We start from the raw sequence: 55,087 nt of genomic DNA, 5'->3' as shown, positions 1-55,087 counted from the left end.
TTGTACAGGGTGTTGCGTTTCTTGAACGGTTCCAGGACGGCTGAGACCTTCACGTCAAAGCCGGTAAAGAGGACCACCGTTGCCCCAGTGGCGGCAAGCCGGGCGACCAGCAGTTCATAGTCGTTGAGGAGCGCATCCATGTCCGTCCCAAAGTCCAGGATGTCATTGCCGCCGGCATAAAGCGTGATGAGTGTTGGTTCCATGGCCAGGGCGGGTTCGAGCTGTTCATCGATGATGTGCCGGAGCCTTTTACTCCGCACGGCGAGGTTCGCGTACTCCCATCCAGGCTGCGCTTTGGCCAATTTCTCGGCGACCCTGTCTGCCCATCCGCGAACCCCATTGGGCAGGACCTTGCTCGGGTCCCCCACGCCCTCGGTGAACGAATCCCCAAGGGCGACGTACCGCCGTCGTCCGCTGTGCCCAACCGCGTAACCATCCCGCATCCAGACAACGCTACCCACCCCCGGTTACACCCCAACCAACCCAAAGTGAACAGGACGAACAGGAAGTGAGAGAACGTCCCCCAAAAACCCGCGGGAAGTGAGAGAACGTCGGAAGGGCGACGTGCCCGCAAGGCCGCAGCGGCAGTTTTGTGTAGGAGCGCATCGGCCGGACCCGGCCACAGCGCTAAAACACGCTTAGCCCTCTGCCTTACCTCGTCGCCAGTACCCCATGAACGCCACTTGCTTCCGATCAATTCCTACGTCCCGCACCAAGTACCGTCGCATTTCCTTGATCACGAATGCTTCCCCGGCGATCCAGGCGTAGAACGGCAGCGCACCGGCAGGCAAAGTGGGGTTCTTGGTGGCTTCGATGGCTGCGGTGTCCATGCGTTGCGGGGTTTCCCAGAGGATGTCCTGGTCCACGTTGACGTCTTCGGGCTCGGGACCGGCAGCGGAGTCTGTGCCCTTGAGGCCTACCCACCCGGGGACGGGGACAGCCTTGCTGACGGCTTCTTTGAGGAGTTCGCCGTGGGGGCGGGAGCGTCCAATCGCTGCGCCACGGGCAAGCCAGGTGATTTCGATGTCGGCAGGTGTGCTGATGTCCTGGAAGTCGCCGGCTTCGGGAACTTCGAGGAAAGCGTGGCCGGTCATGTCCGCGGGCAGGCTCTCGAGGATGGCGCTGATTGCCGGCACTGCTGTCTCGTCTCCGGCGAGCAGGACTCTCTGTGCCAGGCCGGGACGCCATTCGATGCCGCCGTAGGCACCGGCGGTGGTGCATTGGGCAGCACGATTGTTGGGCCCAATGATGGTGAGGGCGTCTCCGGGCTTGGCTTCTTTCGCCCAGTTGGCTGCGGGTCCGCCGTGGCCTGCGTCGTCGAAGTGCATGACAAAGTCGATGTCGATTTCGGGGTACACGGCGTCGAGTCGCTCAGCCCTGACCGTGTACGTGCGCATGTCACCGCGGATGGACGGGTCCATGGCCAACCATTCCTGGTACCACCCGGCTTCTTCCATCTTGAATTCGGGCAGGGGGATCTGCTGTCCGTCCGCGTCGAATGAAGGAATCATCAATTTCACGCGCAGGTCCAGGGTGTCCCCTGCAACGCCGAAGCCGCGCAGTGAGTAACCACCGAACGTGATCCGGCGGAAATTCGGGCTCAGGTCCTGCACGGCCGAGACTGTGACGTCGAAGGCGAGGGTCATGGGTTCCACGGCGGCGCTCGCTTGGGTCCGGGTGGGTTGTGCACTCATGAGGCGATCTCCAGTTCGTTGGTTGAAACGGGCTGTGAGTGGTGGCGTCCGATGGGGACAATGAGCGGTGTTCCCGAGATGGGGTCTGGAACCACCCGGGATTCGAGGCCAAAGACGTTGTAGACCAGTTGCTCGGTGACTACGACGAGTGCGGGTCCTTCGGCCACAATGCATCCGCCCTTCATGGCGATGACGTGGTCGGCGTAGCGCGCGGCGAGGTTGAGGTCGTGGAGCACGATCCCCACGGTGGTGCCCCGGCTGCGGTTGAGGTCCGTAACGAGGTCCAACACTTCAACCTGGTGCGCAAGGTCCAGGTACGTGGTTGGCTCGTCAAGCAGCAGCACGTCGGTTTCCTGAGCAAGGGCCATGGCAATCCAGACGCGCTGGCGCTGTCCGCCGGACAGTTCGTCGACGCTTCGCTCTGCGAGTTCCAGCGTTGCGGTAGCTTGGAGCGCCCGCTGCACCGCGGCGTCGTCGGAATCGCTCCAACTTCGGAAGAACCCCTGATGCGGATACCGGCCCCGTCCCACGAGGTCGCGCACGCTGATTCCGTCCGGAGCGGTGGGGTGTTGCGGGAGCAGTCCCAAGGTCCGGGCGAGCTCCCGGGCTGGTCGGGAGTGGATGTCCTTGCCGTCGAGGGTCACGGCACCACCGGCGGGCTTGAGCAGCCGCGACAGTCCTCGAAGCAGGGTGGACTTACCGCAGGCATTGGCGCCCACGATCATGGTGACTTTACCTTCGGGGATTTCGGTGGTGAGGCCCTCAACCACCTTGCGCTGCTCGTATTGAAGTGTCAGGTCCTTGGCATTAAGGATGGCCATGTCAGGCTTCCTTTCGATTCGAGGTGACCAGAAGCCACAGCAGGAAGGGTGCACCGAGGGCGCCCGTAATGACGCCGACCGGGAGGACGGTTCCGTCGAGGATGACGGGGGCGATGTTGGAGGCGAAGAAGTCAGCGACCAGCACGATCAGGGCACCGGTAAAGGCCGACGCCGGGAGGCTGGGTTTGCGGACGATGCGGCGTGCAATTGGTCCGGCCAGGAAAGCGACGAACGCAACGGGACCGGCAGCGGCCGTTGCGACGGCGGCAAGCCCGACGGCGGTCAACACCAGTCCCAGCCGGGTGGCGTTGACCCTGATGCCAAGGCCGGCGGCTGTATCGTCCCCAAGTTCGAGGATGCGCAGCGGGCCGGCCAGGATGATGACAGCCGGAACCAGGACCAGCAAGGAGGCCGTGAGGATCCCGGCGCGCTCCCAAGTGGCAGAATTCAGCGAACCGTTAAGCCAGACGAGGACGTCAGCCGCGGTACGGATGTCTGCACGGGTCATGAGAAAGTTGACCACCGCGTGCAGTGCCGCGGCGATGCCCACACCGGCAAGGATGAGTCGGTTGCCGGCAGCATTGCCGCGGCTGCCTCCGCCTGCCCCGGATCCGGTGCCACGCGAAATGGCGTAGATAATGGCCGCAACACCCAGCGCGCCGCCAAGGGCTGCCCAAGAGACGACCGCTCCGGAAGCACCAAAGATCACAATCGCCGTCACGGCCGCCGCACTGGCGCCGTAGCTGATGCCGATAATGTCCGGGCTCGCCAGGGGGTTCCGCAGCATGGTCTGGAAAAGCGCGCCGGCCAAGCCAAAAGCCACGCCGATCAGTGTTCCGACGGTAGCGCGCGGCAGTTTGTGCTCCATGACGATGAAGCTGGCGCCGGGGATCTTCTCACCGCCCGTGAGGTGGTTGAAGACGATTGTGAAGAAATCGGGAATGGTGACGGTATAGCTGCCCAGCAGTACGTACACCGCGAACATGACCACGAGGGCCAAGCCCAGGAAGACGGTAGGGCTCAGGAGAAGCGTGGGGCCCAGGCGGCGCCGAAGTGTCAGATCATGCCCATGCTCGCGGGGATCATCGATGCTGGGTGTCAGCTCGGCGCGGGATTTCAGGGAAGTCGATTTGGGGGTGGTCACAGCCCGGCCCCCTTTCCGCGGCGGATGAGCCAGACGAAGACCGGCGCACCCACGAGCGCTGTCATGATGCCGGCGGGAACTTCGCCCGGAAGCAGAACCACGCGGCCGATCACATCGGCGATGATCAGCAGGATGGGCGCCAAGATCATGGAGAACGGCAGGACCCAACGGTAGTCCGGACCAGTGAGCGAGCGAACAGCGTGCGGAATCACCAGGCCGAGGAAGCCAATGGGTCCGGCCAGCGCCGTAGCGGATCCGCACAGCAAGACGATCCCCAGGCCGATGACTCCGCGGGACAGGGCAACATTCTGGCCAAGTCCACGGGCGATGTCGTCACCCAACGCGAGGCTGTTCAAGATACGGCCACTGGCCAGGACGATCACGGCGCCAATAGCAAGGAAGGGAAGTGCGGGCAGCAGAACGGACCAGTCCCGTCCGCCAATGCTTCCCACCTGCCAGAACCGGAATCGGTCCAAGGTGTCCTGGCTTGAAACCAGGATGACATTCATCAGCGAAAACAGGCCGGCACTCAGCGCCGCGCCCGCGAGGGCGAGCTTGACCGGCGTCGCACCGTCACGGCCCCTGGATGCGATGGCGTAAACGACGACGGCGGCCGCTGCGGCGCCGATGAAAGCGAACCAAATGTAGCCGGTCAGCGAACCGACACCGAAAACATAGATGCCCACGACAACTGCAAGGGCCGCACCCGCGTTGAGTCCCAGAATGCCGGGATCAGCCAAGGGGTTGCGGGCCACTCCCTGCATTGCCGCTCCGGCCAAGCCCAGGGCGGCGCCTGCCAGGAGACCCAATACTGTTCGGGGAATCCGTGCGATGACCACTGCGTGGTCGCCGCTTTCTGGATTGAAGTTGGTGATAGCTTCCCAAATGGTGGACAGGGGAAGTCCGCGCGCGCCGATTGCCAGGGATGCTGCGCACGCAGCGACGAGTACGACGACAGCGACCACCAGCCAGGCACTCCGCCCGCCTGTGACGCTGGAACCGGTTCCCCCATCGGCCGCGTTGCTCCGAGGGGCGCTATCTCGCTGGTTACCCGGCACAGATGTGCCGCCAACCTGCCCCACGGAAGCCGCCGTCGTCGTACTCAATTTCATTGCAGTTACTTGCCTGCCGCGTCGGCTGCCTTGTCCGCTGCGCTGCCCAGCTGCGGCAGGAACGTGTCCAGGGCCCACGGAAGGCTCAGCGGCGAGGAGGCGGAGATGGACAGCGTAAGGGTCTGATCGGCGTCGGCAACGAGTGCGCCGGACTTGACGGCGGGTATCTGGCCCAGCAGGGGATCGGCCTTGATGGCGTCGGCCGTGGCGGCTTCGGGCACCCATGTCACGAAGACATCGGACTTGAGCTCGTTAGCCTTTTCAGCGGACCACGGGATGAAGAAGTCCTTTTTGGTCTTCGTGTTCTGCTCCACTACCGGAGCGAGCTTCATGCCGATTTCGGAGAGGAAGCGCGGGCGGTTGTCGATGGCCGTGTAGACGTTCACACCGTCACCCTTGGCCGGCTCAAGGTTGCCGTAGATAAAGGTCTTGTCCTTGATCTGCGGATACTTGGAAACCTTGTCCTTGACGGTGGCTTCAGTGTCCTCGATCAGCTTCTTGGCTTCGGCTTCCTTGCCGAGGGCCTTGCCGATGATGGTGGTGCTTTCCTGCCAGGGCGTACCGTAGGCGAGCTCCGGGTAGGCAACCACGGGAGCGATTTCAGAAAGCTTCTTGTAATCGGCTTCTTCCAGGCCGGAGTAGGCGCCCAAGATGACGTCCGGGTTCAGCTTGGCGATCTCAGTGAAGTTGATGCCATCCGCCTCGGAGAACTGCACGGGAGCCTTGTCCGAACCGAAGCCCGCGCCAAGCTTCTCCAGCGCGGCATCCTTCCACGGCGTGGAGCCCTTGTCGTTGTTGCCCCACTCGTTCTTGGGAACGCCAACCGGGACAACGCCCAGGGCTATTGCGACGTCGTCATTGACCCAGGAGATGGTGACTACGCGCTTGGGCTGTTCCTTGATGGTGGTCTCACCGAAAGCGTGCTTGATGGTCACGGGGAAAGCAGCGGTTTCTGCCTGCTCCGTTGCCGGAGTGGAGGTGGCGGGCCCGGTGGAGCAGCCAGTGAGGGAAAGGGCGACGGCGGTTAAAGCGGCTGTCGCGGTGCCTGCGGTCTTCAGCAGGGCGCGGCGTGGAAGAAGGGAAGCCACGGGACTCCTTAGGTAAGGGATGCGAACCTAAGTAAGGCTAGCCTAGCCTTTGGATAATTACGAAACGTTTGCATTACGTAATCCCCAAGCTGCGGCATTGCTAAGATATCGGCAGCGGACTACCGCTTCCAAGGAGAACGACGAGGAGATGAGCGTGCGCACGGTTTCAGTTGCTGCAGCCATGGTTGGCGAGGTGGCCATTTTGGCCTGCTTGGCACTCCCCCGCCCGTCGGCATCACTCTAGGTACACGCACTCCAGATACAACAAGGATCCCTTTTTGGGTCTCTTTGCTGTGCCTCGCTTTCACCGATGACCGACGCCCGTTTCCAGCTATCGCGCTCCTTTTCAGCGCGACGTCGATCAACTCCGAAAGAAGCTGTGCCGTGCAGAAAATCACTGCCCAACAAATCCGTTCATCATTCATCAATGCCAGCCGCTCCGAAGCCGCCAAGCTGAACCTTCCCCGCGACTTTGAAACCATCGACTGGGACACCCTTGAGTTCCTCGGCTGGCGCGACGAAAAAATGCCCCAGCGCGGTTACCTGGTGGTACCGCACCGGGGCAAGCTCACCGGAATCATGCTTCGCGCTCCTGAAGGTGGCTCCGGAAAGAAGCGCGTGGTCCTCTGTGAATTGTGCCGCGACGTCTTCTCCAAAGACGACGTCTATCTGTGGGTCGCCAAGAAGGCCGGACAGTCAGGCAAGGACGGCAACACCGTGGGGACCCTGATCTGTGCCGAGTTCGGCTGCAGCGCCAATGTGCGCAAGGAACCGCCCGCCAATGAAATCAACCCGGACCCGGCCGTCGTCGTGGTTCGGCAAATCGCCGGGCTCCAGGAACGGACGGACCAGTTCCTGGATCGGGTCCGCGGGACTTCCACCCGCTAAAGGCAACGCGGGGTCACTTTGGCCCATTAAGGTCTCCACCATCGGCCATATGTGACCCCGCGTTGCTTCATCGCAGGACGATGTCTACGGGGTTGGCTTCGGACCGCCATGCGCCAGGCTCGCCAGCGCCTGCAATGACGGGAGCCGTGAGCACGCCGGACCGGTTGGTCCGCTTATCGCGGAGGATTTCCGTGACCGAGCCAAGGTGCCGGGACAGATCGATCACGTTTTCCGGCGCGGCCAGCAACAACTGGAAGCCGAATTCGTGAAGCGCCTTGATTCCGGCCCCGGCGAATTCCTCGGAGGCCAGCACAAACGCTTCGTCCATCATCACGGTGCCGTAAGTGGTGAAGCCCTGCTCGGCAATGCCCAGCTGATAGCTCAGGGCCGCGGCCATGATGAACGCCGTGAAGCGCTGGCGTTCACCGCCGGACATGGAACCGGTATCGGCATGCATGAAGACCTCGGTCTTCTTCTTGCCGGCCTTGCCGGTTTTCGCCGACTTGGCGGCCACCTCCCTGTGCTCCTTGCACTGGATAAACAGGTGGCCGCGGACGTCCAGGACCTCGGCGCGCCAGCGGCGGTCCTCAGGGGTTTGGGAACCGAGACGCTTCACCAGGGTCTCCAGGGACTTGTAGCGGGCGGTGAGCTCGGCGTCGTCGTCGGCCTCTGTTCCGGCAGCGGCAGATGCGCTGCGGGAGGGCCGCGTGTGCTTGGCCTTCAGCGCGTTCTGGATAGCATCCTTGAACTGCTTGGCCGTAGCCGGAAGCGTCTGCTTGATGTCCAGTTCCAGATAGCTGCCCTCGTGGAAATTGACCTCGGACAGGATTCCGTTGAGGGGCAGGATCCGGCTGGTGATACTCCTGCGCTCCTCATCCAGCAGGTGAAGGAGCGTACTGAACGATTCGTGCGTGCGCTGGTTGAAGAACAGTCGGAACTCCGCCTCCTGGGCGGGTAAGCCATCGCTTACGATCGCGTGATATCGCGATTCGAAGTCCCCGGCAGCTCCGATGGACGTGCCATAGTCAGCACTGATGGCGCTGCCCCAATCGCGCACGAAAGCCTCGAATATTCGCGTCAGACGCTCTGCCGTAGCCTGGCTGCGTGATTCGGCGGCGTGCAGCTCGTCGAGCAACTTGTTGCGGACGCTGTTGGCCAGGTTGTCCAGTTCGTAAAGCTCGGATACCTCGCCGACGCCGGCAAAGTACGGTTCCAGCGCGGCCACGGTAGAGCCCGACGGCGGTGCTTGCTCAAGCTTCAACCTCGCGGCATCAAGCAGGCCGTCAGCCGTGATCATCTTTTGGTCGAGCGCTTTGTATTCGCTCTGCAGCACGGCCGCCGCACCTGTGGAGGACTGGTGCTTTTCCCGTACGGCCTCGATGTTGGCGCGCAACGGTTCCAGGTCCGCCTGGGCACCCAACGCATCAGAAAGCCGCTGCTCAATCCGGGCAAGCTCGTCCGCCGCAACCGCTGCGGAGACCTGTTCCCATGGACGCTCATCCTCGGCCACCCTGCGAAGGGCTTCCAATTGCCGGGCCATGCCTTGGTGGGAATCCTCACGGCTTTGCGCCAATTCGGCAGCTTTGGCCAGCTCGTTTTCCAGCTCGCCCACCCGGGCGGCCACCAGTTCAAGTTTGGACGCATTGTCGAAGCCGAGGACGTAATCCTGCCGGCTCGTGAAACGGTCGTCCTTTTCCACGGTGTGCCGGTTGCGTTTCACCACGCCACCGAGGCTGATGCCCTTGTCCATCGAGGCAAGCTCGTCCGGGTCCTCCACGCACGGGTACGCGAAGTCCAAGGCGATCCGTTCGCGGATCCATGCCCCGGCGTCGGCGTTGGCGCCCGAGGTGAGGATGCTCAGCTTAGTCAAGAGGTCGCCGTCGGACACGTCCTCAACAGCCAGCGCCCCACCGGTCAGCGGCTTGGACACGTCTACTGCCCGCAGTGCGCCCCGCACCGTGTTGTCGTTCAAGTACCGCGTCACCGCAGCGAAATGCTCTCCCGGAACCAACAGCGTGGTGGCGAGGTTGCGGAGCGCGCGCTCTGCAGCCGGACGCCACTGATCCTGGCCCTCGGCGAGGTCGATCAGCTCGCCGCCGAACGGCATCCGCTCCTCGGGGATGCCGGTTGCGGCTGCGATCGCGGCTCGGTTCTCAATACTCGACGGCGGCAGCAAGGACTTGCGCGACCGCAACGACAGCAGCTCCTGCTCAGCCGCAGCCAGCTCGCGTTTCTTGGTCGCGTGGCCGTCGAAGGCCTCGAAACGGAGCTCCTTCAAAGCCTCCGTATCGTCCTTCAACTCCGCCGAACGCGTGGCAGCCTGCTCATGGGCTTGGTCCCAGCCCTCGGCCGACCACTCAAGGTTCAGTCCCGCATCGGCCAGCGCCTTCCGGGCAGATTCCTCCACCTGTTGGCGCAACTTCAGACTTACACGGGCGTTCTCCAACGACTGCTCGATAGCCGAAATCGCGTTACCGCCGCGGTTGTTGTAGTCCAGCTCCAGCTCACGGAGCTCCTTGGCCAAAGCATCCCGGACCGTGCGCTCAGCCGCGAGTTCCTGCGCCTTGGACTGTGCCAATTCCTTGAAACGCGCCAAGGTCTTGGCGTGGACAGTGACCGCAAGCTGCTGCTTGTACGCCTCAAATTCCTCGCCAGCCAACTCACGAAGCCTGTTCGCATCCAACAACGCCTGCGCATAGTCCTTGTTCAGCCCCGGAACCGGCGCCAATTGGTCGCGCTGCTGCCGGACATCCTCCAACCGCTGCCGGATGGACATCAGGTTGCTGAATTCCTCCACCACATCATCAGCCGCAGCCAACGTAGCCGGAGCATCAAGTACCTGGTCACGGAAGAACGTATTAACGCTGCCGCCAAGGCCCTTCCCGGCCTGGATCACACGCAGCAGGGGAAGTGCCTGGTCAGAGTTGATGCCGAGGAGCCTGCGGAACCGCTCCGCAAACGCCTTATGCACGTCGAAGACCTGGCCGTCAGGGAAGATCCCCTCCAACGCACCCTTGGTAAACCTCTTCTGGGCAATCCCCTCGATCGCTTCCAAGTCCAACGGCTTGTTGTCAATCACATAAAAACGCCCGACGCTGGACTCCGTGCCATTCTTCGGCAAATCAAACAGCGCAGAGACCGTCACCTTCGTGCCAGCCGCATTATCAAACGTCAGCGCGACGGCGGACCACGTGGCACCAGGGCGCTGGAAGGCACTGGCCGAACCATCGCCAACAGCCTTATCACCCACCTTGCCGCGCATATAAGTAAACGTGGTCCTCTTGTCCTCCACAGCGCCCCCCGAACGCTGCGCAGCGGCCTCATTGGAGCGCGGGCGGGCATCAAACACCCGGAGCATGGCATCAAACAGCGTCGACTTGCCGACGCCCGAATTGCCCGTCAGAAGGGTCCCGTTGCGGTCCACGTGCATCGTATGGGCCCCATGGAACGTGCCCCAGTTGACCACCTGCACCAAGGCAAGACGCATTTGTCCAGGGTTCGTGAGCTCGCCGAGTGGGAGCATGCTTGCGATAGTCACTTGGCTGGCTCCTGGTCGCTTTTTGGGTCACCTAACGCGGCGGTACCGGTCGCTTCGGTGAGGTTCGCGCCCGAGGTAGACGACGCCGATGCCGCCCCGGGAGTGGCATCGGGCCTTCCGGAGCCGGGCGGCTCGCTGCTTGCAGCAGAGTCGTCCGGCGAAGGGGCGGGGGCGGCATCGGCGTCGTCGTCCCCAGCCCCGGGCGCGGCGTCGTCGTCGTCAGAAGAGTCGGGGCTCTCAGAATCCAGATCCAGCAGCGGCTCTGTTCCTGATTCGTCGGCGGCCACGGCAATGAGGGCCTCTATTTGGGCTGGGATGTCGCCGATGTTTTCGAAGGGGAGGGCCAGTGGGAGGGCGTTGCTGATCGTGTACGTGTCGTCCAAGGGGGTGGGGAGGAGGAGTTGGCGGGCCAGGAGTTTGGTGATGGTGCGGCTGACGACGTCGGAGTCGCGGAGTGCGTCCTGTTGCCCTGCGGGGGTGTAGTTGGCGACGAGGTCCGAGATCTCTTCGCGGGTGATGGTGGGGTCCGTCTGGGCTGTGACGTGACGGTCCAGGAGGAGGCGCAGGCGGAGCAGGACGATGGTTTCCACGCGGCTCAGTGCACGCTGTTGCCGCAGGATGCTTGATCGTGAGCTGGCACCAATGATCTCGGGGTCGACGGGGCGGAGGACGGCGATCTTGCGGTCGTGATCGAGCTGGAGGGTGAGGAACAGTTCGGAGAGGCGGCTGCGGAGGATGAGTTGGTTGTCCAGGAGTGTGGTCCAGAGCTTCTCGTCGCGGCCGCCGTCGATGTAGGGGCCTTTCAGCAGTTTGACCAGCGCGTGACGAACCTTCATCGGCAGCACTCCGGTGTCGCCCGGGAAAAGCGCAGCGCCGTCAACGAACGTGTCCCGCGCGGTGACCCGGAATGGGTCACCATGGCTGGCGTGTGACGCCGTTTCAGCCGGGACTTCAGCCTCCTCGGCGGTGGCATGCTCAACGGTGACGTGCCCCTCCTCGGTGACGTCCGTCGTCGTGATTTCCTCAGTCATCAGAATCCTCATTCAGCGTGACGACAGGCAGGTACGCGGTGCGGATACTGCCGTCGATTTGTTCGAAGTCGATGTGTTCCCAAGCGGCCCGGTTGAACCCGGCGCCGCTGTGCAGCGCCATGGAGAGCAGGGATCGGACGGTGTTGATGTGTCGTTCCTCGGCGGGCAGGTTTTCCCACGCCTCGCCCAAGGTGGCTGCGCCGGCCATTGCGGCCCGCACAACAGCAGGTCTGGCCTTGCCGGTGCGAGCTGACCGAACCCTGTCCGAGTCACTGAAGGCGATGGGGTCTGCCAGACGGGGCGGGGTCGCGAATTCGTCGGGGTCGAAGAGTTTGACCATGGCCAACGACTCGAATCCGGCATTGAAGAGCACAGGTCCGCGTACCAGGCCGGGCCGGTCACGTTCGTAGGGCATGGATCGGATGGCTTGCTCTGCCTCAGCCAGAACCTTGCGCAGGCTGACCGACTGACGGACGTCGTCGCTCTGGATGTAGGTGTTCAGGCTCTCGGAGAGCTTGCCGTAGATTCTCTGGATCTGGCTGTGCTGGGTGCGCAGTTCGGCCACGAGGTTCTTCAGCGTTTCGCGGTCCTCGTGCGAAAGGTCGTCCGCGAACTGCCGGCTCAGGACCTCGCCGATCGCGGAGCGGAAACGCAACTGCTGCTGGGGGTCTTCCAGAAAGGCTGTGAAGGAGCGGAACGTTCGGCCCTCGGGACTTTGACGCAGGCGTTTGTCGGCCTCCAGAACCTGCGCCATGGTTGCGCCCTTGCTCAGCGACTCCTCGATGATCTGGTTGCGGAGTTCGCCCACCAACTCCTCGATGCGGTCACGCATTTTCTTGTAGTCAGCGGGCAGGCTGGCTGCGAGGTCAAGGATGTTGCCTGCAGCCTCAACAGCTTCTTCGTCGTCCAGGAGGCCGTCGAACTCGCCGGAGCTGATGTCCTCGACGAGTTGTCGGCGCTCCTGGATTTCTTCCTCCAGTGCCTCCAAACGTGCACTCTGGTCCGGATTGGTCTCGTTGGCGAGCTTCTCCACATCGCCAAGCAGCGTGCCCAAGCGGGAACCGTTGAGCGTGGAACGCTCGCTTGAGAGGCTGTCCAGGAATGCGAGCACACGCGCCGCTGCTTCCGTGACCTCGTAGACGATCTGGCCGGACTGGTTGCGGCGTGTCAGGAACTGCTTGCGCGTCCATTCGTCGCCGAAGGCCTTGCCGTTCTGCTGGCCGCCCAGCCCTGGTTCCTGGCGGCGGAGCTGCTCAAGGAAGGCGTCGACGTCGGCATGGAACTCTTCCAGCGGAAGCTGCGGCCGGGTGCGGGTGAAGGAAGCCTGCAGCACCGCGATCACCCAAGGGGCCGAACGTGTCAGGGCCCAGGCGGGACCTTTGGTCAGTTGCTCGAGGTCGCGAAGCCGGGCACTGATGGCGTCGGCGGAGGACATGGCTGAACGGGACAACTACTCTCCTTCAGCTGCTGCGAAACCTGGCTGGCAGCGGAAACTGCCCCGTACAAGGTTAACGCAGAGCATCACCGCCGCGTCGGGCGGTGCTGAAAGGGCCGCCGTCGAGCCTTCCAAGCACGATCCGACGGGCTGGCCCCGCAACCATTCCGTAACATACCGCCCGGTTCGGTTTCGATCCCATATCGACACGGCCGCGACGCGATTCTGTGCTGGCCGAAAACTACGCCCACCCCTAGTGTCGGATCATCGACGCAGCCACGCCGCGTCTACCCACGCACTGTCGCATAGGGGGAACCATGGATTTCGACTTTACCGCTCTGGAAACAGCCACCTACGTATTCATTGGAACGCTGGCATTCGCCGCCATTTTGGTGGCGTTCATCGCAGCAGCAGCCATAGCAACTATCGTTCTCATCGGCGCCATGGGCATGGCCTGGTACACGGTCAAGGCAGTCCTGGGCGGCTTGGTGCATGGCATCAATTTTGCGTGGGACAGCCTGGTCCACCATGCAGGAAACGTCGAAATCCCGGCCGAATTCCAGCCCCAGGTTTCCCCTAGCACGGGTAGCTACTCGCGGGTAGCATTGAGGGACAGCTGAAGGGTTCCCCACCCGAGGCGGACCCTGGCTCCATCCGGCACAACCGGCTAGAGGAGTTATCCCATGACGTCCGCTACTGACAACAGTCTCACCGCCGCAAGCGTCAACGCCACAGCAGAAGAAGCCCGCGCCGTCGCCGAGGCCGCCCGCGAAACTGAATGGAACCGGCCCAGCTTTGCCAAGGGCCTGTACTTGGGTAGCTTCGACCTCAGCCTGATCCACCCGTGGCCACAAGCCAACACGGAGGACGTGGAGCGCGGCGAAGAGTTCATGGCCAAGCTCGAGGCGTTCTGCAGGTCCATGTCCGGACGGGTGATCGAACGCGACGCGAAGATCCCGGACGAGTACCTTGCAGGCCTCGCGGACCTTGGCGTTTTCGGCATGAAAATCCCGCGCGAGTACGGCGGCCTGGGCTTGTCCCTGGTCTACTATGGCCGCGCACTCGCTTTGGTGGGCTCCGTCCATCCGAGCCTTGGCGCACTGATTTCGGCGCATCAATCCATTGGCGTTCCGGAGCCCGTGAAGGAATTCGGCACGCCGGAGCAGAAGCAGGAATACCTCCCGCGCTGCGCTGCCGGCGCCATCACGGCTTTCCTCCTGACGGAGCCCGACGTCGGCAGCGACCCCGCCCGGATGGGCGCCACAGCCGTTCTTTCGGACGACGGCCGGTCTTACCTTTTGGACGGCGTGAAACTATGGACCACCAACGGTGTGATCGCCGAGCTCGTGGTAGTCATGGCCAGGGTTCCGGCCCACACCGACGCCGACGGCACCACACACAAGGGCGGCATCTCCGCGTTCGTCGTGGAGATGGACTCCCCCGGCATCACCGTGGAAAACCGGAACAGCTTCATGGGCCTGCGCGGCATCGAGAATGGTGTGACCCGTTTCCACCAGGTGCGCGTGCCGGTGGAAAACCGCCTGGGACGTGAGGGCCAGGGCCTCAAAATAGCGCTCACCACGCTCAATACAGGACGTCTCTCCATCCCTGGCCTGTGTGTTGCCGCCGGGAAATGGAGCCTGAAGATTGCCCGCGAATGGTCAAACGCCCGTACGCAATGGGGCCGCCCGGTGGGCAAGCACGAGGCCGTAGGAAAAAAGATTGCTTTCATCGCCGCCACGACCTTCGCGTTGGAAGCCGTGTTTGAGTTGTCAGCCGAGATGGCCGACGCCGGCCAGAAGGACGTGCGCATCGAAGCCGCACTGGCCAAACTCTGGTCCACCGAACTGAGCTGCCGGATTGCCGATGAACTGGTTCAGATACGCGGTGGCCGCGGATTTGAAACCGCCGAGTCCCTTGAAGCCAGGGGCGAACGCGCCGTGGCGGCCGAGCAGCTCCTCCGGGATCTCCGCATCAACCGGATCTTCGAGGGTTCCAGCGAGATCATGAAACTCCTCATCGCCCGCGAAGCCGTGGACGCACACCTTGCCGCGGCGGGCGACCTCGCCTCAGCGGATGCCAGCCTGCAGGACAAGGCGAGGGCCGCCGTCGGGGCTTCAGGTTTCTATGCCCGCTGGCTTCCGAAACTCGTGGCCGGAGCAGGCATGGATCCGCGCTCCTACGGTGAGTTCGGGCGCTTGGGCAAGCACCTGCGGTTTATTGAACGGTCCTCGCGGCGGCTCGCCAGGCAGACCTTCTACGGCATGGGGCGCTGGCAAGCGAAGCTGGAACACAAACAAGCCTTCCTGGGCAGGATCGTGGACATCGGCGCCGAACTGTTCGCCATGGCAGCATGCTGCTCACGGGCAGAAATGCTGCTCCGCACCCACCCGGAGCATGGCGCGGCGGCCTTCGAGCTCGCCGAGGCGTACTGTGAGCAGGCGCGCGTGCGGGTGGACGAATACTTCGACCAGTTGTGGCGGAACACCGACGACGGCGACCATCACCTTTCGCGCAAAGTCCTCGCCGGCGATTACGCCTGGCTTGAGGCCGGCGTCCTGGACCAGTCGGAAGGAACCGGGCCGTGGATCGCCGATGCGTCCCCGGGCGCCTCAAGCAAGGAGAACCTGCACCGCAAGTATCGGTAGCCCGCTACAGGACGTCACCGTCCACGTAGTACCAGCGCTTGTCCTCACGTACGAAACGGCTGCGTTCGCGCTGTACTCCGCGTTCGCCGTCGGTACGGTAGTGCGCGGCGAACTCAACAGTGCCGGTGGTGTCCAAGGGGCCGCCCTTGGACACGCCCAGGATGTCCAACCTGCGCCAATGCATGTCCGCGTCCAACTCCAAGGAAGCCGGGCGGGTTGAGGCGTGCCACGTTCGCCGGAGGTACGCCGGGTCCAGGATGACGAACGCCGAATACCGGGAACGCATAAGCTGCTCGGCCGTGGGCGCATCGGCCTCACCGCGGTGGAAGCGCCCGCAACAATCGTCATACTGCTCCCCGGAGAGGCAGGGGCACGCACCGTTGCGGAGTCGGCTGAAGTCAGGGGTCACTGGGTCCCAATCTGAGGCTGAAAATGAGAGCTGGGCAACATATTTTCCCACGCCGTATAACAGCTTCGAAACAACCCTGCCAGAGGGGTGGTGCGGGGCGTGATTCCGTCGGTGCTGGACCGTAGGCTAGATGTGCAAGCTGGGTGGGCAATGCGCGCATCGCAAAACGACAGCCAGGGGAGGCTACGTGGAGGATCCGACAACACTCGCCATCAACCTGACATATTTGGGCACAGTGGGGATGGCTATCCTCATGTTCCTGGGCCTCGGGTTGGTCATCATCATCACTCTGGTAGTTGCCGGAGTGGGACGGCTTGTGTCAGTGATTCTCTTGGCGATGGTCGGCATCTTCCCCAAGAAAGAGACAGTCACCATCGTCCACTTGCCTCCCGCTCCGGAACACGTACCCGCACCGGCAAGTGACGACGTCGATTACTTCAGTCACGCTGTTGAGTCGCCGCTGGAAGATCTTGCCTACGTTCCTGCCGGTTCCACTGCCGAGGAACCTGCTCTTCCCGAGCCCAATCCTGTCGCGGCGGAGCCGAAGAAGGACCTCCTTGGGGATGTTCGACGCCGGGTCTCGGCTGCCACTTCTGCCGTCAAGGATGGCGCGTGGAAGGTTGGCCCCAAAAAGGTGCCCAAGCCGGCCCAGGTTAAGGAAGTGGTCGAAACGCAGACCGCCCACCACCCGTTGCTTGTGGCCGCAAGCAAGGAACCCCCGGTGCTTGCGAAGGACTGGGCCGACGCCGTCGCGGAAGCTGACCGGAGGGCGGCCGAGCGCGCAAAGGCAGAGGAACCGCCAGCCATCAAGGTGACGGTCCGCGAGGTGGGCGAGCCAACACCGCCGTCCAGCAAAGACGAACCGCCCGCCCCAAAGACCCCGGACGCGCAGCAGTCTCTTGGCAGCGGTCCGAAAAAGTCCGGTTCTGAATCCACTAAATCCGGCCAAGGGAACAGCCCGAAGAAATCGGGCCCGAACACTTCCAAGAATGGAAAGTCTTCGAGCCCGATCCGTAAGGGTTCGCTCAGCGGGGTAAGCCGCAACTCCTAAGCTGCGAGCTGCCGGAACGCTGCTCCGTGGTAGATCAATGGCTTGGATTCGTGGTTGATGGTGGTCGCTTTGACCTCGAGGACAACGATCGCGTGATCCCCCGCCGGCGTCTCGGAGACAACCTCGCATTCGAAACCCAGCACCGCGCCGTCGATCAGCACGGCCCCTGAGTCACTGACACTGGTGGACAATCCGGCGAAGCGGTCCCGGGTCTTGGAGGACAGCTGAAGGCAGGCCGCTTCCTGGCCCTCGGCCAGCACGGACACACCCAACCTGCTGGCCTGCCGAAGCTTGGGCCAAGTTGTGGAGGAGTTCTGCACCGCGAACATCACCAACGGCGGCTCCAAAGACACGCCCACAGTGAAGGACGAAGCCACCAGGGCCTCCGGCGTGAAATCCACCATGGCACTGAAGGCAGCCACTCCGGACGGGAACTGCGCAAATGCAGCCTTGATGGCCGCCGTTTCTTCCACGGTCGTCTGTGTCATTTTTGCTGTCCCCTATCGTGCGTTGCTTGAGTTCCTTTCCCATAATTCACCCGCTTCCCGGAACGGCAATATTTGTTGATTCGAAAGACATTTGTGTTGCCGCATGTCAAGAAATGTCGCGAACTAAGGCCGCTTCCATTACCCCTTAAGACGAAAAACGAAGAAGTTCTACCGTTTGCATTTGGGCGTCCCACGGCCCTGTGTAGCCTCGATTGGACATCCCCTTGATGACGGTTGATCCAACCATTGGCCCGCAACTGTCCAACCACTGACTCACCACAGGAAGCCGACATGAGCCTCAACGAGCTACGAACGCTTGGACGCACTGGCGCCCTGATCAGCCCTCTCACTCTGGGTACCTTGAATTTTGGCACCGGCACCGCCCCCACGGGCCCTGCCGAGAGCATCCGCATCATCCAGGCGGCACTGGACGGCGGCATCACCAGCATCGACACCGCCGATATCTACTCCCAGGGCGAGGCGGAAGTCGTGGTGGGCCAGGCAATCCACGGAAGGCGCGACGACGTTTTCCTCGCCACCAAATTCCATGGCCAGATGGGGTCCAACCCAGCGCATGCCGGAAATTCGCGTCGGTGGATTGTCCGGGCTGTGGAGGACAGCCTGAGGCGGCTCAACACGGACAGGATCGACCTCTACCAAGCGCATCGTCCCGACTACAACACCGATCTCCTGGAGACCATCACCACGCTGAACGACCTCATCCGGCAAGGCAAGATCCTCTACTACGGCACCTCGGTGTTCAGCCCGGCGCAGCTCGTCGAGGCACAGTGGATCGCGAACACCAACCACCTGACGCCGCCGGTGGTGGACCAGGTTCCCTATTCGCTCTTGGTTCGCGCCAACGAACGCGACGTTTTCCCCATCACCCAGCAGTACGGCGTCGGGGTTTTGAGTTATGGACCGCTCGACGGCGGTTGGCTGGCTGGCGGTTACCGCGTGGGGGCGGGCCAGCCCGAAAGCTCACGTTCGGCCGCTGTGCCGGGCCGCTTCGACGTAAGCGCTCCCTTCAACCAGGGCAAGCTGCACGCGGCGGACGCACTCGCACAGCTGGCCGCCAGGTACGGGCTGACCCTCATCCAGCTTGCCGTTGCCTTTGCGCTGAACCATCCCGCCGTCACCAGTGTGATCATTGGACCGCGGACCGAGGACCATCTCACCGACTACCTGAAGGCCGCCGATGTGGTGCTCAGCGAAGCGGTTTTGGATGAAATCGATGACATCGTGGCCCCCGCCGTCAACTTCCTTGAGCGGGACGCCGGCACGGTTGCTCCCCATCTGGAATACCCGGAACTTCGACGCCGATAGCTGGTTCTGCGTTGCCAGGCCCCCTTTGCGCGCTTTTCCTCACCATGGCCCACGTTGCCCGGGTTCCCTGGCCGAGCTTGCGAGGTTAGGGAGGCAACGGGGACGCAGAGCAGGCCTCACAATCGCCTATTGACGGCGTTGGGTCCCGGCGTGATCCTTGTCCTAAGTGCTGCGGCACGCCCGCAGCGTCAGGTCCAGTAGAACGCCGCCTCCCATGTCCAAACACCATGTCAAGCAAGACGCGGCGAAAGCCGTCATCACGGGACAGCCGACCGAAGGTCCCCTGACTCACGAAGAGTTGCAGCTCTCCGGCCGCAATCATTCAATGCCCCTCGAAGCCCTCCACGACGACATCACGCCAGCAGGCCTGCACTACCTGCTCATTCACTTCGATATCCCGCACGTTTCCGCCGAGGCATGGCGCCTGCGGCTCGGTGGGGCGGTTAATCACAGCTTGGAACTGAGCCTCGACGACATCAAGTCGCGTCCAGCTGTCACCATGCCGGTCACCATGGAGTGCGCCGGAAATGGACGCTCGCTCCTGCAGCCTCGTCCCCTCAGCCAGCCTTGGGTGTTGGGAGCTGTAGGCACTGCGGAGTGGACCGGAACTCCTTTGGCACCACTGCTGGAGGAGGCAGGGTTGGCGGATGACGCCGTCGAGCTTGTCTTTACAGGCGCGGACACCGGTATCCAAGGTGGAGTGGAGGAACCGTACGCCCGCAGTCTTTCGATCGCCGAGGCGATGCACCCCGAAGTCATGCTGGTCTACGCCATGAACGGTAACCCGCTGCCGATCCAGCACGGTTTCCCGCTGCGGCTGTTGGTACCGGGCTGGTATGGCATGGCAAGCGTGAAGTGGTTGACGTCCATTGAGGCAGTGACTTCACGCTTTATGGGATTCCAACAGGCCGTGGCATATCACTACCTTCAGGGACCCGATGGGCCAGGTTTGCCCGTGACGCACATTCGCGTCCGCTCCCTGATGGTGCCACCCGGGATCCCCGACTTCTTCACCCGACGCCGCGTAGTGGATGCCGGCCCAGTCATGCTGCACGGCAGGGCGTGGTCCGGGCATGGCGAAGTGGAACGCGTGGAGGTAGGAATCGACGGCGAGTGGATGCCGGCCCACTTGGAACCCGCAGTGGGCGACTTTGCCTGGCGTTCGTGGACCATGGTGTGGGTCGCGAGCCCGGGAGAGCACGAGTTGCGGTGCCGTGCGATGGACTCCTCGGGCGCCCTGCAGCCGACTGACCAGGTGTGGAACTACCAGGGCATCGGGAACAACATGGCCCAGCGGGTTGAGGTGACGGTTCGGTAGGTGTTTCCCGGCTCCGGTGTTTCTCGCCGAGAACGCCGGAAAGCTGCGAGATCGCCCGGAGTTCTTCGGCGATCTCGCAGCTTTCCGGCGATTTCGCCGTTTTCATCACTCGGCTGACCCGTCCACGCGGGACTAGACTCGTTCAAATCATGAGTATCCCGTCTTCATCCCCAGCGACCGTCCGCGTCGATGCCTGGTTGTGGGCGATCCGCGCTTACAAGACCCGGTCCGCGGCCACCGCTGCCTGCCGCGCGGGCCACATCCGGATCAATGGCAATCCGGTGAAGGCCTCCCAAACGGTGATCATTGGCGACACCATCCGGGTCCGCGAATCAGGCTGGGAACGGATCCTCGAAGTCCGGCGGCTGATCGCGAAACGCGTCGGTGCCGAGGCTGCGTCGCACTGCTTCACCGACCACACTCCCCCGCGGCCCGTTGCCCCCAAGCTCGGCCTGCCCCAGCGTGACCGCGGCGCCGGCCGACCCACCAAGAAGGACCGGCGGGACATGGAGAAACTGCGGGGGTAGTTGCTGTTTCTGGACCATGCGTGCGGGCAATAGTTATCCACAACCGGTTCTCTTCGACGTGAAACCCTCCCTTTCCCCGCCTAGACTGGCCGACACATCGCCAAACAGCTGCTGGGGGAGCCTGTCATGTCACGCCTTTTTGCCTATTCTTCACGTGCCCAAGTTCGAGGAGCGGTCTTCGGACTCACAGCCGCATTGCTTCTCTCTGGCTGCCAGGGAGGCAGCACTCTCGGCGGTTCTCCTTCCGAAACAAGCTCGACAACGGCGTCACCCACCTCGGGAGTTTCGTCGCCAGGTCCTACTGCTACTGAATCTTCAGGGAGTGCTGCTCCCGCCGCTGTGTACAAGCCAGCCGACGCGAAGGGCAAGGCAGAGAATGTGCCCGTGCCGGTGATGCCTGAGCTCGCGAAGGAGAACTCGCAGGCGGGGTTGGAGGCGTTTATCCGGTACTGGTTTCAGTTGTTCAGCTACGCATACGAGACAGGCGAAACGACTGGCGTGACACAGCACTCTTCGATGACATGTGTGCTCTGCCAACACCTCGTAAAATCCATAAACGCCAACTACACCGGCAATCGCTGGCTCATGGGGGGAAGCTTTCAGACGCCGGTAGTCGAGGTCCTCTGGGATCCAGCATTGTCTTCGCAGCAGGGCAAGGTGCAGGTAATTCAGCAGGAAATTCGCTACTTCGATCCAGGTGGATCGGAAAGTCGCTCGGCGACCGCAGCAACCAATGACGCCGCTGCCTTCTTTGCTGACTATCGCGACGGTTCTTGGCTGACCACGGACGTGGGCATCATCCGATGATGTTTTTGAAGGCTGCGTACGCTGTCGCGCTTGCGGTCACACTACTCATTCCAACGTTCGAGGATGCGACAGCTATTAGGGTCGCTTTGGAACGGAACACTGAATCCAAAGCAGAGCCTGCCCCAGACGCAGGTTTCCAGGAGGGCTCGGCGTACGTGGGCGCCGTGTGGCAATTCGATCCCGCCACCGGGAAGTCATCCCCGAAGCTGGACGGCCCGTTCGCCGCTGAAGATCCCAACCAGTACATGGCGGATACCCACTGCCGGGCAGACGGTCCCGACACCGTCGATCCCGGCTGCCTGGCCTTAAGCTGCCCCGCCACAACACCGGGCGGCGATGAAGGAACACCGGTGATCTGGAAACAAGCACCCAAGTCCATTTCCAACCCCGGCTGGACCAACTGGATCCCAGTCAGTGGACCCACGTGCCTGTACGACGCCAAACCCGAGAACGTCCTGGCCAACATCGCAACCCGGATCCTGAACGACTTCCGCCAACTGCCCGTCAACCCCGGAACCCTCGAAGCCCAACCCTTCCCCCACACCCTCAAAGGCGGACCCACGAACTTCTACACCACCGCCAAAGAACAAGCCTTCGACGTCACCATCCTCGGCCAAGCAGTCCACCTGACAGCTACCCCGGCAAACTTCACCTACAACTTCGGCGACGCCACCACCCTCGGGCCCACCCCGGTAGCCGGCTACTCCATCCCCGAAGCCGACTGGCTCCTCAATGACACCCGAACCAGCCACAGCTACACAGCAACAGGGAACTACCCCGCCACCATCACCACCAACTTCACCGGCACCTACTCCGTCAACAACGGCCCACCACTGCCCATCAACGGAACCCTGGACCTCACCACAGCACCCAAAACCATCCAGGTCTGGAAAACAGAAAAAGCACTCGTCGCCGACACCTGCCAGGAAAACCCCAAATCCTGGGGCTGCCCCGACGCCGTGACCAGTCACTGACACGAGTCAAGAGGCCAGAACGTGTGGCTTCCTGACCCTCATAGAGACAAAAAGGGATCCACTTCGCTGGAAAAGTGCAGCTTTGGCCCAAAGAAGGTCAGGAGGCCACGGCACGTTAAGGGATCAGGAGAACCAGGTGTCCGGCGGGCCCATGAACAGGAGGAAGCTGAACACGCCAGCCACGCCCACCAGAACAATCGCAACGGCCAGGATCGGGTTTCCGAGAACCCAAGCCTGAAGCTTCTCCAGCCCACCTTGAGGTTTCTCTCCGCCGGCAGCCAGGCGCCAACCGCCTGCAAGGAGACCCCGACGATCGAGCGACTTTTCCATGGGAATCGTGGCATATGGGATCACTGCGGAGACGATGGCAAGCAGTCCCGTGCGGGCCGGCCATTTCTGGTTGATCCATGTGAAGGCGGCTGTCGCTGCATAGCAAAGGAAGACAAAGCCATGAATGCCTCCGGCTATGCTGACGCCTACCTCCGTGGTGTGCGTGACGTACTTAAGGAACAGCCCAATCAGCAGCAGCGTCCACGTCACAGCTTCGGCAAAAGCAACGGTACGAAACAGGGTGCGGGGCTGCATGGAAGTCCTTGGCTGGGAAACGGGAGTCACGTCCAATTTACCGTGGCAGGACAAACACGTTCACCCCGGGAGAGGAAGCGAGTCCCGGTTCCGGATCTGCGAGTCCCCGAATTCAACCGGCACTGGCGCAATCTCCATCTGCGGCTCATGGCGGGTCCGTGCTTTACCGACGGCGATATGCGGCAACCAGCGTGGCGACCTGTAGCCAAGGGCCGGAGAACTCAGGATGAAGTCGTCAATGTTGTCCAGGCCCAGGTCATCCAAAAGCACATGGAGCCCCTGGACCAGAAGGGCCTGATAGTCGTGCACCTCTTGAGGAACGTCCACTTCCAGTCCCATGAGGCGGCCACCGCCCAGGGGGATCAGTTTGTCCGATTTTCCCAGGAAACCCTGCAACACAGGCAACTCGGTCAACCAACCCACAATCTCTGGAAGTACGTTCTCTGACCGGGACATTCCTTTGGTCCAGGCTTCAATATCCTGGACCAAATCATCGAGGATACCCACGTGCAGCAACGTCATGTGCAGCCCTTGCGGCTTCCGGAGGAAGTCGACGTAACGGTTCAGTCCCTCATAATCGGATTGCCCGCCACCTACGCGGAGGACAGGCACCTCGATGGTGATCCGGGATCCATGCGGTTTGCCTCCAGCGGGGTTACTGGCCGTCATGCATGACATTATGCGCCGTTCGCAGCTCCCGTGGCAGGCCCTCAACGCAAGCCGGACGCCGCCGTCGTACTTAACGCCTTACTTCCTGGAGCGGGCCTGAACCAGATTCGCAAACGGTAGGCGGCCATGTGTCGCAATGAAATCAGCATGGTAGTCGGCCTCGGCTGTGTTCACGTCGGAAGGAGGGAGTTCCTTCCACGCGATGATCAGGTCCAAGGCATCCCGGAGCTGCCAGATGAGGCGGGCGTCCCAGACAACGGTGGGTCGCCCGCGGCCGTAATCCATGAACTCCTGGATCTGCTTCCGAAGCCCCCGATTTCCCTGACTTCCGGCGCTGGCTTTGCCCAAGTACAAAAGGGAAGCATCCGGAACCCACTCCGCTTCCAAAGCTTCCCGCTTGAGGGACGGGTCCTTTTTCTTGAAGGTGCCCGCGGTGCTCTTGTTGAGGAAAACTGGCTCGAAGCCAGCAGGGCAAAGCAGGGCAAAGACCCCGGGACCCTGGGGGATGCGCATGACGTCGAGTTCGTCCAAGGCTCGGAAGCCCGTGAAACCTTCGGCGGTGAGGGACTTTTTGGTGAAGAGCATGGTCCATTGTGTCAACCGCACGCTCTGCTTGCTTCCCCTCCAAGTCGCCGTACGGCGACATTTTCGAGGGTTGCCGTACGGCGTCAGGAGTTCCAAAGCCTGAAGCAAGCCTTTCAGCGTTGACACAGCCTTGTGACCCGTGCCATATTCGATAACGTGAACCTGTCAGACAGCCGGACAGCCGGACAGCAAGCCCCTCAGGGCTCCTCCGCTGGGCATACGCCGATCTCGCGCATTTCCGCGGCTGAGGCGGTCTTCGCGGCACTGAGAAGGGCTATCGAGGGCGGCCAGTTCGATATCGGCACCAAGCTGAGCTCTGAAGCAACGCTGGCGGCCCAGTATGGCGTGAGCCGCTCGGTCATCCGCGAAGCCCTGCGGTCCTGCAACACACTGGGTTTGACCGTGACCAAGACCGGCAAGGGCACGTTCATTGTGGCCAACAAGGTCGCCAATGACCTTACCTTGGGCCAGTACAGTGCGCGTGATCTGAACGAAGCACGTCCGCACATTGAGATTCCCGCAGCCGGACTGGCAGCCCAGCGCCGCACGGAAGAAGAACTTGAGCACCTGAAGGACATCGTCCAGGAGATGCTCAACGAGAACGATCCCGAAGCCTGGGTAAACCTGGACGCCAGCTTCCATTCCGCCGTCGCCCGGGCCAGTGGCAACCGGGTGTTCGCCAGCGTCGTCTCCGATATCCGCGATGCCTTGGCCAACCAGTCTGAAACCCTCAACCTCGTCGCCGACCGGCAACACCGCTCGGACGAGGAACATGTTGCCGTGCTGAACGCAATCGAAGCAGGCGACGCCGAAGCAGCGAGCAAAGCGATGGCCGATCACCTTCAGGCCGTCAGCGTCGCACTGGACACGATCCTCAGCAAATGAACCACCCAAAGGACACCATGCCCCAAGTGACCGCGGCAGCAGCGGCCCAAACAGCACAGAGAACGCCCAACCACGTCCCGCTCGTCGAACAGACCCGCGACGGCCTGGTGGAGAGCATCCACTATGGATCGCTGATCGCCCTGAACGCCGATGGCAGCAGTGCCATCGAAGCCGGCGAGCCGGACGCGCCGATGTATCCGCGTTCCTCCCTTAAGCCGCTGCAGGCCGTAGCCCTCCTCCGTGCAGGCTTGGACATCCCCCAGAACCTCCTCGCCCTGACGGCGGCCAGCCACTCGGGCAGCAAAGCGCATCGCGACGGCGCCGCCGAAATCCTGGCGCTTCATGGCCTGACCGAAGCGGCGCTGGGCAACAGCACTGACCTGCCATACGGCGTCGTTGAGCGCGAAGAGTGGCTCCGCGCCGGCAATGGCCCCACCCAACTTGCCCAGAACTGCTCCGGCAAGCACGCATCCATGACCGCAGTTTGCGTCATCAACGGTTGGCCCGTGGAGGGCTACCTGAACCCGGAACACCCGCTTCAGGTCCTGGTTCGTGACACCATCACCGAACTTACTGGCGAGGATGCAGCCGCAGTGAGCACTGATGGCTGCGGCACCCCGCTTTTTGCCCACACGCTTCACGGCATGGCCCGCGCTTACGGCCGCATCGCCGCCGCTGACCAAGGCACCGACGAGGGCAAGGTTGCCCACGCCATGCGCCGCTTCCCGGAGATGGTGGCCGGCGAAGGCCGCGACGTCACTGCGCTGATGCGCGCCGTCCCGGGGCTGCTTGCCAAGGACGGTTTTGAAGGCCTCCAGCTTGTGGGGCTGCCGGACGGCCGCGGCGTGGCTGTGAAGATTTCCGACGGCGGTGACCGCGCCCGCATGCCCGTCACCGTTGAGGTCCTCCGCCAGTTGGGCGTCGACGGCGGCAGCCTGGACACGCTTCAAAGCCCACCGGTGCTGGGCGGCGGCCTTCCGGTCGGCGAGCTCCGTGCAGCGCAATTTTTCAGCAAGAACTAAACCAAGGACAGCTATGACCACCGTCGATCAGGCGATCCCCATCCGTTCCGAACACGACCTCCTGGGGGACCGCGATATTCCCGGGAACGCCTACTGGGGCGTCCACACCCTGCGGGCTATCGAGAACTTCCCCATCACAGGACAGCCGCTGTCCACCAACCGCCACTTGGTCCGCGGCCTCGCTGCGGTAAAACAAGCGGCAGCTCGCACCAACCATGAGCTCGGCCTGCTGGATGCCGAACGCGCCGGAGCCATCGATCAGGCGTGCCAGGACGTCATGGATGGCATGCTCCAGGAACAGTTCATGGTGGACGTGATCCAGGGCGGCGCGGGCACCAGCTCCAACATGAACGCCAACGAGGTCATCGCCAACCGTGCTTTGGAAATCCTTGGCCACCCCAAGGGCGATTACTCAAAGCTGCACCCGAATGACCACGTCAACCTCAGCCAATCCACCAACGATGTCTACCCCACCGCGGTGAACCTCGCCACGATCTTCTCGGTGAAGGAACTCCTCCTCGCCCTGGAAGAGCTCGAGCTGGCGTTTGCCGAGAAGGGCCGTGAATTCCGCACGGTAGTGAAGATGGGCCGCACCCAGCTTCAGGATGCCGTGCCCATGACCTTGGGTCAGGAATTCGGTGGATACGCCGTGACCATTGCCGAGGACCGGGCTCGCCTGGACGAATCCCACATGCTGATCCACGAGATCAACCTTGGCGCCACTGCCATTGGCACGGGCCTGAACGCGCCAGTCGGTTACGCAGATGCTGCCTGCCGTCATCTGGCCGAAATCACTGGCCTTCCGCTCCTCACGTCGGCGGACCTCATTGAGGCCACACAGGATGTTGGCGCCTTCGTGCACCTGTCCGGCGTCCTCAAGCGTGTGGCAGTGAAGCTCTCCAAGATTTGCAACGACCTCCGCCTGCTGTCCTCTGGACCGCGTGCGGGTTTGGGCGAGATCAACCTGCCGGCCGTACAGTCCGGCTCGTCGATCATGCCCGGCAAGATCAATCCGGTGATCCCGGAAGTGGTCAGCCAGGTGGCGTACGAAGTCATCGGCAACGATGTCACAGTCACCATGGCCGCGGAGGCGGGCCAGCTTCAGCTGAACGCCTTCGAACCGATCATTGTGCACAGCCTGCACAAGAGCATCTCCCACCTGGAAGCAGCGTGCCGCACCCTTACGGCACGCTGCGTCCGGGGCATCACCGCAAACACCGAACGGCTACGGCTTACCGTGGAGCAGTCGATCGGTCTCGTCACGGCATTGAACCCCCACATCGGTTATGCCTCCGCCACGGCCATCGCCCAAGAAGCGTTGGCTACCGGCAAGGGTGTTGCAGAACTCGTCCTGGAGCACGGTCTGCTGACCGCTGCCCAGCTTGAGGAACTGCTCAGCCCGGAACGTCTGGCAAACCTGAGCAAGTAAGCCGAAACCGGCCAGTAAGCCCAGCGGCTCAAGAGAGCCGTCGCGCCCGATAAAGGCACACCCCCGAGGCCCTGTCCTGCGCTCCGGCCCCCGACCGGACCCGTCCAGGACACCCCCAACAGGACACCCCTAAGGATTCCAATGACCAACCCACCCATTACGGACCACACGGTCCCGGCCCAAGCGCATGCCAGCGAGAAAGCCCTCCACACGGAGGACAAGGGCTACCACAAGGATCTGAAGCCCCGCCAGATCCAGATGATCGCGATCGGCGGTGCAATCGGCACCGGTCTGTTCCTCGGCGCCGGTGGCCGCCTCAATGCGGCCGGCCCTTCGCTCGTCATCGCGTATGCCGTATGTGGCTTCTTCGCATTCCTGATCCTCCGCGCTCTCGGTGAACTCGTTCTCCACCGCCCCTCGTCTGGATCCTTCGTTTCCTACGCCCGTGAGTTCTTCGGCGAGAAGGCAGCTTTCGTTTCCGGCTGGTTCTACTGGATCAACTGGGCCACCACCACCATCGTGGACATCACAGCAGCGGCGCTGTACATGAACTTCTTCGGCAAATACGTCCCGTGGATCGGTGTGGTTCCACAGTGGGCGTGGGCGCTCATCGCACTTGTTGTGGTCCTGAGCCTGAACCTGGTCTCGGTCAAGGTCTTCGGCGAGCTTGAATTCTGGTTCGCCCTGGTCAAGGTCGCTGCCTTGGTGGCCTTCCTGGTGGTAGGCAGCTACTTCGTCATCTTCGGCACCCCCGTCGAAGGCCAGGAAGTTGGCTTCAGCCTCCTCTCGGACAATGGCGGCATCTTCCCCAATGGCATCCTTCCCATGATCATCCTCATGCAGGGCGTGCTGTTCGCTTACGCATCGATCGAGCTCATCGGCACCGCCGCCGGTGAAACTCCGAACCCGGAGAAGATCATGCCCAAGGCCATCAACTCCGTGGTCTTCCGTATCGCAGTGTTCTACGTTGGCTCGGTAATCCTGCTCGCTCTGCTGCTCCCGTACACCTCCTACGAAAAGGGCGTCAGCCCGTTCGTCACGTTCTTCGGTTCCATCGGCATCCAGGGCGTGGACGTGATCATGAACCTCGTGGTCCTCACCGCGGCGCTGTCCTCGCTGAACGCCGGCCTGTACTCCACCGGGCGTATCCTGCGCTCGATGTCCGTTGCCGGCTCCGCCCCGAAGTTTGCCCAGCGCATGAACAAGGCTGGCGTCCCCTACGGTGGCATTGCGATCACGGCAGGCGTCTCGCTGCTCGGCGTTCCGCTGAACTACCTCGTCCCGTCACAGGCGTTCGAAATCGTCCTGAACGTTGCTTCCGTCGGCATCATCGTCACGTGGGCCACCATTGTCCTGTGCCAGATGCAACTCAAGCGCTGGGCAGACAAGGGCTGGCTCAAGCGCCCGTCCTTCCGGATGTTTGGTGCGCCGTACACGGGTTACCTCTCGCTCCTGTTCCTGGTGGGCGTGTTGGTGATGGTCTTCATCGACTCCCCGCTCACCATGCTGGTCACCGCGATCGCATGCGCACTGATGGTGGTCGGCTGGTACCTGTGCCGCAAGCAGATCCATGAGCTTGCTGCGACCCGCGACGGCTACACCGGCAGCGCCCCGGTGGTTGCGAACCGTCCCATGCGCGGCGGCGACTCTTAACAGGCCCCAAACAGCGCCCGACGGCGGCACCCGGGTTCCGTAACAACGGACCTGAGTGCCGCCGTCGTTGGTTAACGCATCCAAGTGGGTAGCAGATCAGACTGTTCTCAGCGCTGAAAACGACGTGACCTGCTACCTGATTGGGGCGAGTTCGCGCCTAAGCCAAACATCCGATGATTGGCGACTACTATGGACCCATGGCTGTCACAGATGAGGCGATTGGCAAGATCAAGGACATGCTGATCCGCGGGGAACTCAAGGCCGGGGATCGGCTTCCGCCGGAGAAGGAACTGAGCGAGCGGCTCGGCCTGTCACGCAGTTCGCTGCGTGAGGCGGTGAAGGCGCTGGAGCTGATCCGCGTGCTCGATGTCCGCCGCGGCGACGGAACCTACGTCACCAGCCTCGATGCCAAGCTGCTCAACGAAGCCGTGGCCTTTGTTGTTGACCTGCATCAGGACCGCTCCATCCTCGAGCTCTTTGAGGTCCGACGAATCCTGGAACCGGCCACGGCCCACCTCGCTGCCGGCAAGATCGGTCCGGCCGAGCTCATGGCACTCCGGGCCACTATGGATGGCATCGATGAAAACACCGACGTCGAAGAACTGGTAGCCCACGACCTCGAATTCCACAGCATCATTACCGAAGCCGCGGGGAACGACTACCTTGGCAGCCTGTTGGAGGCCCTGTCCAGCAGCACGGTTCGTGCGCGGATCTGGCGTGGCCTGACGCAGGAAAAGGCCGTGGCGCACACCCTTGCCGAGCACCGCGCGATCGCCGATGCCTTGGAACGGGGCGACGCCGAACTGGTCCGGGCACTCGTGACCGTCCACATCAGCGGTGTGGAGAACTGGCTGCGGCAGGCACTCTAACCCGGGGAAGCTAATCCTGTGGAATCGGCGTAACCGGCAGCCCGTACGTACGAATCGCGGTCGCCTCGAGCACGGCATCCTGTTCCGGGACGCTCAGTGAAGACACGAGTTCCAACAACACATCCAGGGTCCTGCCGTAGGGCGCACCGAGCGTGCTGACCGGCCAGTCGCTGCCGATCATCAATCGATCGGGGCCGAAGGCTTCCAACCCTTCGTCGAACAGTGACCGCAACGAATCGTCCGAATACTCCACGCCGGGCAGGTGCAAGCCGGACAATTTAGCCACCGTGTTGGGCAGGCGCCCAAGTTCTCGAAAATCAGAGCGCCAGAGGTCCATCGCAGTCGCGTCTGCAAGGGGCGGCTTGCCGAGATGATCCAGGACCACGGTCAGCTCAGGAAGTTCGCGGGCAAGCCGGACAGTGGCTCCCAAGTGACGTGGGAAGGCATCGGGGACGTCGAAGGCCAGGCCGCGCGCGGCAACCAAGGCCAGGGATTCCCGTACCGAGGGCAGGTCAAGGAAGTCGTCGCGGGGATCGTCGTGCACCAAGTGCCGGACTCCCCTGAACACGGAATGAGCGGCGAACGCGTCCAACTGTTCCGCAGCTTGGGTTATCGAGTCCAGTTGGACCCACCCCACGAGGCCGAGCACCCAAGGATTGCGCGCGGCCACCCCCAGCATGCTCTGGGTGTCGGCAACCGTATCGTCCGCCTGGACCAGCACCGCTCCCCTGATCCCCGCTGCGGCCAGGACCTCTGCGGCCTCATCCTCGCCGAAGCTGCGGAACAGCGCGCCGTGCTGCGGGCCCAGCCATGAGTAGGGTCGGACACCTCCAGTCACAAAGGCATCCAGATCCCATAGGTGCAGATGAGCGTCAATCACGGCCCAGAGCCTCCAACGCGTCCCACAATTCTTCCGGCACGGATTCCTCCATACGGCTGGCGTTCGAGGTGACCTGCTCAGGTCTGCTGGCTCCGACTGTCACATTCACCACGGCCGGATGCCGCAAGGGGAACTGGAGTGCCGCCGTCGGAAGTTCAACGCCGAAATCCCGGCAGACCGCGGCAAGTGCCCGCGCACGCTCGACCAGTTCACGCGGGGCGCGGTCGTAGTTGTAATGCGCGTCGTCGGGGACTTCGGGACGGGCCAGCAGCCCGGAGTTGTAGACACCAACATTCACGACGCCGGTGCGGCGCTCCACGCAGCGGTCAAGCAGCGGGACGCTGGGCTGCTCAAGCAGCGTGTAGCGGCCTGCGAGCATGACGAGGTCCAGGTCCGCGGCCTCGACACACTCCAGGGCTGCCTCCGCGGAGTTGGTGCCGACGCCGATAGCTTTGACCACCCCTTCTTCGCGCAGTTTCTCCAGCGCCGGAAGGGCCTGGGAGATCCCGGCCTGGAGATCGTGAACATCGGGATCGTGGAGGTACGCGATATCCACATGGTCCAGGCCCAGGCGTTCCAAGGAATCCTCGAGGCTTCGGCGGATGCCGGCTTCGGTGAAATCCCATACGCGCCTGCTGGTAGCGGGGACGTCGAAGCCCTCGTCGTCCATTGCCGACCCGTCCTTTGCCAAGCCGGCATCGGGGTTGGTTTCCAGCAGGCGGCCCACTTTGGTGGAGATGACGAAGTCTTCCCGGGGTTTGTCCCGGAGGACAGCGCCCAATCTTTGCTCAGACAAGCCCAGGCCGTAGTGCGGTGCGGTATCGAAATAGCGAAAGCCTGAGTCCCAAGCGGCCAGCACAGTAGCCAAGGCCTCCCCATCAGGAATCGCCTTGTACAGATTCCCGATGCCGGCCGCACCGAATCCGAGCCGGCCGAGGTTAAGTGGTTCCAGGTTCATGGCAGCTCCCATACTTTCTGGATACCCGAATCGTTCCCGGAGTAATCGTCCTGAACCTCAAGAAGTTCGGCCATTCGCGCCTGCCAAGGAACGTTCGCCGGATGATCCGCGAGTGCATGGCGCATGGCTTGGTAGTCTTCGACGTCCACCACGTGGAAAAGGTCCAGCCCGCTGCGCCAGATCCGCCAATTCCGTACGCCGGCTCCTTTAAGTGCTTCAACGAGTTCGGGCGGGATGTTCGCGTGGACATCGGCGTATTCCTCTTCGGTTCCAGGTTTGAGCCGGGTGTGGAGGGCGATGCTTTCAGTCATTGAAATCCCCCGGCTTCAGGAACAGTTCAAGTACGGGCAATGCGACGTCGGGCCGTTGGACCGGGAGCTTGATGGTCAGCGTCCCGGCTGGTTGGCCGCCGGGAGTGATGTTGATGGCTTGCTGTCCGGGGTCCATCTCTTGGAGGAAAACCTCGGACGCATCGTTGAGGAGTTGGGCGTACTCCACCTTGCCAGCCAGGCCCGGGAGATGGACGTATTCAAAGGGCCACGCGAAGAGGTGCACGTACAGCCGGTCCCCGCGCTGGGTGTAGCGGGCATCCGTTGGTGCTGTGAACTGCGATGTTCCTGCACCGTAAATCGACCGGGAGTGCAGTTGCATCCATTCGCCGATCCCTTCGAGGGAGGCGAGCGCCCGGGGGTCGATGCTGCCCCGGCCTGTTGGGCCTACGTTGAGCAGCAGGTTGCCGCCTTTGGAGACGCCATCCACCAGCATTCGGATGAGCAGGTCCACGGATTTGTCGTTGAGGTTGTCGCGGTCGTAACCCCAGCTGCCATTCAAGGTCTGGCAGGCCTCCCAGGTGGCGGGGACGCCGTCGACCATCATGGGACCTGCTGGCTGGTATTGCTCAGGGGTGACAAAGTCTCCGGGGATGCCCAGGCGGTCGTTGACCACTATGCCCGGCTGGAGTTCCCGCACCATGGCAAGCAGGGTTTCGGAGTCCCAGTCCTTGGCGCCCTTGCCGCCCCAGAACTCTGCGTGTCCGTCTCCTGCGTAGGAGAAATCGAAGAACAGGTAGTCGATGGTTCCGTAGTTGCTGAGGAGCTCCCGGACCTGGCCATGAAGGTACTCGCGGTAGCGTGCCATGTCGCGCCCGGCATTGAGGCTTTCGACGTCGGTGGCGTTGCGTTGCGGGTGCACTCCATCGATGGTGAAGTCGGGGTGGTGCCAGTCGATCAGCGAATGGTAGAAACCGACTTTGAGCCCTTCATCCCGCAGCGCTTGAACGTAGGGTGCGATCAGGTCACGACCGGCTGACGTGCTGGTGGCTTTGTAGTCCGTCAGGGCTGAGTCCCACAGGCAGAAACCGTCGTGATGCTTGGTGGTGAGGACCACGTACTTCATGCCGGCCCTGCGCGCGGCCCGTGCCCACTCGTTTGGATCGTAGAGATCGGGGTCAAAGCGCCGGAAGTATTTGGAGTACTCCTCCACAGTGGTTTCCTCCCGGTTCATCACCCACTCATGCCGGGCCGGCAGGGCGTAGAGGCCCCAATGGACAAACATGCCAAAGCGTGACTCTTCGAACCAAGGTGCGTGCTGGATCAACGGGATACCTTCCGTGTGCCGGAGTTGGCGGTGCTTTTTGGAGCGACAGGGCAGGATTGGGAGGGGCACAGAGGGGCACAGCCCCTCCCAATGCGGGTGATTCTATTGGTAGAGGTTGGGCTTGATGGTCTCGGAGTCGATGTTCTTGGCGTCATACCAGTAGAAGCCAGTGTCGATCTTGCCTGGCAACTTCTCACCCTTGATTGCGGCAACGGCGGCCTTGATTGTCTCGTAGCCGATGCCAACCGGGTTCTGGGTGACGGCGCCTGCCATGAGTCCGGACTTGATGGCGTCGATTTGGGCCTTGCCGGAGTCGAAACCGACGATCGTCAGCTTGCCCTTGAGGCCGAGCTCCTCCACGGCCTTGACGACGCCGATTGCCGAACCTTCGTTGGTTCCGTACATGCCTTTGAGGTTGGGGTTGGCGGTGATGATCGCCTTGGCTGCGTCTGCCGAGAGAAGCTGATCGCCACCGGCGTACTGGATGGCGACGATCTTGACGCCCGGGTGGTTCTTCTCGATGTATTCCTTGAAGCCGTCCCGACGGTCCGTGCCTGACTTGGATGTTTGGTCGTGGCCGATGATGGCGATCTCGCCCGATCCACCAATCAGTTCAGCGAGGTGCTTGGCAGCCTCGGCCGCTGCCGCCTTGTTGTCGGTGGATGCCGTGGTGGCCGGGATGGTGGAGTCAACGCCGGAGTCGAACGCAATGACGGGGATGTTCTTGCTCTTGGCTTGCTCCAGGAGGGGCGTGGCGGCCTGTGAGTCCAGTGCTGCGAAGCCGATTGCTGCAGGCGACTTGCCCAGGGCGGTGGTGAGCATCTGGATCTGCTGGTCCACGTCCTTCTCCGTGTTCGGACCCTCAAAGCTGATCTCGACGTTGAATTCCTTGGCAGCCTTGTCCGCTCCTTGCTTTACGGCCTGCCAGAACTGGTGTTGGAAGCCTTTGGACACGACGGCGATGTACGGCTTGGCGCCGTCTGCTGCTGCCCCGCTGGCGGTGGCAGATCCCGCCGGTGCCTCGCAGCCGGCGATAGCGACGGCACCGAGGGCGAGGCCGGTGAGGGTAAGGAAGGAACGGCGGTTGTGGATGGACTTGCTCACGATTGAAGACTCCCTTTTTCTGAGGATGCGTTCTGGAGAGGATGCGGGTGGTTGGAGCGGAAGCGCAAAGGCTATTTGGTGGTCTCCTTCCTGCGCAGCATGTCCAGATAGACTGCTACGAGGATCACGACGCCGATTGCCACGTTCTGCTATTCCTGCGGCACGGAGATGATGCGCAGGCCGTTGGTGAGCACGGACATGATGAGGGCGCCGATCACTGTTCCGACGATGGAGCCTTTGCCTCCGGCCAGGGATGTCCCACCGATCACGACGGCGGCAATCGCCTGCAGCTCGTAGCCCATGCCTTGCCCCGGCTGGGCGGAGTTGAGGCGGGCTGCAATGATGACGCCGGCCAGGCCTGTGAAGGCTCCGGCAGCCGTGTAAATCCACAACTTCCAGTTCCGGACGTTGATGCCCGAAAGTGCTGTGGCTTCCTCGTTGGAGCCGATGGAAAAGGTGTAACGGCCCAAGAGCGTCTTGCTCATGACAAGCCCGGCCAGTACGGCCACTGCGAAGAAGATGAATACCGCGTTGGGAACCACCAGGCCCGGGATGGGCTTGCCGAGGGCGAGGTTGGCGAAGCCTTCAGTGCTGGTGAAATAGATGGGCTTGGTTCCGGAAACCACCAGGGCCATGCCCTGCGCCACGAGCATGGTGGCCAGGGTGGCAATGAACGGTGGAATCTTCAGGAAGGAAATAAGGAATCCATTGACCGCACCGATGACGGCTCCCATCAGGATGCCGCCAATGACGCCGGCCCACAGTGGCAGACCGAGATAAGTCAGGACCACTCCTGTCATGACCGAGCACAGGCTCATCCCGGTGCCCACGGAGAGATCAATGCCGCCGGTAATGATCACGAACGTCGCGCCCAAGGCCAACAACCCGATCACCACTGTGGAGAGCAGGATGTCCGAAAGATTGCTCGGCACCAGGAACCGTGAGTTCATTGCGCCGAAAAAGATCACCAGGACAATGAGTGAACCGAAGGCCAGGAGCTGTTGAAGGGATGAACGGAACCGGGTAGCCAGGTCACGTACGGGCTTCTGTTCGGCGGGTCCGGGCTTTGTACCCTGGTTGCGGGACGCGGGGGTCTCTACAAGGCTCATGCTGTCATTGCTCCTGGTGTGGCGATGGCGCGGCGGGTGGCCAGCTCCATGATTTGTTCCTGGGTGGCTTCAGCGTTGCTGAGGAAGCCTGTGATCCGGCCTTCGGCCATGACGGCGATCCGGTGGGACATGCGCAGGATCTCGGGAAGCTCCGAGGAGATCATGATGATTGATTTCCCGCCGTCTGCCAGTTCGTTAAGGAGCCGGTAAATTTCCTCCTTGGCACCAACGTCGATTCCGCGTGTGGGTTCATCAAAGATGAGAATGTCGCAATCCTTGACGAGCCACTTCGCGATCACGATCTTCTGCTGGTTGCCGCCCGAGAGATTGCGCGCCAGCTGGTGGATGGATGGCGTTTTAATCCGCAGCTTCCTGCTGTATTCCTCAGCAGTCCGGCGCAATGCCGAATCCTTGATGAAACCGCCCGGTGCATTCGCGGCGAGCGAAGAGAGCATGATGTTCTCCTTCACGTCCCGCTCAAGCATGAGGCCAAGATGCTTGCGGTCCTCGGACAGGTAGCCGATGCCCAGCTTCGCGGCAGCGGCAGGGTTGGCGATGGCCGCGTCAGCGCCGCGCACCTGTAGCCGGGTGAACGTGGCACGATCAGCGCCCACCAAGGCACGCGCCACTTCCGTTCGACCTGCGCCCATGAGCCCCGCGAAGCCGAGGATTTCGCCGCGTCGGAGGTCGAAGCCGACATCCCGCAGCAAGGCTCGCGTCGATAGCCCCTCAACCGAAAGCACGACGTCGTTACGCACCTCGGCGGGGACCGCCGTCGGGCGCTGTTCTCCCGAAATCTGACGCCCCACCATCAAGGAAATGACTTCCTTCATGGTGGTCTCCGCTGTGCTGACAGTGTCCACGTACTCGCCATCGCGGATGACGGTGATCCGCTGTGAGATCTGCTTGAGTTCGTCCATGCGGTGTGAGATGTAGATGACGCCTGTGCCGGGAGAGATGAATCCACGGATGATCTGGTGCAGGGCGGCCACCTCGGCGTCGTTCAGGGCTGCCGTTGGCTCGTCCATGATGATCACTTTGGAATCGTGGCTGAGTGCTTTCGCGATCTCCACCATCTGCTGCTTGGCGACCGTCAGATGCCCCACTTTCTGACGGGGATTCAGCTGCAGCCCGATTCGGTCCAGCAGCTCCTGGGTCTGGTGGTTAAGGGCCCGTTCGTTCAGTACTCCGAAGCGCCGGGGTTCGCGGCCGATGAAAATGTTCTGGGCCACGGTGAGGTCCGGCATCAGGTTGAATTCCTGGTGGATGATGCTGATGCCCAGTTCCTGCGCGTGCTTGGGACTGTCCGGCACAAAGGCCGTTCCGTTCAGCTCAAAGGTGCCGCTGTCCGGTGTGTAGATGCCGGAAAGCAGCTTCATCAGCGTGGACTTTCCGGCACCGTTCTCTCCCACGAGCGCAAGGACTTCACCATCGCGAAGCTCCAGCCCCATGTTGTTCAGGGCGCGGACTCCGGGGAAACTCTTGCTGACTCCATGGAGGGAGAGCAGCGGTGGTGCTTGCTGGGTCATGCGATCACTTCCTTGTGAGCGTGCACGTGCTGTCGCGGTACGTTATCGGGCCCAGACGGGGCCGTCGGGGAAGGCGTATTCGGCCAGTGTTTCACGCACCATTTCGTTGCCCGCGCCAGGAGCCGACGGCGGCCAGTACACGCCGCTTCGGACGTCCACCGGGGAGATGAAATGCTGGTGCAGATGGTCCACGAACTCGATCATCCTGCCATCCTTTGTGCCTGAAACGGCAACGAAGTCGAACATGGACAGGTGCTGAACGGCCTCGCACAGCCCCACGCCACCGGCGTGAGGACAAACAGGCACACCGAACTTGGCAGCCAGCAGCAGGATGGCGATGTTCTCGTTGACCCCTGCCACCCGGGCTGCATCAATCTGCAGGACCTGGAGGGAACCGGCTTGGAGCATCTGCTTGAACATCACCCGGTTCTGTACGTGCTCCCCGGTAGCTACAGGGACAGGGTCCACCCCGCGGGCGATGGCTGCATGCCCCAGGACGTCATCGGGGCTGGTGGGTTCCTCGATCCAGGCGATGTCATAAGGCGCCAGGTGGGCCATCCAATCGATGGCTTCCTGGACATCCCAGCGCTGGTTGGCGTCCACCGCAATCCTGATGTCCGGGCCCACCGCCTCACGGGCAATTCCCACGCGCCGGATATCGTCCTCCAAGGAGGCCCCTACCTTGAGCTTGATCTGCGCAAACCCATCGGCCACGGCTTCCTTGGCCAGGCGCGTCAGTTTCTCGTCGCTGTAACCCAGCCAGCCCGGCGTCGTGGTGTACGCGGGGTAGCCTTCAGCACGAAGCGCCACTTTGCGTACCTCCCTGCCGGGCACCGCAGCCCGCAGGATCGCCAGCGCTTCATCCGGCGTGAGGGCATCTGTGAGGTATCGGAAGTCCACCAATGCCACGAGTTCCTCAGGACTCATGCTTGCGAGCAGTTCCCAGAGCGGCAGTCCGGCCCGCTTGGCCTTCAGATCCCAGAGGGCATTCACCACCGCGCCGATCGCCATATGCATGACGCCTTTCTCCGGGCCAAGCCAACGGAGTTGGGAATCGTGCACCATGAGCTTCCACGTGCCGCCCATGTCTGCCAGGAGATCCTCCACGTTGCGGCCCAGAATGTGGTCCCGAAGAGCGTCGAGGGCTGCCGTCTCTACCTCGTTTCCACGCCCGATCGTGAACACAAAGCCGTGGCCTTCATGACCATCACCGGCATCGGTGCGAATGATCAGGTACGCCGCTGAATAGTCGGGGTCCGGGTTCATCGCGTCCGAGCCATCGAGGTCCTGTGAGGTGGGAAAGCGGATATCGAAAGTGTCCACTGCGGTGATGACGCTCATTGTGCTCCTTGCTTGGCAGCCGGTCGGTGATCTAGGTAGAGCTAAACATCCGATGTCTGCCTTGTCAATGGGTCACATTTCCGTATTATGTAGTGAAACAGCACACTAGAGCTCGGATGTTAGTCCCAAACGCACGGAGGAAGCCATGACCTTGAAATTCGCCAGGCTGGGTACGGCCGGAAACGAACAACCGGCCGTCATCGCCAAGGACGCCGACGGCACAGAGAAGTACTTCGATCTCTCGCCGCTGACCAACGACATCGACGGCGTTTTCCTCGCCTCAGACGGCTTCACCCGCACCCGTGCAGCCCTCCAATCCGGGGAACTTCCTGAAATCCAAGCCGAAGGCCTGCGCATCGGAGCGCCTGTGGCCCGTCCAGGCTCGGTCATCTGCATCGGCCTGAACTACACCGCGCACGCCGCCGAATCCGGTGCGACGCCGCCCGAGGTACCGGTGGTTTTCCTGAAGCCGACCAACACCATCAGCGGACCTTTCGACGCTGCCCCCATCCCGCCGTCGTCGGAAAAGTATGACTGGGAGGTGGAATTGGCAATCGTGATCGGCAAGGAAGCGTCCTACCTTTCCTCCGTGGACGAGGCTAAAGTATGCATCGCCGGCTACGCAGTGGCCAACGACCTCTCCGAGCGCGACTACCAGATCCCGGGAGCCGCCGGACAATGGACCAAGGGCAAGTCGCTCCCCGCCTCCACTCCCCTGGGCCCGTGGCTGGTTCCCGCAGCTGACGTGGATGCCGGCAACCTCCGGCTGATGACCCTGGTCAACGGCGAAGCCCGCCAGGACTCGAACACCTCGGACATGATTTTCGATCCTGCCACGATCGTCCACCACCTCAGCCAGTACATGGTTCTGGAGCCGGGCGATGTCATCATCACCGGCACACCCGAGGGCGTGGCCCTGTCCGGTCGATTCCCGTACATCCAGCCCGGTGACGTGGTGGAACTGGAGATTGACGGCCTGGGACGCCAGCGGCAGGAATACTACCGCGCGCAGGCCGGGACTGTTTCCGCCGCCCCTGCCCACATCAACGCCTGATGGCATCCGTAGTGGGCAAGGAATTCGACGGCCTGGCAGCACTCGTGACCGGTGGAGCCTCCGGCATTGGAGCGGCCATCGCTGACCGGCTCGCCGCCGGTGGCGCGCAGGTGGCCGTCTTGGACCTGACACCGGAAACAAGCCCGCACTTCGGCGTGGAATGCAACGTGGCCGATGACGCCTCGGTGCGAACCGCCGTCGAGAATGTTGCCAAGGAGTTTGGCCGGCTGGACATAGTGGTCAACAACGCCGGCATAGGCGCCCAAGGCGACATCGCCGCAAACGACGACGACGAATGGCTCCGGGTCCTGAACATCAACGTCGTGGGAATCGCGCGCGTCAGCCGTGCGGCCCTGCCGTACCTGCGAGAGTCGCCGTCCGCGGCCATCGTGAACACCTGCTCGATTGCCGCGACCGCCGGGCTTCCCCAGCGGGCGCTGTACTCGGCGTCCAAGGGCGCGGTACTGTCCTTGACACTTGCCATGGCTGCCGACCACGTTCGCGAGGGCATCCGAGTGAACTGCGTCAACCCAGGCACTGTGGACACGCCCTGGGTGGGGCGCCTCCTGGATTCCGCCGCTGACCCGGCGGCTGAGCGCGCCGCCCTCAACGCCCGTCAACCGCACGGCCGGATGGTGGACCCGGCCGAGGTCGCAGGCGCGGTGGCCTACCTCGCGAGCCCGCTGTCCGGTTCGACGTCGGGAACCTCCTTGGCCGTCGACGGCGGCATGCAAGGCTTGCGGCTAAGGCCGGTTCAGTAGGGGTGCTCTGCTAGGGGATGCTGGGGTTGGGGCTGGTTTGGTGGCGTTTCAGTAGAGCCCGTTGAAGACGTTCCAGCCCCAACCGACAGTCTCGACGCCCTTCCAACCGCCTTGGCCATCGCCGTAGTACATCACCAGATCGCCAGCGGCATTCACGCCGTGGACATCGTTGAAACCGTCCCGGTTGAAGTCGCCAGCACTGCCGATCATCGTCAAGGCATCCCAACCCTGCCCAATCTGCCGCGCTATGGTCCATCCACCGTGGCCGTCGCCGCCATACAGATACAGGCGTCCGGCTTTGTCCTTCGCCAGAACGTCAACGTTGCCGTCTCCATCCCAGTCACCAGGCCCGATGAGCAGGTCCATGACGTCCCAGCCTTGGCCGACTTTCACGCGCGGATTCCAGCTGCCGAAGGGCTTGGACGGGTAGATGTAAAGGTCGCCGTTCGTCTCTGCGCTGAGGAGATCGTTCATTCCGTCCCCGTCGAAGTCCCCTGGTCCAATCGCAAGAACCGTCGGCTGCCACTCCCAGGTGGCTTGCGGGTACAGCGTATGGAACCCTCCGTCGCCCGTTCCCGGGTAGCGGTAGAGCATCGTAGAACTCTTCTCCGCCATGAGGTCGGCGATGCCGTCGTGGGTCACGTCGCCCGGGGCGATGATCGTGGTGAAAAAGCCCCACCCAGGACCTACATAGCGGGATTCCTTCCACCCTTTGACGTTGTCCTTACCGAGGTAGAGCATGAGTGCGCCGCCATGGGTACGGCCAACCAGCTCAAAAACCCCACGGCCGGTGAAGCCAGCCGCGCGCACCGGTCCCTGCGCTACGGCCGGTGTTGCTTCCGTGACCAGTTCCTGGCCGGGGCACTTGCCGGGCGAAGCCTTGACTGTTGCCGAGATTCGCCCGCCAAGGTCGTCTTTCTCCACAACGTAGAGTTTCGGGTCATAGAGCGGGTTCCCGTCTACGGGTTGGCCGTCCCGGAGCCATTGGACGGAGTAGCCAGGATCCCCGTCCCCTCCGCAGCCCGAAAAGTAGTCCTGGGCACCCTCAACGAACAGCGCCGAGCCGACAATAGGTGCACCGGAGATCTTCACGCCAGACGCATCCGCAGCGTGGGCAGGGGAAACGAAGCCCGAAACAACCAGCGCCGGACCGAACAACAGCGCCGCAATGCTTTTGATGATCGAGTTCTTTGGCGACATGCTCGCCCTCCCCCTAGTAGAGCCCGTTGAAAATGCTCCAGCCCCAACCGACAGTCTCGACGCCCTTCCAACCGCCGCGGCCATCGCCGTAGTACATGACGAGGTCACCCGCACTGTTGACGCCGTGGACGTCGTTGAAACCATCCCGGTTGAAATCGCCGGCGCTGCCAATCATCGTCAGCGTATTCCAGCCCTGGCCGATCTGGCGCGCCACCGTCCAACCACCGCGACCGTCTCCGCCGTAGAAATAGAGCCTCCCGGATTTGTCCTTTGCCAGGACGTCCACGTTGCCGTCCCCATCCCAATCGCCCGGGCCGATCAGAAGATCCATGACATCCCAGCCGTGGCCGACCAGGACGCCGGGCTTGATGACCCGCTCAAAACTTGAAGGAAAGAGATACAGCTCGCCGTTAGGTTCGCTTGCGAGCAGGTCATTCAGGCCATCTCCATCGAAGTCGCCAGGCCCCAGGACTTTATCAAAAGCATTCCAACCCGGACCGAAGCCATAGTCGATTTCGGGATTCTGGTAGGTGTGGAAACCGCCGTCGCCGGTGCCGTTGAACTGGAACATCCTCCCCTCACTGTTCGATGTGATGAGGTCGTTGACACCATCGTTCCCAAAATCGCCGGCGCCGATGATTCTGGTGAAGCCTTCCCAACCCGGCCCAACCTGCCGGACTTCCTTCCAGCCCTTTGAACTGTCGCGGCCGAGGTACAACATCAGGGTGCCGTCATGCCTGCGGGCCATGATCTCAAAGGAGTCCCGCCCGGTGAACCCCTCGGCCCGCATGGGTTCCTTTCTGATGACGTCCGATGGAGGCGTCGTCAGTGTCCTACCAGCACAATTGACGGGCGAAGCCGTGACAACTGCAGAAAACCTGTGACCGAGATCGCCTGTTTTCAGTTCGTACAAGTACTCGTTGTACGGAGGGCCAACCGGAATGGGCACCCCATCCCTCAGCCATTGGATAGTGTGGTTCGGTTTCCAGCTGCCGCTGCAGCCTTCAAAATAGGTGTCGGCTTCCTGCACGGTCAAAGTGGAGCCAACGATTGTGTTGCCATGTATTCGAACATCATCGGCGTCGACCGCCCGGGCGGCGGGGACCAGGGCCATCACCAGGAGGAGAGACAGGAGCCCTGAAGCGCTTGCCCGGCGGATTCCCCTCTTCTTTCCAGCAAACATGTGTGTGGACTTTCTCCTAAGTTGTGCCGCAAGGACCACGGTTAGCCCTCAATAGAGCCCGTTAAAGCCGTTCCAACCCCATCCGACCTTCTCGACGCCTTTCCACCCGCCGCGACCATCGCCGTAGTACATCAACAAATGACCGGCCGCGTTTACGCCGTGGACGTCGTTGAAGCCATCCCGGTTGAAATCGCCGGCGCTGCCAATCATGGTCAAGACATCCCAACCCTGCCCGATCTGGTGTGAACCCGCCCATCCGCCATGGCCATCGCCTCTGTAGAGGTACAGTCTGCCGTCCTTGTCTTTGGCCATCACGTCGACGTTTCCGTCACCGTCAAAGTCTCCCGGCGCGAAAATCAGCTCCATCATTCCCCACCCCACGCCAACTTTGATCCGAAGGCTCCACGAGCCTCGCTCAACCCTGGGGTAGAGAAAAAGGTCTCCGTTGGGTTGAGTCGCCAAAAGATCGTTGAGTCCGTTGCCATCGAAGTCTCCCGGCCCGATGACGCTGTCCATGGCGTTCCACCCCCAGCCGACCTGGTTGCGGTAGTGGGTGGTGAACGCGCCGTCGCCGTATCCCTCGTACAGAACGAGTGTGCCTGAGGCTTCGGTGACCAGGACGTCGTTGCGGCCATCGGCCGTAACATCGCCGGCGGCGATGATTCTCGTAAAGGACTCCCAGCCCGGCCCGATTCGCAGGACGCTCTTCCAGCCTTGCGACGTGTCTTGGCCCAGATACGAAAACAGCACCCCGTCCGAGCGGCGTGCCTCCAATTCAAAGGCACCCCGCCCCGTGAAGCCCTCGGCCCGTGGCGGTTCTTTCCGGATCACCCTTGGATCGTCCACCCGAACGGGCGGGCACTCCTGAGCACCGCTGACAATAGCGGAGATCCTGGTTCCAAGATCATCAATGGTCAGTGCATGGAGCGCTGGGGAATACCCAGGACTAGGCGCCACGGGCTCACCGTCCCGCAGCCATTGGACGGTGTAGTTCACCTGAGGGTTTGGATCGCATGCGGTGAAGTAGTCGTAAGCTCCCTCGACGGACAGCGCCGCACCCACAATATTGGGGCCATAAATGACAAGATCGTCGGCATCGGCAGCGTTCGCCGGGGGCGCCAAGGATGTGCCCATCAGCAGCGCACACAACAACCCAGCCGTACTACCGCCCACGGTCGCTTTCCCAGAAAACAAGCCCACGATTCTCCCTCGCAACGCGCGCCACACCGGTCTGTTGCGCCAATCCTAGATGGCATGCACGACGCCGGGACGAAAGCGGGTGCCGACAGGCCGCCGTCGTGGGTTTCCTCCGTAACGCAACGGGCCCGCAACGTACTGGACGGGTGGTTCGCCTATGCTCAACTCCAAGGAATCAACGGCGATCCACCAAGCACACCCAGGAGAAACCCCCATGACCAACTGGCGTATCAGGGACTTCCATTCGTCCGATCTTGACGGCATCCTGCACCTCTGGGAGTCACTCAAGGCTGATGGTGTGGAGCCCGTATACGCACTCTCCGAGGTGCTTGCCTCGTGCGAAAAGGACCACGCAGTAGTGGCGGTCCAGGGCGACCAAGTGGTTGGCGCCGCGGTTGGACGTGCGGCGCATGACCAAGGTTGGGTCGTTTTCCTCGCCACACTCACGGAGTTCCGTGGCAGGGGCATCGGCACTTCGTTGCTGTCCGCCGTCGAAAACCGCATGGCTCCGCACGGCCTCAACAAACTGTCCGCACTCATGCCGGAAACCGAGACCCGCGTGGAAGCGTTCCTGGGCCGCGGCTTTGTGGTGAAGAAGAATCTGCGCTACTTCGAGCGGACCATCCCCGTGCAACGCCAGGAACTGGAACCCCTGAGCCTGCTGGGCGGCCGGATCCTGGCCCGTGACCTGTGGGAAAACGTGGCGGGCATGAAGCGCGAGAAGGAACTGTTGGAACGCCGTCTGGTTCTCCCGCTGGCTGAGGCCGACCTCGCCGACGAGTACGGCGTAGTGCCGCCGCGCGCCGTCGTGCTTTTTGGGCCGCCGGGCACCGGCAAGACCACCTTCGCCAAGGCGATCGCGTCGCGGCTGGAGTGGCCGTTCGTGGAGGTGTTCCCGTCCCGCTTGGCGTCTGATCCCAAGGGCCTGGCCGGTGCGCTGCGGGAGACATTCCTGGAAATCGCCGAGCTGGAACACGCCGTGGTGTTCATTGACGAAGTGGAGGAGATCGCCTCGCAGCGGGCAGGTGATCCGCCGTCGCCGTTGCAGGGCGTTACCAACGAGCTCCTCAAGATCATCCCGGCATTCCGCGAACAGCCCGGCCGTCTCTTGGTCTGTGCCACCAACTTCATCCGCGCTCTGGACACCGCGTTCCTGCGCCACGGTCGTTTCGATTACGTCATCCCCATCGGTCTGCCGGACGTCCACGCCCGCGAGGCCATGTGGCAGCGGTTCATCCCTGCCACCGTGGTGGACGACGTCGACATTGCCCAGTTGGTGGAGCGCACCCAGGGCTTCTCGCCCGCGGACATTGAGTTCGCGGCACGCAGCGCCTCCCAGCGCGCCTTGGAAAAAGCCGTGTACGACGACGCCGCTACTTCGGGTGCGTCGTCCACAGTTTCGTCGAACGGACGGAAAGGCCCTGTCACGCAGGACTACCTCGACGCCATCGCCGATACCCGCACGACGGTGAGCGACGAGGTGTACCAGGAGTTCCTCGAAGACATCGATGTGCTGGGCCGCGTGTAAGGGTTCGATCGGCGAGATCGCCGGAACGCGGCGAGATCGCTGGAGCGCTCCGGCGATCTCGGACGTCCTCCCGCGATCTCGGCGCGGGAGCAGGTGCACCGGTAATCTTTGACCCATGTCCACAAATCCCCTGCGCCATGCGCTGTCCCGCATGGGCGGCCGAGATCCCCACGAAAAGCACCGCACGGCCACTCCGCTGGAGCTGTTTTTCGACCTGACGTTTGTTATTGCCTTCGGAGTAGCCGGGAGCCAATTCGCCCATGCTGTGGCGGAGGCACATTTCTGGCCTGGGCTCCTGGCGTTCGCGTTCGCCATGTTCGCGGTGATCTGGGCCTGGATCAACTTCACGTGGTTCGCCAGCGCCTACGACACCGACGACTGGGTGTTCCGGGTGGTCACCATGATCCAAATGGTGGGTGTGCTCATCCTGGCCATGGGCATAGAGCCGATGTTCCACTCGATCATCGAAGGCAAGCACGTGGACAACGTGGCCATGGTGCTCGGCTACATCATTATGCGTGTGGCCCTGATCTTCCAGTGGTTGCGCGCTGCCCGCCAGGATCCTGCCCGCCGTGAAACGTGTTTGCGGTATGCAAAGTACGTTGCAGTGGTGCAAGTCGGCTGGGTGGCGGTCCTCTTGATCGATGCGAGCGTGGCCACTACCTTCCTCATGGCTGCCCCGTTGTTCATCCTGGAGATGGCGGCGCCGTACTTCGCGGAACGGAATATCAACACCCCGTGGCATGCCCATCACATCGCCGAACGATACGGGCTCCTGGCCATTATTGCGTTGGGTGAATGTTTGATCGGTGCCATTGAAACGCTGCGTGCGATCGTTGCCCTCCATGGCTGGACCTTGGATGCTGCGCTGGTTGGTTTGAGCGGGACGGGCTTGGCTTTCGCCATGTGGTGGATTTACTTCATCCTACCTTCAGGTCCTGCCCTCCACGTGCAGCGGCATCGCTCATGGATATTCGGCTACGGGCACATCCCCCTCTTCGCGGCCATCGCGGCCACCGGCGCCGGACTTCACGTTGCCGCCTACTTCATCGACCATGAGGCACACATCCCGGCGGCCGGTGCAGTCGCCTCCATCGCCATCCCTGTCATCCTGTTCAAGGTCTCGCTCAGCACCTTGTACAGCATCATGCTCGGCCCGGACCGGGAGCTTCTCTGGAGCTCAGCCCTGGTGGTGATCGCCTTGGCGGGAAGCATCGCCATGGCGGCAGCGGGGGCATCCCTGCCTCTGTGCATGCTGGAAATGATGGTGGTGCTTGGCCTCTCGATCATTTTCGATGAGCGCCGGGGACACAAGGGCCGGGCAGCAGCCCTGCGTCGGCTGGAGACGGCGGCGGGCTAAGGCGCACTGACGGAGGCGGTACGTTCGTGCCGGTTTTCCTTGGAACGCCTTGTTTTCTCCCTGCTAACGGGTGCAAACTTGGGGAATCGGTACGTTCGTACCGATTTGCAGGAGTGCGGAGGACCTCATGGCGGCTACGAACCTCATGGCAACTCTGGGTTCTGAAGTACGCGCCCGTCGTACGTCGTTGAGGCTGAGCCAACAGGACCTCGCCGATCTTGCGGGCGTCTCAGAACGGTTCGTCCGGTTCGTGGAAACAGGCAAGAGCACAGTCCAGCTTGAGCCCCTTTTGGCGGTGCTCGACACCCTCGGCCTGGAACTTTCCCTCCACCAAGCCGGCAGGCCTACCGCTTCTGAGACAGCTTCTGAGACAGCACCATGACCTTCCACCGCATCGCCGACGTCTACAAGCAGGGCATCCTGGCTGCGCGCCTCGAACGGCATGAGGGCGGCACCAAGTTCAGCTACCTCCCGAAGTACCTCGACGCCGGCCTACCTGCCGTGGCAACGACGCTCCCCGTGAGCGCCGAGCCTGTTTTCACTCCCAGCGGTGCAGTACCGCCCTACTTCACCGGCCTGCTGCCTGAGGGCCGGCGACTCAACTCGCTGCGACGCAGCGTCAAGGCGAGCGCGGACGACGAACTCGCCCTCCTCATGGCGGCAGGCGGCGACGCAGTGGGCGATGTCCAGACAGTCCCCCACGGCGAGGCCCTGGCGGAAGGCGGTGCCGCCGTCGTGCTTGATTCAAAACTGCCGCTGGACTTTGATGCGTTACTGGGCGATTCCGGATTGATCGATCCCGTAGCGTTGGCGGGTGTGCAGGACAAGTTATCTGCCGGGATGATTTCACTCCCCGTGGCGCAGGCGGGCAAGCGATACATCCTTAAGCTCAACGCCCCGGAGTTCCCCTCGGTGGTGGAAAACGAGTTCCTGATGTTCCGTTATGCGCGTCGGCTGCGGATTCCTGTGAGCAACGTGCAGTTGGTGCACGACGTCGTTGGCCGGGCGGGCCTTTTGGTGGAGCGTTTTGATCGGGTCACTGCTGCCGACGGCTCGCCGCTGCGGCTGGCGGTGGAGGACGGCGCCCAGATCCTGGGGCTGTACCCGGCGGACAAGTACAGCGTTCCGTTCAGCGAAGTCTGTGCGGCGCTGGCCGGGCATTGCCCTGCGCGCCTTCCAGCACTGCGGAATCTGGTCATCCAACTCGCATTTGCCTGGCTGACAGGGAACGGGGACCTTCATGCCAAGAACGTTTCCATGGTGGAGGCGCCTGGAGTTCTTGGCGCGCGCGAATTCACCATTGCCCCGGTCTACGACATTCCCTCCACAGTGGTTTACGGCGACAAGACGCTGGCGTTGGCTGTCGGTGGGAAGAAGACCGGCATCTCCCTCAAGCACTTCCTCGCCTGGGCCGCGAAGCTTGGGCTGACGGAGCGGGCGGCACAGCATTCAGTGGACATCGCCCTCAAAGCAACTGGCTCCTTGATCAGCGACCTTGACGGCGGCGCCTCACCGTTCGCGGCGAGGCAAACGAAGGAATGGACCAAGGAGCTCAAGCATCGTCGGCGCCTGATGGAGGGCTGACCCCAGGGGTTAGTCAGGAACGATTTCGTCAAGCTCCGGGAGCAGATACGGGTTGACCCGCTGCAGGATCAACTCCACTTCTTCCCGCGGCACGGCCGTATAGAGCACCGGACGGGCGTCGGCATAGCGGGTCATGGGCGGCTTGTCAGGCCATTTCTCTGCCAGCGCCTGAACGCGTTCCGGAAGCGAATTGTGGGCATTATCGGCAATTTTGACCAAGGTGGCATCGTGGTCTTCGGCCACAAACCGGATCCCTGCTTCATAGTCGTCGGGGTCATCGTGGAAGCGGCGTGTGACACGTTCGATGATTGCGAGGGCGCGCTCGGAGACTCCCATATCCAACAGGGCTTGCCGCGTGATGGGAGTATCCTCGGCGATGTCGTGAAGGTAGCCCGCAATCTGGATGTCCTCGTCGAAGTCGGCGAGCGCGTCCCCCACCGCCAGGACATGCTCCCGATAAGGGCGCTTGAGCTTGTCCTTTTGGCGGTTGTGGGCCACCTCGGCGAGTATCTTCGCCGTCTCAACGGTGAAGCGTGGTTCGGTCATGCTGGCCTCCGGATTGATGTAGGCACCGAACAGGGATCGGACCTTTCTTCAGGCTATCCGTAAAGTCCCGCGCAGCACCTACTCGGGTACAGCACTACTCCCGCACAGGCACTACTCCTGCCCTGCTGCCGGGCACTACTCCTGCCCTGGAACTACTCCTGCACAGCACGGGCAGCGATGCCCACCGCGAGCGCCCTCGGCAAGCGCTGCGCGAGACCTGCTGCGATCCGGTTGGCCCAGCCGGACACAACGCTTCCCGGAGTTCCGGGGCGGTCCAGCGCTTTGAGGGCTGTTTGCACAACCTGCGCTGAAGTTTGCATCCGTCCGACCGCCGCGGATTCGCTGCCGAGGACATCGAAGAACTCGGTGCGGGTGGCGCCCGGGCAGAGGGCAAGCACACGCAGTCCCGAGCTCTTGGCCTCGTGGGCAACGGCCTCGGTGAAGCTGAGGACAAATGCCTTGGTAGCCCCATAGACGGCCATGCCGGGGATGGGTTGGAACGCGGCGGTGCTGGCGACATTCACCAGCGCACCCTTGCCCGAGGAGAGCATGCCCGGCAAGAAGGCCCGGGTGATATCCACCAAGGCAGCCACGTTGAGTGCGATCTCGGAAGCGATGACTTCCGGGTCTTCCTCCACCAATGGAGCGCGGGTTCCGAAGCCCGCATTGTTGATCAGGGTGTCCACGGTGATTCCGCGGTTTGCCATTTCATCTACGAGTTCCTTGCCAACACCGGGCCGGCCCAGGTCCATGGGCAGCACGGTGACGGCTATGCCGTGCTCGGCCCGCAATTGCTTTGCCAGTTCTTCAAGACGGTCTGCGCGGCGGGCCACGAGGACCAGGTTGGAACCCCTGGCGGCAAAGCGGCCTGCAAATTCAGCGCCGAGCCCGGAACTGGCACCTGTGATCAGTGCAGTGGTACCGGAATAGGTCATGGTCATGGCGGTTCCAATCTGTTGAGGCCGGCATGGGAGCAATCCCGCCCGACCCGAAGTAGTCAATGCCAACATCGTAGGCACTGTCTACATTGTTGTCAATGACTACTTCTCGGCTAAACTATGGTTATGACGGACCAGCCCTATCACCACGGCAAGCTGCGAGAGGCTCTATTGGAGCGCGCCATGGAAACCATTGAGCAAGCCGGCGTCGACGGACTCTCTCTAAGGCAGTTGGCCCGGGACCTTAACGTCAGCCACGGCGCGCCGGCCAAACATTTCCGCGACAAGCAAGCCCTCATCGACGCCTTGGCGCTGGCTGGGTTTGAGTTGATGAACCAGCGCATACTCGCCGCTGCCCACGCCGGGGATGGCCTTCGTCAGCGCTTTGCCAGCGTAGCCAACGCCTATGTGGACTTCGCGGTTTCTCACCCGGCACTCTTGACCGTCATGTACTCCACCAAGCATCACCCCGGGTCCAGCACTGAGTTGCGGAACATCGGCGAGCAAGGGATCCATGTGGCCCGAGCCCTCATTGCAGAGGCCCAGGATCGCGGGGACTTGGCCCCGGGCGACACAGAAACCCTGGCCATGGTGTGCTTCGTGAGCTTGCATGGCGCCGCGCTCCTTGCGGCAGGCAAGCAGCTGGACGGCAACAGTGTTGAGGACGTTGTTGCTGCCACCACCGACACCCTCTGGGCGGGGATGGCTGCGGGGGTTCCAGCCGCGCAGCTCTCCCAGACACCCCTCGGCGGCCCAAGAGTACTTTGAGGGCCGCATCGATCTGACCGAACATCTGATCAAAGAGATGACCAGCACCTTTATCGTCAGGGTCACCGGGCAATCGATGGAGCAGGCCGGCATCAGCGGCGGCGACGAGCTGATCGTGAACCGGGCACTGGAACCCAAGGACGGGTCCGTTGCTAACGAACCCTGACATAAGGAAAGCCCCTTGAGAGGGGCTTTCAACGGAAATGGGACACTGTTGCTTGGATTGGTCAGCGGTGATGCGCTCCTCCTCCCCGGGCTTCGGTCGCCCATGCCGGTTTCAGTAGAAAGACAGTAATACTTCCACCGGATTTCACGCAAACCCAGGCTCAATGACTCTGAAGGGCACTGTTCGATTCCCTAGAACTGGCGTACCCGCACAAGCCTCCCTTGTCAGCGGGGACGCTCCCCCATTGCACCAAGCGCGGAGCAGCCGCACTGGTCTTTTAGGTCGTGCGACGCTGGAGCTCGCGGTAGACCGTGGTCCGGGACACACCAAACAGCTCCGCCAGCTCAGCCTGCGTGTACTCGGCAGCGTCGTGCAGCGTAAGAAGATGCTTCCGCTGTGTTTTGGATAATTTCGGCTGCTTGCCTTTCAGCCGCCCCTTCACCTTAGCTACCGCCATACCCTCACGGGTGCGCATCCGGATAAGGTCCGCCTCAAACTCGGCCACCATCCCCAGCACGTTGAACAATAGCCGGCCTATGGGATCAGTGGGATCGTGGGTGCTGCCACCGAGACTGAGGACTACCCCTTTCGCTGTCAGCTCGTCGGCTATGTCCCTCGCGTCAGAAAGGGAACGTGCCAAACGATCGAGCTTGGTCACCACGAGCGTCTCGCCGCCCCGGCACGCAGCCATCGCTTCACGAAGCCCAGGGCGTACCCTGTTCGTAACTGTTAGTCCGTGGTCGACAAAGATCTGCTTCTCTTCTACGCCCAAGGCAAGGAGCGCATTTCGTTGGGCGGTGAGGTCCTGATCGCTCGTTGAGACGCGCCGATTTTCATTCCAGTCATACATAGGGAACACGGTTGCAGTTATCCCCCCATCACCGTGCATTGCACCGTGCGGGTCTTACGTACATGTCGCGAGTCGGTAACCGGGCAGGCCCGATTAGCCGCCTAAGTATGTACGGTGAGGGACCGGCTTACGGGCACCCCAGGACCTGATCTCACCCTGGCTCGGAAGCCCCCTCCCCGCAATGGATTGGGCACGACGGCCTGTCATCTGTACTCTCTGACTTGCTCACCCTCTACTGGATCCAGTGAAACAATCGCGATATGACGCATCTGATCGTTCGGGCTACTGCGGTGCGATGGGCAGACGACGACTTCCCGGGATGGATCGAGGTCGACCTTGTCGACGCAGAGGGTCGGACTCATCGGATCATTGAGAAGGTCCCTGTCGTCACCAGGGCCAACATCACGGCGGCGTCGACGTTCCCGCTTGAGCTATGGATACAAGCTGAGTTCGAGCGCATGCAGGGTGGCGCTGTCTTGGTACGGTTTGCCCATGGCGTAGAAACCACCGATGGCCTTGACCTGATCGGAATGGAGGGGGACGCCGTCCGTTGGCTTTAACGTCCGATACGGGCTCGGGAAAACTAAGAATCAGGGCGGTGCACGAGACTGACAAACCTAAGTCAACAGTCCACCGCACTCATTTTGTACTTACGCGGGACCCAGTGCAACGACTCCTGAAACGGACACTTTCGGCAGTAATCGGCGACGTTTTCACAGCGCTATTTGGCGCATGGGTAGCCCGCAAGGGGATCGGTTTACGGGCGGGTGATTCATGAAGTTGGCTGTAGTTCACCACAAGGCGCACTTGGTTCGGACTTCGTTGCCGGCCCGGCTTAGTCACCTACGGGATTATCAGCGGGAAATTGACGCCGTGGCGTCCGGCGTCCTCACGTAGTGGAGAATGTCGATTATGGGCGTTCTTTTTGACTACTTCACTGCTGCCTCCGATGAGGAAGCAGCCTCGGTGATCGATCGTGTCGGCGGTCCCGGATCCCAGGCGGCGATCGCTCCGCCGGCCGAGCCCCGGCGAGGCATCTTCGGCCGTAAACGCCAACCGGCGGCACCGGCGACCGTGACTTTCCAGGAGGCGGCAGTTTTTGACACGGTATCCGGCAACGGTATTGATCCCGTCGTGCAGCTGGGAACACTAGAAGAGTTGCTCACCGGACGGTCCTTTGACGATGTCATGGATGATCCACGGAGCGGGCAAGCCCTCGCGGATCGGGATGGTGGGGAGCGTCTTGTGCTGACCCTAACAGAGCCCCTTTCCACAGCGTTGGCCACCGCTTCCGACGAAGCCCTTGAGCAGGTGGCGATCCCATGGTCGGAGACTGAGGAGTTCTGGAACGCCGCTGATCCGGCGCTTCTTGCCGGTTTCCTCAAAGATTTGGCCAGCCTGGCCCGACGATCCAAAGACTCCGGGCAAGGGCTCTACTGCTGGGTGTGCGTGTAGGCAGCGCGGACTCGCATTTTTCTCCGGGCAGTAACGGAAACTACAGACAACTCCCGTTCGTGTTGGCCAGGAAAGCTTGGCGACCGGTAAAGGATCCTTTACCGGCCGGACGCTAAAGCCCGCAGTGCTTCCACCGCGGCTGTCAGTTCTTCGCCGGGATCAAGAACGATCTGGCCCTTGGCGGCCCAGGGATTCGGAGGGTTGGAGTCCTCCAGCTCGAAGGAGACTCGCACGTGCCCATCGTGCTTCGCAGAGAGCCGGAAGTCCCCCTCCAGAGCGTCGAACGTTTTGTCGCCGTCCCAGCCCCGCCAGTTGAGTTCGAGTTCCTCGAAATAGGAAAGAAGCGCTGACCACCTGTCGAAGTCGTAGACTCGTTTGCTGGCTCGGAGTCCTTCGAGGTTGGCTGTGACTACGAGGTAATCAGATGTACCGTCCGGATTTCGTTCTGTCGGTTCAGCACGGAAGTGAAGCTCGCCTTGACGACCGATGATCACTTTATTCATGACCTCATTCTGCATCCAGTTGATTCTTAGACTTGCAGCCGGAGCACCCTGAGGTGAGCAGGACGTAAGGACGATCGCGTTTCGATAAGGGATCCCTGGCCGGGCGCCCCATCTCTCGGGCGGGCTGACTTATATGAGTTCAGTCAATCGAAGCTGTGAAGGTATCTATCCACGTCGGCCCAGATCTCAGCATCGGTCCTTGGAGGGATGTAGTTGCTGGTGAGCTCGTCCCAAAGCTTCCAGAGGACATATGCTTCGGCGGCGTCCCGGTCTGCATATTCGACTTCTTGAAGGTACGTAACGGCGTCTCGGATGACTTGCCCTTTTGTTCGCTCGCCAGCTTTCCAAGTGGCTAGTTCGTATGCCCAGATCAGTGGCCATCGGTTTTCAAGTGCAACGGCCTGGATCTCCAGGTCCTCTAAGGTTGCCGTCCATAAGTCGCGGATGTCGTCCGGATCGTCTTTGTCGGCGCCTGCAAGCATGCGAAGGTTCTCCGAATCCATGCCCTCTGCCAGCCACTCGGCAGCAATGTTAGGGAAGGTCTCGACGGCTAACAGCCCGGAGGCTACCAGGGCCATGGCCTGGGCAGGGGTCGGCTGAAGCTTCATTTGATCAGCCTTGCATAGGTGCCGCACGATATGAGCGCTTTATGCAATTAGGGTCAACGAGGGGATGTTGTGCATTCTCTGCGACAGAGCATGTCCGCTGAGGCATCCCTTACCGGGGCACCTTCTCAGCGAGGGCGGATCTCGTTGGTGGCGAAGTTGATTCAACGATGGATCACGTCAGCAGGGTCAAGCCCCAACGACAAAAGATCGAATTCTATTTGGTCCAAAAATTCCTTGCACCCATGCTCAACATTCGCCCAATCGAGTGGATTGCTGACAACACCAGGACTGAATACTGACTCCACCAGCCATCCCGATGACGCTCGTTTCAGTGAAACCGCCCCCACCTCTTCGAAGGACATCGAGTTGAACACGAAGTCGCCTCGAGGGTTGGCGTTGAGCCAGACGACCAGGCTGCGAGCTAGTTCGACTACGGGAAAGGCTTGCTCTCGATAGAGCAGTACCGACCCCTCGGAGACGGTGAAATCGGCATCAATACCAACCAAGTAGTCAGCTTGGCTGGTTCCTCCGATGTTGTCAGCGTCTAAGTTTGCGTAAGTCATTCTCATCGTTGCCACGTCACCGTCTGAATCCACGGGTGCGAAATTCGGCTCGGGATTCTCTCGCACGATAGATGGCCGGAGGCCCCGGCGCATGCAACTCTCCACCCGCCTGCGGTGCTGTCATCGTCTCGGAAGCGCTGGAAGTACACGTCAAAGGACACGAACACATGTTGTCACACCTGTGGAAGGTAGAAGCCGGCCAGCGCCCGGCCAAGGATCCTTGGGTTCTTGCGGTGATTGCAACACTTATCGGATGGGTGTTGTCATGGCGGGATATTCGATTCATTTGAGGCCTGATCTCTTGCAGGTT

Annotated in this window: 54 protein-coding genes and 2 pseudogenes (1 of these 56 cut by a window edge); 25 read left to right on the top strand and 31 right to left on the bottom strand. The window is 62.1% G+C overall.

The window, feature by feature from the left end:
* From ABIE18_RS20930 to ABIE18_RS20905, 6 genes are all read right to left on the bottom strand, one after another.
* Positions 1–443 carry the 5' portion of an SGNH/GDSL hydrolase family protein gene (locus tag ABIE18_RS20930; RefSeq protein ID WP_499724440.1) on the bottom strand. Its footprint begins 394 nt before the window's first position, so the window shows 443 of its 837 coding nt (coding positions 1–443); the start codon lies at positions 441–443; its stop codon lies beyond the left edge, outside the window.
* Between the two features lie 195 nt (positions 444–638).
* Positions 639–1,694, bottom strand: a complete 1,056-nt coding sequence (locus ABIE18_RS20925) for a siderophore-interacting protein (protein ID WP_499724439.1) — start codon at positions 1,692–1,694, stop codon at positions 639–641.
* Positions 1,691–2,515 carry an ABC transporter ATP-binding protein gene (locus tag ABIE18_RS20920; protein WP_499724438.1) on the bottom strand — a complete coding sequence of 275 codons (825 nt, stop codon included), beginning with the start codon at positions 2,513–2,515 and terminating at the stop codon, positions 1,691–1,693. The genes ABIE18_RS20925 and ABIE18_RS20920 overlap by 4 nt, the downstream gene beginning before the upstream one ends.
* A 1-nt stretch (position 2,516) precedes the next feature.
* Positions 2,517–3,500, bottom strand: coding sequence for a FecCD family ABC transporter permease (locus tag ABIE18_RS20915; RefSeq protein ID WP_499724446.1), 984 nt, complete (start codon positions 3,498–3,500; stop codon positions 2,517–2,519).
* Positions 3,501–3,655: 155 nt separating this feature from the next.
* The gene (locus ABIE18_RS20910) at positions 3,656–4,771 is read right to left on the bottom strand and encodes a FecCD family ABC transporter permease (RefSeq protein ID WP_499724437.1); all 1,116 of its coding nucleotides are present in this window, start codon (positions 4,769–4,771) and stop codon (positions 3,656–3,658) included.
* Between the two features lie 5 nt (positions 4,772–4,776).
* Positions 4,777–5,859, bottom strand: coding sequence for an iron-siderophore ABC transporter substrate-binding protein (locus ABIE18_RS20905; protein ID WP_499724436.1), 1,083 nt, complete (start codon positions 5,857–5,859; stop codon positions 4,777–4,779).
* A 384-nt stretch (positions 5,860–6,243) separates the two neighbouring features.
* Here ABIE18_RS20905 and ABIE18_RS20900 point away from each other — a divergent pair, with 384 nt between their 5' ends.
* Entirely contained in the window at positions 6,244–6,747 is a 504-nt protein-coding gene (locus ABIE18_RS20900) for an FBP domain-containing protein (protein ID WP_499724435.1), read from the top strand.
* A 67-nt stretch (positions 6,748–6,814) separates the two neighbouring features.
* Here the strand turns inward: ABIE18_RS20900 and ABIE18_RS20895 are convergent, their stop codons facing one another.
* The 3 genes and pseudogenes from ABIE18_RS20895 to ABIE18_RS20885 all read right to left on the bottom strand — a co-directional run bounded on the left by ABIE18_RS20895 (position 6,815) and on the right by ABIE18_RS20885 (position 12,766).
* Positions 6,815–10,285: an ATP-binding protein gene (locus ABIE18_RS20895; RefSeq protein ID WP_499724434.1), complete on the bottom strand. Its 3,471-nt coding sequence runs from the start codon at positions 10,283–10,285 to the stop codon at positions 6,815–6,817.
* A gap of 164 nt (positions 10,286–10,449) precedes the next feature.
* Positions 10,450–11,316: pseudogene (locus tag ABIE18_RS20890) on the bottom strand (DUF4194 domain-containing protein); the annotation flags it as partial.
* Positions 11,309–12,766 carry a DUF3375 family protein gene (locus ABIE18_RS20885; protein ID WP_499724433.1) on the bottom strand — a complete coding sequence of 486 codons (1,458 nt, stop codon included), beginning with the start codon at positions 12,764–12,766 and terminating at the stop codon, positions 11,309–11,311. The pseudogene ABIE18_RS20890 and the gene ABIE18_RS20885, both read right to left, overlap by 8 nt.
* Positions 12,767–13,068: 302 nt before the next feature.
* Here ABIE18_RS20885 and ABIE18_RS20880 point away from each other — a divergent pair, with 302 nt between their 5' ends.
* Together ABIE18_RS20880 and ABIE18_RS20875 are read left to right on the top strand one after the other, a co-directional pair.
* Positions 13,069–13,371: a hypothetical protein gene (locus tag ABIE18_RS20880; protein ID WP_431116953.1), complete on the top strand. Its 303-nt coding sequence runs from the start codon at positions 13,069–13,071 to the stop codon at positions 13,369–13,371.
* Between the two features lie 63 nt (positions 13,372–13,434).
* The gene (locus tag ABIE18_RS20875) at positions 13,435–15,399 is read left to right on the top strand and encodes an acyl-CoA dehydrogenase family protein (protein WP_499724432.1); all 1,965 of its coding nucleotides are present in this window, start codon (positions 13,435–13,437) and stop codon (positions 15,397–15,399) included.
* 4 nt (positions 15,400–15,403) lie between these two features.
* Here ABIE18_RS20875 and ABIE18_RS20870 read toward each other — a convergent pair whose 3' ends face one another.
* The gene (locus tag ABIE18_RS20870; RefSeq protein WP_499724431.1) at positions 15,404–15,808 is read right to left on the bottom strand and encodes a YchJ family protein; all 405 of its coding nucleotides are present in this window, start codon (positions 15,806–15,808) and stop codon (positions 15,404–15,406) included.
* A gap of 187 nt (positions 15,809–15,995) precedes the next feature.
* Between ABIE18_RS20870 and ABIE18_RS20865 the strand changes: the two genes are divergently transcribed.
* Positions 15,996–16,859: a hypothetical protein gene (locus ABIE18_RS20865; protein WP_499724430.1), complete on the top strand. Its 864-nt coding sequence runs from the start codon at positions 15,996–15,998 to the stop codon at positions 16,857–16,859.
* On the opposite strand, the gene ABIE18_RS20860 is transcribed toward ABIE18_RS20865, so the two are convergent.
* Positions 16,856–17,347 carry a flavin reductase family protein gene (locus ABIE18_RS20860; RefSeq protein ID WP_431116957.1) on the bottom strand — a complete coding sequence of 164 codons (492 nt, stop codon included), beginning with the start codon at positions 17,345–17,347 and terminating at the stop codon, positions 16,856–16,858. The two genes, ABIE18_RS20865 and ABIE18_RS20860, sit on opposite strands and share 4 nt — an antisense overlap.
* A 291-nt stretch (positions 17,348–17,638) precedes the next feature.
* Between ABIE18_RS20860 and ABIE18_RS20855 the strand changes: the two genes are divergently transcribed.
* The 5 genes from ABIE18_RS20855 (at position 17,639) to ABIE18_RS20835 (ending at position 22,299) form a co-directional block, all read left to right on the top strand.
* Complete coding sequence (locus tag ABIE18_RS20855) at positions 17,639–18,673, top strand: aldo/keto reductase (RefSeq protein ID WP_499724429.1); 1,035 nt, start codon at positions 17,639–17,641, stop codon at positions 18,671–18,673.
* A gap of 214 nt (positions 18,674–18,887) precedes the next feature.
* Positions 18,888–19,991: a sulfite oxidase gene (locus ABIE18_RS20850; protein WP_499724428.1), complete on the top strand. Its 1,104-nt coding sequence runs from the start codon at positions 18,888–18,890 to the stop codon at positions 19,989–19,991.
* Between the two features lie 149 nt (positions 19,992–20,140).
* Positions 20,141–20,518 carry an RNA-binding S4 domain-containing protein gene (locus ABIE18_RS20845; RefSeq protein ID WP_499724427.1) on the top strand — a complete coding sequence of 126 codons (378 nt, stop codon included), beginning with the start codon at positions 20,141–20,143 and terminating at the stop codon, positions 20,516–20,518.
* 339 nt (positions 20,519–20,857) lie between these two features.
* Entirely contained in the window at positions 20,858–21,325 is a 468-nt protein-coding gene (locus ABIE18_RS20840; protein WP_499724426.1) for a DUF6318 family protein, read from the top strand.
* A complete protein-coding gene (locus ABIE18_RS20835) occupies positions 21,325–22,299 on the top strand; it encodes a hypothetical protein (RefSeq protein WP_499724425.1) in 975 nt (324 codons plus the stop codon). The genes ABIE18_RS20840 and ABIE18_RS20835 overlap by 1 nt, the downstream gene beginning before the upstream one ends.
* A 123-nt stretch (positions 22,300–22,422) precedes the next feature.
* Here ABIE18_RS20835 and ABIE18_RS20830 read toward each other — a convergent pair whose 3' ends face one another.
* The 3 genes from ABIE18_RS20830 to ABIE18_RS20820 form a co-directional block, all read right to left on the bottom strand.
* A complete protein-coding gene (locus ABIE18_RS20830) occupies positions 22,423–22,884 on the bottom strand; it encodes a DUF3817 domain-containing protein (RefSeq protein ID WP_499724424.1) in 462 nt (153 codons plus the stop codon).
* 60 nt (positions 22,885–22,944) lie between these two features.
* Positions 22,945–23,553, bottom strand: a complete 609-nt coding sequence (locus tag ABIE18_RS20825) for a hypothetical protein (protein ID WP_499724423.1) — start codon at positions 23,551–23,553, stop codon at positions 22,945–22,947.
* Between the two features lie 78 nt (positions 23,554–23,631).
* Positions 23,632–24,138 (bottom strand): hypothetical protein, encoded by a 507-nt coding sequence (locus tag ABIE18_RS20820; protein WP_499724445.1) that lies wholly within the window; start codon positions 24,136–24,138, stop codon positions 23,632–23,634.
* A gap of 156 nt (positions 24,139–24,294) precedes the next feature.
* On the opposite strand from ABIE18_RS20820, the gene ABIE18_RS20815 reads away from it, so the two are divergent.
* The 5 genes from ABIE18_RS20815 (at position 24,295) to ABIE18_RS20795 (ending at position 29,996) form a co-directional block, all read left to right on the top strand.
* Entirely contained in the window at positions 24,295–25,023 is a 729-nt protein-coding gene (locus tag ABIE18_RS20815; protein ID WP_499724422.1) for a FadR/GntR family transcriptional regulator, read from the top strand.
* Positions 25,020–26,045: an asparaginase gene (locus ABIE18_RS20810; RefSeq protein WP_499724421.1), complete on the top strand. Its 1,026-nt coding sequence runs from the start codon at positions 25,020–25,022 to the stop codon at positions 26,043–26,045. Before ABIE18_RS20815 ends, ABIE18_RS20810 begins: the two co-directional genes overlap by 4 nt.
* 13 nt (positions 26,046–26,058) lie before the next feature.
* Positions 26,059–27,474, top strand: a complete 1,416-nt coding sequence (locus ABIE18_RS20805; RefSeq protein ID WP_499724420.1) for an aspartate ammonia-lyase — start codon at positions 26,059–26,061, stop codon at positions 27,472–27,474.
* Between the two features lie 141 nt (positions 27,475–27,615).
* The gene (locus ABIE18_RS20800; RefSeq protein ID WP_499724419.1) at positions 27,616–29,127 is read left to right on the top strand and encodes an amino acid permease; all 1,512 of its coding nucleotides are present in this window, start codon (positions 27,616–27,618) and stop codon (positions 29,125–29,127) included.
* A 197-nt stretch (positions 29,128–29,324) separates the two neighbouring features.
* A complete protein-coding gene (locus ABIE18_RS20795) occupies positions 29,325–29,996 on the top strand; it encodes a FadR/GntR family transcriptional regulator (protein WP_431116972.1) in 672 nt (223 codons plus the stop codon).
* A 10-nt stretch (positions 29,997–30,006) separates the two neighbouring features.
* Here the strand turns inward: ABIE18_RS20795 and ABIE18_RS20790 are convergent, their stop codons facing one another.
* From ABIE18_RS20790 to ABIE18_RS20755, 8 genes are all read right to left on the bottom strand, one after another.
* Positions 30,007–30,876, bottom strand: coding sequence for an amidohydrolase family protein (locus ABIE18_RS20790; RefSeq protein WP_499724418.1), 870 nt, complete (start codon positions 30,874–30,876; stop codon positions 30,007–30,009).
* Entirely contained in the window at positions 30,869–31,846 is a 978-nt protein-coding gene (locus tag ABIE18_RS20785) for an aldo/keto reductase (protein ID WP_499724417.1), read from the bottom strand. The genes ABIE18_RS20790 and ABIE18_RS20785 overlap by 8 nt, the downstream gene beginning before the upstream one ends.
* Positions 31,831–32,145: an L-rhamnose mutarotase gene (locus tag ABIE18_RS20780; protein WP_499724416.1), complete on the bottom strand. Its 315-nt coding sequence runs from the start codon at positions 32,143–32,145 to the stop codon at positions 31,831–31,833. The genes ABIE18_RS20785 and ABIE18_RS20780 overlap by 16 nt, the downstream gene beginning before the upstream one ends.
* Entirely contained in the window at positions 32,138–33,430 is a 1,293-nt protein-coding gene (locus ABIE18_RS20775) for an alpha-L-fucosidase (RefSeq protein ID WP_499724415.1), read from the bottom strand. The genes ABIE18_RS20780 and ABIE18_RS20775 overlap by 8 nt, the downstream gene beginning before the upstream one ends.
* Positions 33,431–33,532: 102 nt before the next feature.
* Positions 33,533–34,534: an ABC transporter substrate-binding protein gene (locus ABIE18_RS20770; RefSeq protein ID WP_499724414.1), complete on the bottom strand. Its 1,002-nt coding sequence runs from the start codon at positions 34,532–34,534 to the stop codon at positions 33,533–33,535.
* A 149-nt stretch (positions 34,535–34,683) separates the two neighbouring features.
* Positions 34,684–35,643, bottom strand: a complete 960-nt coding sequence (locus ABIE18_RS20765; protein ID WP_499724413.1) for an ABC transporter permease — start codon at positions 35,641–35,643, stop codon at positions 34,684–34,686.
* Positions 35,640–37,172 (bottom strand): sugar ABC transporter ATP-binding protein, encoded by a 1,533-nt coding sequence (locus tag ABIE18_RS20760; RefSeq protein ID WP_499724412.1) that lies wholly within the window; start codon positions 37,170–37,172, stop codon positions 35,640–35,642. The genes ABIE18_RS20765 and ABIE18_RS20760 overlap by 4 nt, the downstream gene beginning before the upstream one ends.
* 42 nt (positions 37,173–37,214) lie before the next feature.
* Complete coding sequence (locus ABIE18_RS20755; protein ID WP_499724411.1) at positions 37,215–38,513, bottom strand: L-fuconate dehydratase; 1,299 nt, start codon at positions 38,511–38,513, stop codon at positions 37,215–37,217.
* Positions 38,514–38,658: 145 nt separating this feature from the next.
* Between ABIE18_RS20755 and ABIE18_RS20750 the strand changes: the two genes are divergently transcribed.
* Entirely contained in the window at positions 38,659–39,567 is a 909-nt protein-coding gene (locus ABIE18_RS20750) for a fumarylacetoacetate hydrolase family protein (RefSeq protein WP_499724410.1), read from the top strand.
* Entirely contained in the window at positions 39,567–40,328 is a 762-nt protein-coding gene (locus tag ABIE18_RS20745; protein ID WP_499724409.1) for an SDR family NAD(P)-dependent oxidoreductase, read from the top strand. The genes ABIE18_RS20750 and ABIE18_RS20745 overlap by 1 nt, the downstream gene beginning before the upstream one ends.
* A 48-nt stretch (positions 40,329–40,376) precedes the next feature.
* Here the strand turns inward: ABIE18_RS20745 and ABIE18_RS20740 are convergent, their stop codons facing one another.
* The 3 genes from ABIE18_RS20740 to ABIE18_RS20730 are packed head-to-tail and all read right to left on the bottom strand — an operon-like array spanning position 40,377 to position 43,884.
* Positions 40,377–41,528 carry an FG-GAP repeat domain-containing protein gene (locus ABIE18_RS20740; RefSeq protein WP_499724408.1) on the bottom strand — a complete coding sequence of 384 codons (1,152 nt, stop codon included), beginning with the start codon at positions 41,526–41,528 and terminating at the stop codon, positions 40,377–40,379.
* Between the two features lie 13 nt (positions 41,529–41,541).
* A complete protein-coding gene (locus ABIE18_RS20735; protein ID WP_499724407.1) occupies positions 41,542–42,711 on the bottom strand; it encodes an FG-GAP repeat domain-containing protein in 1,170 nt (389 codons plus the stop codon).
* 48 nt (positions 42,712–42,759) lie between these two features.
* A complete protein-coding gene (locus tag ABIE18_RS20730) occupies positions 42,760–43,884 on the bottom strand; it encodes an FG-GAP repeat domain-containing protein (RefSeq protein WP_499724406.1) in 1,125 nt (374 codons plus the stop codon).
* A gap of 238 nt (positions 43,885–44,122) precedes the next feature.
* Between ABIE18_RS20730 and ABIE18_RS20725 the strand changes: the two genes are divergently transcribed.
* The 4 genes from ABIE18_RS20725 (at position 44,123) to ABIE18_RS20710 (ending at position 48,380) form a co-directional block, all read left to right on the top strand.
* On the top strand, positions 44,123–45,436 hold the full coding sequence (locus ABIE18_RS20725; protein ID WP_442006812.1) for an ATP-binding protein: 1,314 nt from the start codon (positions 44,123–44,125) through the stop codon (positions 45,434–45,436).
* A 115-nt stretch (positions 45,437–45,551) separates the two neighbouring features.
* On the top strand, positions 45,552–46,796 hold the full coding sequence (locus tag ABIE18_RS20720; protein WP_499724405.1) for a low temperature requirement protein A: 1,245 nt from the start codon (positions 45,552–45,554) through the stop codon (positions 46,794–46,796).
* A gap of 127 nt (positions 46,797–46,923) precedes the next feature.
* Entirely contained in the window at positions 46,924–47,178 is a 255-nt protein-coding gene (locus ABIE18_RS20715) for a helix-turn-helix transcriptional regulator (protein ID WP_499724404.1), read from the top strand.
* Complete coding sequence (locus ABIE18_RS20710; protein ID WP_499724403.1) at positions 47,175–48,380, top strand: type II toxin-antitoxin system HipA family toxin; 1,206 nt, start codon at positions 47,175–47,177, stop codon at positions 48,378–48,380. Before ABIE18_RS20715 ends, ABIE18_RS20710 begins: the two co-directional genes overlap by 4 nt.
* Positions 48,381–48,389: 9 nt before the next feature.
* Here ABIE18_RS20710 and ABIE18_RS20705 read toward each other — a convergent pair whose 3' ends face one another.
* Complete coding sequence (locus ABIE18_RS20705; protein WP_498698431.1) at positions 48,390–48,926, bottom strand: HD domain-containing protein; 537 nt, start codon at positions 48,924–48,926, stop codon at positions 48,390–48,392.
* A gap of 152 nt (positions 48,927–49,078) precedes the next feature.
* Positions 49,079–49,867, bottom strand: coding sequence for an SDR family NAD(P)-dependent oxidoreductase (locus tag ABIE18_RS20700; protein ID WP_499724402.1), 789 nt, complete (start codon positions 49,865–49,867; stop codon positions 49,079–49,081).
* Positions 49,868–49,990: 123 nt separating this feature from the next.
* Between ABIE18_RS20700 and ABIE18_RS20695 the strand changes: the two genes are divergently transcribed.
* Positions 49,991–50,632 carry a TetR/AcrR family transcriptional regulator gene (locus ABIE18_RS20695; protein WP_499724401.1) on the top strand — a complete coding sequence of 214 codons (642 nt, stop codon included), beginning with the start codon at positions 49,991–49,993 and terminating at the stop codon, positions 50,630–50,632.
* Positions 50,520–50,783: pseudogene (locus tag ABIE18_RS20690) on the top strand (LexA family protein); the annotation flags it as partial. The gene ABIE18_RS20695 and the pseudogene ABIE18_RS20690, both read left to right, overlap by 113 nt.
* Before the next feature lie 292 nt (positions 50,784–51,075).
* Here the strand turns inward: ABIE18_RS20690 and ABIE18_RS20685 are convergent.
* Positions 51,076–51,648, bottom strand: coding sequence for a recombinase family protein (locus tag ABIE18_RS20685; protein WP_499724400.1), 573 nt, complete (start codon positions 51,646–51,648; stop codon positions 51,076–51,078).
* 260 nt (positions 51,649–51,908) lie between these two features.
* On the opposite strand from ABIE18_RS20685, the gene ABIE18_RS20680 reads away from it, so the two are divergent.
* A complete protein-coding gene (locus tag ABIE18_RS20680) occupies positions 51,909–52,208 on the top strand; it encodes a hypothetical protein (protein ID WP_499724399.1) in 300 nt (99 codons plus the stop codon).
* A 352-nt stretch (positions 52,209–52,560) separates the two neighbouring features.
* On the top strand, positions 52,561–53,103 hold the full coding sequence (locus ABIE18_RS20675; protein WP_499724398.1) for a hypothetical protein: 543 nt from the start codon (positions 52,561–52,563) through the stop codon (positions 53,101–53,103).
* 98 nt (positions 53,104–53,201) lie between these two features.
* Here the strand turns inward: ABIE18_RS20675 and ABIE18_RS20670 are convergent, their stop codons facing one another.
* From ABIE18_RS20670 to ABIE18_RS20660, 3 genes are all read right to left on the bottom strand, one after another.
* Positions 53,202–53,606, bottom strand: a complete 405-nt coding sequence (locus ABIE18_RS20670; protein WP_499724397.1) for a DUF6228 family protein — start codon at positions 53,604–53,606, stop codon at positions 53,202–53,204.
* Positions 53,607–53,749: 143 nt separating this feature from the next.
* Positions 53,750–54,214, bottom strand: a complete 465-nt coding sequence (locus ABIE18_RS20665; protein WP_499724396.1) for a hypothetical protein — start codon at positions 54,212–54,214, stop codon at positions 53,750–53,752.
* A 161-nt stretch (positions 54,215–54,375) separates the two neighbouring features.
* Positions 54,376–54,777 (bottom strand): DUF7878 domain-containing protein, encoded by a 402-nt coding sequence (locus ABIE18_RS20660; protein ID WP_499724395.1) that lies wholly within the window; start codon positions 54,775–54,777, stop codon positions 54,376–54,378.
* Between the two features lie 167 nt (positions 54,778–54,944).
* Here ABIE18_RS20660 and ABIE18_RS20655 point away from each other — a divergent pair, with 167 nt between their 5' ends.
* Positions 54,945–55,067 carry a hypothetical protein gene (locus ABIE18_RS20655; RefSeq protein ID WP_499724394.1) on the top strand — a complete coding sequence of 41 codons (123 nt, stop codon included), beginning with the start codon at positions 54,945–54,947 and terminating at the stop codon, positions 55,065–55,067.
* The last annotated feature ends 20 nt before the right edge of the window (positions 55,068–55,087 follow it).

The organism is Arthrobacter sp. 2762 (genome assembly GCF_040548745.1).
Classification (GTDB): Bacteria; Actinomycetota; Actinomycetes; order Actinomycetales; family Micrococcaceae; genus Arthrobacter.
Note: the sequence above shows the minus strand (reverse complement) of the source record. Positions and strands in the feature narration are given on the sequence as shown.

Excerpts from the sequence above, each read along its gene's own strand:
- ABIE18_RS20925 (WP_499724439.1), bottom strand. The coding sequence starts at position 1,694 with ATGAGTGCACAACCCACCCGGACCCAAGCGAGCGCCGCCGTGGAACCC.
- ABIE18_RS20920 (WP_499724438.1), bottom strand. The coding sequence starts at position 2,515 with ATGGCCATCCTTAATGCCAAGGACCTGACACTTCAATACGAGCAGCGC.
- ABIE18_RS20915 (WP_499724446.1), bottom strand. The coding sequence starts at position 3,500 with ATGTTCGCGGTGTACGTACTGCTGGGCAGCTATACCGTCACCATTCCC.
- ABIE18_RS20910 (WP_499724437.1), bottom strand. The coding sequence starts at position 4,771 with ATGAAATTGAGTACGACGACGGCGGCTTCCGTGGGGCAGGTTGGCGGC.
- ABIE18_RS20880 (WP_431116953.1), top strand. The coding sequence starts at position 13,069 with ATGGATTTCGACTTTACCGCTCTGGAAACAGCCACCTACGTATTCATT.
- ABIE18_RS20875 (WP_499724432.1), top strand. The coding sequence starts at position 13,435 with ATGACGTCCGCTACTGACAACAGTCTCACCGCCGCAAGCGTCAACGCC.
- ABIE18_RS20860 (WP_431116957.1), bottom strand. The coding sequence starts at position 17,347 with ATGACACAGACGACCGTGGAAGAAACGGCGGCCATCAAGGCTGCATTT.
- ABIE18_RS20855 (WP_499724429.1), top strand. The coding sequence starts at position 17,639 with ATGAGCCTCAACGAGCTACGAACGCTTGGACGCACTGGCGCCCTGATC.
- ABIE18_RS20850 (WP_499724428.1), top strand. The coding sequence starts at position 18,888 with ATGTCCAAACACCATGTCAAGCAAGACGCGGCGAAAGCCGTCATCACG.
- ABIE18_RS20845 (WP_499724427.1), top strand. The coding sequence starts at position 20,141 with ATGAGTATCCCGTCTTCATCCCCAGCGACCGTCCGCGTCGATGCCTGG.
- ABIE18_RS20835 (WP_499724425.1), top strand. The coding sequence starts at position 21,325 with ATGTTTTTGAAGGCTGCGTACGCTGTCGCGCTTGCGGTCACACTACTC.
- ABIE18_RS20830 (WP_499724424.1), bottom strand. The coding sequence starts at position 22,884 with ATGCAGCCCCGCACCCTGTTTCGTACCGTTGCTTTTGCCGAAGCTGTG.
- ABIE18_RS20825 (WP_499724423.1), bottom strand. The coding sequence starts at position 23,553 with ATGACGGCCAGTAACCCCGCTGGAGGCAAACCGCATGGATCCCGGATC.
- ABIE18_RS20820 (WP_499724445.1), bottom strand. The coding sequence starts at position 24,138 with ATGCTCTTCACCAAAAAGTCCCTCACCGCCGAAGGTTTCACGGGCTTC.
- ABIE18_RS20810 (WP_499724421.1), top strand. The coding sequence starts at position 25,020 with ATGAACCACCCAAAGGACACCATGCCCCAAGTGACCGCGGCAGCAGCG.
- ABIE18_RS20805 (WP_499724420.1), top strand. The coding sequence starts at position 26,059 with ATGACCACCGTCGATCAGGCGATCCCCATCCGTTCCGAACACGACCTC.
- ABIE18_RS20800 (WP_499724419.1), top strand. The coding sequence starts at position 27,616 with ATGACCAACCCACCCATTACGGACCACACGGTCCCGGCCCAAGCGCAT.
- ABIE18_RS20795 (WP_431116972.1), top strand. The coding sequence starts at position 29,325 with ATGGCTGTCACAGATGAGGCGATTGGCAAGATCAAGGACATGCTGATC.
- ABIE18_RS20785 (WP_499724417.1), bottom strand. The coding sequence starts at position 31,846 with ATGGGAGCTGCCATGAACCTGGAACCACTTAACCTCGGCCGGCTCGGA.
- ABIE18_RS20780 (WP_499724416.1), bottom strand. The coding sequence starts at position 32,145 with ATGACTGAAAGCATCGCCCTCCACACCCGGCTCAAACCTGGAACCGAA.
- ABIE18_RS20765 (WP_499724413.1), bottom strand. The coding sequence starts at position 35,643 with ATGAGCCTTGTAGAGACCCCCGCGTCCCGCAACCAGGGTACAAAGCCC.
- ABIE18_RS20760 (WP_499724412.1), bottom strand. The coding sequence starts at position 37,172 with ATGACCCAGCAAGCACCACCGCTGCTCTCCCTCCATGGAGTCAGCAAG.
- ABIE18_RS20755 (WP_499724411.1), bottom strand. The coding sequence starts at position 38,513 with ATGAGCGTCATCACCGCAGTGGACACTTTCGATATCCGCTTTCCCACC.
- ABIE18_RS20750 (WP_499724410.1), top strand. The coding sequence starts at position 38,659 with ATGACCTTGAAATTCGCCAGGCTGGGTACGGCCGGAAACGAACAACCG.
- ABIE18_RS20745 (WP_499724409.1), top strand. The coding sequence starts at position 39,567 with ATGGCATCCGTAGTGGGCAAGGAATTCGACGGCCTGGCAGCACTCGTG.
- ABIE18_RS20740 (WP_499724408.1), bottom strand. The coding sequence starts at position 41,528 with ATGTCGCCAAAGAACTCGATCATCAAAAGCATTGCGGCGCTGTTGTTC.
- ABIE18_RS20735 (WP_499724407.1), bottom strand. The coding sequence starts at position 42,711 with ATGTTTGCTGGAAAGAAGAGGGGAATCCGCCGGGCAAGCGCTTCAGGG.
- ABIE18_RS20725 (WP_442006812.1), top strand. The coding sequence starts at position 44,123 with ATGACCAACTGGCGTATCAGGGACTTCCATTCGTCCGATCTTGACGGC.
- ABIE18_RS20720 (WP_499724405.1), top strand. The coding sequence starts at position 45,552 with ATGTCCACAAATCCCCTGCGCCATGCGCTGTCCCGCATGGGCGGCCGA.
- ABIE18_RS20715 (WP_499724404.1), top strand. The coding sequence starts at position 46,924 with ATGGCGGCTACGAACCTCATGGCAACTCTGGGTTCTGAAGTACGCGCC.
- ABIE18_RS20710 (WP_499724403.1), top strand. The coding sequence starts at position 47,175 with ATGACCTTCCACCGCATCGCCGACGTCTACAAGCAGGGCATCCTGGCT.
- ABIE18_RS20705 (WP_498698431.1), bottom strand. The coding sequence starts at position 48,926 with ATGACCGAACCACGCTTCACCGTTGAGACGGCGAAGATACTCGCCGAG.
- ABIE18_RS20700 (WP_499724402.1), bottom strand. The coding sequence starts at position 49,867 with ATGACCATGACCTATTCCGGTACCACTGCACTGATCACAGGTGCCAGT.
- ABIE18_RS20695 (WP_499724401.1), top strand. The coding sequence starts at position 49,991 with ATGACGGACCAGCCCTATCACCACGGCAAGCTGCGAGAGGCTCTATTG.
- ABIE18_RS20685 (WP_499724400.1), bottom strand. The coding sequence starts at position 51,648 with ATGTATGACTGGAATGAAAATCGGCGCGTCTCAACGAGCGATCAGGAC.
- ABIE18_RS20680 (WP_499724399.1), top strand. The coding sequence starts at position 51,909 with ATGACGCATCTGATCGTTCGGGCTACTGCGGTGCGATGGGCAGACGAC.
- ABIE18_RS20675 (WP_499724398.1), top strand. The coding sequence starts at position 52,561 with ATGGGCGTTCTTTTTGACTACTTCACTGCTGCCTCCGATGAGGAAGCA.
- ABIE18_RS20670 (WP_499724397.1), bottom strand. The coding sequence starts at position 53,606 with ATGAATAAAGTGATCATCGGTCGTCAAGGCGAGCTTCACTTCCGTGCT.
- ABIE18_RS20665 (WP_499724396.1), bottom strand. The coding sequence starts at position 54,214 with ATGAAGCTTCAGCCGACCCCTGCCCAGGCCATGGCCCTGGTAGCCTCC.
- ABIE18_RS20660 (WP_499724395.1), bottom strand. The coding sequence starts at position 54,777 with ATGACTTACGCAAACTTAGACGCTGACAACATCGGAGGAACCAGCCAA.
- ABIE18_RS20655 (WP_499724394.1), top strand. The coding sequence starts at position 54,945 with ATGTTGTCACACCTGTGGAAGGTAGAAGCCGGCCAGCGCCCGGCCAAG.